Below are 57671 nucleotides of genomic sequence, written 5' to 3'. Positions count from 1 at the left end.
TAAGGCCATTAAGGGCACGGAAACTGGGGATGCGCTGCATATTCAGGGCATCGAGCTGATCCTTTACCACGCCGACTGATCCTACAGTGAGGTTCTCGGAGAAAAGCATCCTTCTCAATAAGAGCGCAATGCCAGAGGTACCCTCATCGTCACCAGTGCCAGATTTCTGGATGAGTCGAATTTCCAGCCCATTACCTGTAAAACCGTTGTCGCACAGATAATAGCGGAAACCATTGTCAAGAACGCCTTGAGAGATATTTGAAGGGGTAACGAGGAAATCCTCGTACTTAACAGTCTCCGACTGTGCCGATGTCTGGACGGCGAAAGCACAAGCCATCGTAAATAATAAGAGTTTTGTTTTCATCATTATATCAATTTTAGTGCCGCAGAAGGGCGTTCAGTTTTTCAGTTATTTCATTCTCAGGATAGCCATACGGGAGGATGCAGTCGATCTTGAGCACAGACTTGCGGACAAGCTCCTTACAGAAATTCGAGAGATCCTTGCCACTGAGCACGAACGACCAATAGGCATCAGAATCCTCCTGCTTAAATAACGGTAGAGCATAAGTGAAACATACATCGGGTTGCATAAATGGGTCGATAGTATTGCCCTTACCGTCGCCCTCCTGCAGTTTTTTCATTGCCAGAGCGCGATGCTGTTCAATCACATTTCTTTTGAGCGTGTCCTTAGGCATTTGTATCTGAACACCGTTGTTCCTGACATCATTCAGTAAAGCAGCCACACTATCCACGAAAGCCGGCAAGCCTCCACCGGGTAGTTCTTCATTGAGGTTGTAAGCAAAGGTTGTAGTCAGCATCATGCGGTTTTCAACCTGATAACGTGTAAAACAGTTGCTTGCAAATTTACGCTCCTTCATCTTTTCATAGAGGGCGTGATTGATTTTTTTCAATGCATAGTAATCTCTGATGAACTGAGGGCTCTCCTTTTCCGCCTGTGTCAGATGTGGCAGCGCAAAATTCAGCGTTAACGTACAGGATGCGTTTCCGCATCTCTCGACAAGCATATCCCTCTTACCAAAATCCAAGATGGTGGGCGAAGGAGTAGGAACACGGGGTCGATTGCCGAATTTGCGTTTTATCATATCCTCAATGCCATCAGGGATTTTACCTGTAACCAGAAGGCACTGATTCTGAGGTTGGTACCATTTCCGATAGAATGCCTCAAGCTGCGACTGCGTGATCTTCCTGGCACTGTTTAATCGCATTTCACGCCATTTGTCGGGATCATGCCCGGACCAATAAACTGCCATGCCGGCATCCAGCACTCTTCGGTTCAATACGTATTTCCGGTTAGCAACCTCGTTCAATAACCTTTCTCTCTGCCTTTCCAAATCAGCGGAATAGATGTTGGAATCACCGGCAATTTCAGCTAATATCTCCATACACGAATCGGCATAGGCCCGTTCGGGCTTGAGTCGATACAATTCGTATTTCATAAAATTTGCCCAGGTGAAAGCGTTGAAACCTGTGCCGTAATCCTTGCCGAGCTTTTTCAGATATTGGATGAGGGTGTCTCCTGTAGCAATCGGTCGATTCGCAGTTGACAACATGTGTTCCAATAGATGCGAAATCTCTATTGTTTCGCCATCATCATGACACCCAGTCTTCTGCAGCAGACTCATCTGAAAACAATCGTCGGCCCGCTTGACGATGTAATACTGAAAGCCATTGTCGAGCGTACCATGAATAACCTGGGAGGTATCTCTCAGCAGGAAATCCTCGAACCTGAGATTTCCCGATTTTGCAAACGCCTGAATTCCCAGAAGCCAGGCGAGCATGATTAAAACACACTGTAGTTTTCTCATCATTTGTCTATTTTAGATAGTTTATATTCATAATTTAGCCATTTAAGTTATGACGGTGCAAAGATATGGCAATCGGCTTAACTACACAAGACATATATGGTTTGTATCATGGTATTTCATACAAACACGCATACAGGCAGACTACTATCGCACTAACATTCAAACAGTTAGTCAACCATAGCATTTTCGCAAAGGCATTCGAATGTATAACGTGTGTATAAGGGCTGATGTGGTTATTCTGGGGGTTATCGGGTCAGTGAGAACTTCATGGAGAGTCCGAAATCGTAGGTGGTGGTGGGATAGCTGTTGCTGGAGAGCAACGGGGTGTTGGTCTGACTATCGAAATAGGCCGTCAGCGTAAGCAGGCGTGAGAGGGTGTAATCGGCCATGAACGAGAACTTGAAGGCAGAGTTGCCACTCGAAGCTGACGACACGCCTGTGGCGATATCGCGGGTGATGGCAGCCTGCTTGCGCAGCGATACATCGAGACGGAGATTCAGGTCGTGGTTGACACCGGTTCTGCGGCTTTGAGCATTAGACCTTGAACTTTGAACATTGCTGTCGCCTGCAGACTTCTTACGGGGATTCTGGGCTTTAGCCACCTTGCGGTTGCCCTTAGCGCCAAAGAGATTGAAATCACGTAGCTTATAGGCCAGACCTACCACCCAGTCCTTGCTGAGCGACTCGTTGAGCTGGATGCTGGTCATCGAGAGGTTGAGCACACGAGTGGTACGATACTCCAATTTAGCCGTCAGATCGTTCTGGAAGGTGGCATCGACACCCAGCAGCGGCGAGAACGCCTCGTTGATACTCACCGTAGAGTAGCTGGTATTGACATAGCTACCCACACTGTACACGCTCTTATAACCATGGTTGAGGTTCAGGCTCTTCAGATGATCCTTCACCCAAGGCAACTTGGATAAACCACCATAACGCATGCTCCAGTTGGGCAACAGACGTGTGAGTGCGGGGAAGATGCTGAGCGACTTGCCAGCCCCTGAGGTGTAGGCCGACAGGAAGGCGGGGATGAGCACCTCGGCCGAATACTCCTGCCCTACCCGCTGCTGGAACTCAGGTATCAGCTCACGGAAATGGTCGAAGGCTGCCGAGTGGTAGCCGGTGTTGGCATTGCCCATACCTGCCAAAGCCCCCCGCAGCGAGATGGTGGTCATATTAAAAGTGCCACTCAGGGTGGTGGGCATGCCGGCATACATATACTGCACACTCTTAGCACGATTATCGGTACGCGAGGCCGCGAGATCTATCTTCAGATCACGGATAGGCTCGACCACCGCCTTGATCTGCAGATCCTTGCTGATATTGATATTAGCCGGTGTTGACACATTGTCGTTACACAACAGCCAGTCGTGTTCCATCGCCTTGTCGATATAGCCATCGCCCATCAGTCCGAAGGCGAAGTCGAGGCCTGGTGCCAGGGCGCCACCCGACTTGTTCTGTCCCAGCATATCGCCCACATTCGGCATGAAGCCTGGCAGCAGCAGCGAGTACTGGGTGCGATAGCTGATGTTCACACTGCGCACCATCATCAGGAGCCGTGCCACACTCTGAGCAGGCTTGTACCACCACGACTGTTCGATGTCGCGCTTCACCTTGACAGAGTCCTTGACGCCAGGCTTCTGTGTTGCGGCAGGCCGCTTGACAGCAGTCCTCGCGTTCTTAGCCGTCGCCCGCTGTGTGCGTTTGAAACGGTCGTTGACTTTCTTCAGGAACGGGATGTGGTTATAGAGTGTTTCAAGATTCAGGGCGCTGTTGATATTGAGCTGACGATTGCTGGTGATGGTATTACCCAGACTGGTGCCATCCTCCATTTCGGTACCACACACCCAGGTGTAACGGCCTGTGTATGAGGCATCGGCTGTCAACCAGTCGAAGATGGGCAGCTTGTTGAGCGGCAACTGGTACGAGGCGGTTACCTGCTGTTGGTAGTCGAGCGGCGTTCCCCAGTTGCGGATGCTCTGCTTCACAGAGTCCTTCCAAGCCACATACTGCTCGGGATAGAGATCCTTGTTAATCGGCGTATAGGGCTCCTCAATCTCAGCACGGGTGGCCGACTGGAAGGAGAAATGCAGGTTCTTGGTGAAATCCCAGCGCAAAGAGAAGTCGCGGTTCCAGAGGAACTGCTCCGAGAAGGTGAGCGGCAGGTTCTGGTTCTCCAGACTCTCGAGGTCGCGCTCCTGCAGTTCGTAGTAGTTGCGCGTCATCTCCGTATTGAACGTCACGCTCTGAGGCAGATAGTTGAAGCCCAACGCCTTGGGGAAGTTGAGCCACTTCGACTTGCCTTTCAGCTTCTTAAACGGCTCCCACGTCTTATAGACAGGCGAGTAGCTGTAGTTGAGGGCGCCACGCCACTGGTCTTCCTTCTCATAGACGGTAGTCTTACCCGAGGTGTTACGATGGGCATGACTGTACGACAGCGAGAAATTGGCAGGGTCGTAAGGCATGGGGTGGCGCTTGGTCTTCAGGCCCCAGCGGAGGTTCGACAGCGAGAAGTTGGTGTTACGGGTCTTGGTGATGGCAACACTCTCAATACTGTCGCGCTCGTGCTGGTTGGCAGCACTTTCCAGGGCATCACTCAGGCGCATATCCGAATCGAGCGGATTATAGCGTGGGCGCACCTCCTCGTGACTGACAGAGTAATAGAGCGGCGCACTCACCTTGGCCTTGTCGGGGAAGAACTTACCCAGCTCTAACTGGGCTGTAAACGAGTACTCCTTCTGCGTATCGGTAGAGCGTTCCATCACACTCTCCTCCAAGCCGCCGAAACCATCGCCGACATAACGGCCCGAGAGGTTGACAGTTCCAAAATCAGACAGCTGTACGTTCATGGTACCCGATGCTGCCCAACCACCATTATTGTTGGCATCCATCAGGCGGAGCTCGTTCACCCACACCTCGCCCGACTTCACCTGGTCGGAGATGTTACGCACACCTATCATCATCACCTTCACCTCGCCTAAGGTGGGGTTACCCTGCACACGCACTGTGTTCTGGGGCTTTCGGGGGTCGGGCTCGCTATACAACTGGTTGAAGCTGCCTATGCCCTGTGCCTTGGCCAGATTGCGGGCCTTCTTAAGCTTAGTGAACACGTCGAGGTTGATATCCAGCATATTATCCTCGGGCCATACCGCACGACGATCGGCAGTGGCATACTTGCTATAGTCGCTGCGATCGGGGGTGAGCGAGAGGGGAATCTCGTATTCGTAATAGTTGTTCTTATAGTCGCTACCCATGCGCACAAACACAGCCAACTGGCCATCACGCAACTGGGTGGCATCGGGCATTAAGTGGTTGGCATGCACAAACATCTGCATGTGTTTGTACTGGCGCAGGTCGAGGTTCATGTTGCGATACACCGCCTTCGACTCGCCACGCTGCAGGTCCTTCACCACCATATCGAGCGACTGCTCGTTGTTCTCAACCAACTGCGGCTGTGAGGGATCAGTCACACGACTGATACCTGGCGGCAACACGTAGTTGACGGGCGTCTTATCGTTGTTTTCCTCGATGTTCACGGCACTCACCTCGATGGTTCCACCCTCGGCACCTGTGCCTAAGCTCTGCTTATACACACGCCACTCGCCACGCACCAGGTCGAGCGAACCAAAGCGCAGGACGATAGGCTTCTGGAAGCCCGTCATAAACATACGCATGAAGCGCACGCTGGTGAAGTCGCTGATACTGCCCACCTTGCGTTCGTATTCGGTCAGCGGGATACGGAACTGGAACCAGTTCACGCTGGTGGTGTCGCCATTGCGCAGTTTCACACTGCTGGTACGCATATCAGTGATAAAGCAATCGGCAGGAGCCGCCCCATTGCGATAGGCATCGAGTATCTCAGGGCTGATGCGCACCTTGTACTGGTAGTAGCGCTCGTACTCGTTCAGCGTGTAGTCCTGATTGATATCCTCCACATCGGGTCCGCTCTTGTAGCTGGTATCATAGCTCTCTGTCTGATCCTCCGTTTCAGGCGAGTTACCCTGAGGGTTGTTGATACGTTTATAGCGCTCGAGAATACTCTTGCGCTCGCTATCGAAATCAGAACCACGATAGTAGTGGTAGTCGTCGCCGGCAGGGTCCTGGCGCCAGGCATTCATGGTACTGTCGTTGGTCACGATGGCACTGGCAGCGTTCAGCCACTCGTTGTAGGCGCCGAACTGCTGTTCCTCCTCATCAGTCAGTCCGTTGTAGCCCATATCCTGTTTTTTGCGCGAGCCAGTAGTGGTGGCGAAGGCATAAGTCTGGGTGGCCTGTACAGGAATCTTTCCCCACTGGGTAGTGGTAAAATTCTGACTGCCATCCACTGGCATGCCGCTCTCGTAGAACTTCTTGCCATCGCGCAGGATATCCTCGCTCACCTCACCCAGGTTGAAGTACAGGTCGCCCGCATAGTCAGCGGCAGTGCCCTGCTCACGGGTGTAGATGAAGGGATCGAGCAACCAGAACTCGATATACTCGATGTTGGCCTGCTCGAAGTCGTTGGTATCAATCTTACGCATCATACCACCCCATTTGGTCTGCGGCTGCTGCAAGGTGCCATCGCTGTTCAGACTCAGTGAGAGGTTGTAAGGACCACGCTCCTGTGGGTAGTAAGCCAGGTTGAGGATGGGCAGTGTAGAGGTAGCGCCATTGTAGGTACTCTGGTCGCGATTAGGATAGAGCTCCTTCACATACACCTCGCGCACATAGTGGTTGGACAACTGTTCCAGATCGCTCTTGATATGCGCAGGCGTGAGCGTGGAACTGCGACGGGTGAAGATGGGATCGACATTATACCATGCCAGCAGGGCACGGTTATAGCCACTCGAGACACCAGTCTTATCAGCACTCTCCTGGAACATCGAGGGCACGCTCGACAGGATCCACTCCTTGGGGTTGCTCATGTCGAGGTAGCTCTTGGTATTCTCGAAATCGTCAACATACGAGGCGTTATCCTGTGTGCCACGGGCACGTCCGGCTATCAGCTGGGCAAACTCACCCGTGAACGAGATGTGCGAGGGCTGCTTGACGTGCAGGAACGGAATCTTGTTGAGCATCGAGGTGAGCCACTGCGACTCCTGCTTCCAGTTGATGTTCAAGCCCCAGAGGGTGTTGCTCAGAGGCTCCTCGCCCATCGCCACCTTCGAGGTGAGTGCCTGCTCGTGGAGATGCATCAACGTACCGCCAATGGTCAGACTCTTGGAGAGTTCGTATTCCCAGTTGACGCCCAACATGGTCTTACGCTGCATGCCGTATTCGGTATCTGATTCGAGCGACACATTCACGTTGGTACCCGCATCGATGATGCTCTGATTGAGAATGGTCACCTCGCCTGCAGAGTAGTCGACCGAGTAGTCGGAGCCCTCTTTCAGTATAACGCCGCCAGCCGTTACCACCACCGAACCGTGAGGCACGTTCATAGCCCCCAACGAGATGACATTGGCCGATGAGCCCTTGTACTGGCCTACCAGCATATACTTATCCTTCTCGGCTATCAGCTTAGCCACCGTCTTGGTCGAATCGTAGAGTTCGCTGAACACGTATTTCTCAGCCTCCCCTGCAGGCAAGCCGTTCTTCTGCAACTGTTGGCGCAGGTAGGCACCAAAAGGCTCGGCCGAAGGCAGGAACACACGACCATCGCTCACGGTATAGCCCTCTACGAAATCGAAGTAGCCGTTAGAGTGCAGTTTGTTGTTATTATCCAAGCGGTCGCATCCCAGCATCTTCAAGAGCGTCTGACTCTTCACACGCTGATCGGGGATATAGGTGAGATAGACACCAGCTGTATCGCTCTGGAACTTGATGTCGAGACGGAACTTGGTCTTTTCCACTTTCGAGGCGAGGTAGTACACGTTTTTCATCATCAGCTGCCAGTTGGGCTGCTGAGGGTTGTTCGATGTATTCTTCAGCGCCTTCACATAGAGTGCCTTCGAAGTCTCTGTGATGTCGGCAGCAAACTCACCTACCTTGTAGGTCACGCCACCTGATGTAAACTCGTAGGCTACCGCCAACACCTGATCGGTCTGCAGACCAGCCTTCAACGAGACATAGCCCAACGCCTTGTTGACAGTAAACTCCGACGAGGTGAGCAGACGGGCACTGGAGAGTTTCTCGTAGTCGCGGCCGTTCTCAAAGTCGGGCATGCCGGCCAGCACCGTATTGGTCTGGTCGATATCGCGCGCATCGGCATATTGTGTGGTCAACAGGTTGTACAGGTTGTTAGCCTGGTTGTCGGGAACGTGCTGCGAGCCCTCGCCCAAGTTGGCCACAGCCACGATATTACGGGTATTCGAAGTGGTGCCCGTCTTGTTGGTCACCCAGATTTCCACACGGGTAATCTCAACGCCAGTAGTGAGATTGGGCAGGGTACTCATGGCCTGATCATAGCGGTTACGGAAATAGTGCGAGAGGAAGAAGTGACGGTTCTCCTCATAGTCGGCCACATCCATCTCGAAGGCTGTTGTCTGTGTGCCGCCCTTCGACGAGACACTCTTCGACGATGATTTCTTCTGCGACACCACGGTCTGCAATTTCAAGCGTCCGAACTGCATATCAGTACGCACACCAAACAGACTGCTGGCGCCTTTCACCAACGAGTTGTTCGACGGAAACGAGATATTACCAGCCTCAACCAGTTTGATAATCTCATCCTCCTTACCTTCGTATTTCAGTTTGAGGTTCTGGGCATCGAAATCAAACGTGGCATCGGTGTTGTAGTTCAGGTTCATGTTCACCTTGTCGCCCACCTTTCCATTGAGGTTCAGGTTCACCTTCTCATCGAAATCAAACGAGGTGGTCTTACGGTTACGGATGGGCAGCGAAGGGTTGTCAATCTTCTTGATGTTACCACCAATCTTCAGTTCGGCAGTTCCCTGGGTTTTGATACGCACACCACCAGGACCGAATATCTTCTCGGCAGGTCCCAGGTCGAAGTGCATATCCATCAGGTCGAACTTATCCTTACCTGCATTCTCTGTGTTCTCGGTATTCTTCTTGTAGAAGAAATCGTGGAGGGCACGCTTCTCCACCCACTGACGATATTCCTCAGGCGTCATCAGCGTGGGAGCATGGAGGTACGTGTCGCCCATCTTCTGACCGATATAGTACACGTTGAGCGAATCATTGTACTCCACCGTCTCGCAGACATTAGGAGGCAATGGCAGCTGTTTCTGCGCATACGTACACACGCACGCGTAGAAAAAAACAAGCACTATAATCCCTAAACGCCGCTTCAAAGGAGATGTTATTTTATTTGTTTGAGGGCAAGTTTCACCACTTGCTCAACAGGCGCATCGGGCTGTTCCTGCAGAATCTGGAGGACCACCTTCTGGGTAGGCGCAGGCGAGAAGCCAAGCATGGTCAACGCGGCTATGGCCTCGTCCTTCACCTGGTTGTTCACAGGTGCCGCTATCTGTCCTCCCGCAGGAATCTCGTCAGAGATACCCAATGTCACGATTTTATCTCTCAGATCGACGATGATACGCTGGGCGGTCATCTTACCAATACCCTTGATATTCTGTATCATCTTGGCATTACCCGTAGAAATAGCATTACAAAGCTCTGCCACACTCATGCCCGAAAGCATCATACGAGCCGTGTTGGCACCAACACCACTCACAGTAATCAACAGGAGGAACATCTCGCGTTCCTTTTTATTCACAAAGCCATATAATAAATGAGCGTCTTCGCGAATAGCCTCGTAAACGTAGAGTTTCACCTCCTTTTTTCCTTGTATCGCACTGAATGTGTTCAGTGATATGTTTAAACCGTAACCGACTCCTGCCGCCTCGATGGTTGCCAATGCGGGGGTTAACTCGGTCAGTTCACCCTTGATGTATTCAATCATAACTTACTATTTTGTATATATACACCTATTTAAACGAGGAAACCTTTCATTTTATTGCATATTTGGCCCATAAAGTTTCAATTTATCACAAAGTGAAAGATTTTAGATTATTTTTCTGGCAGATTGTTACGCAATTTACAAGAAAAGCATTACTTTTGCAACCGCAAATTAGGAAATAATCAAGAAAAGAAGTTTTATAATATGAAAAAAATCAGAGCAGCCGTAGTAGGTTACGGCAACATCGGTAAGTATGCACTTGAGGCTCTCGAGACCGCTCCCGACTTTGAGGTAGCAGGTATCGTGCGTCGTAATGGTGCAGAGAACAAGCCTGCAGAACTGGCTCAATATGACGTTGTAAAGGACATTCGCGAGCTGAAGGATGTAGATGTAGCTATTCTGGCCACCCCAACCCGCAGCTGCGAGGAGTATGCCAACCAGATTCTGCCTCTGGGCATCAACACTGTTGACTCTTTCGATATCCACACACAGATTCGTGGCTATCGTGAGCGCCTGATGAAACTGAACAAGGAGACAAACACCGTCAGCGTGATTGCCGCAGGTTGGGATCCAGGTTCTGACTCTATCGTACGCACCCTGATGCAGAGCTTGGCTCCAAAGGGTCTGAGCTACACCAACTTCGGTCCTGGTATGTCGATGGGCCACAGCGTATGTGTACGCTCTAAGGAGGGTGTTAAGAATGCACTCAGCATGACAATCCCCTTGGGCGAGGGTATCCACCGCCGTATGGTATATGTAGAGCTGGAAGAGGGCGCTAAGCTCGAAGAGGTAACCAAGGCTATCAAGGCCGATCCTTACTTCGCCAGCGATGAGACTCACGTGTTCCAGGTTGAGAGCGTAGACGACGTTCGCGATATGGGTCACGGTGTAAATCTGGTTCGCAAGGGTGTAAGTGGTAAGACTCAGAACCAGCGTCTGGAGTTCAACATGAGCATCAACAACCCTGCCCTCACCGGTCAGGTTCTGGTTAACGTAGCTCGTGCTTCTATGCGTCTGCAGCCAGGCTGCTACACAATGATTGAGATTCCCGTAATCGATATGCTCCCCGGCGATCGTGCCGATCTCGTTGAACATCTGGTATAAAGATGAAAATGTGAAGCTGTGAACATAGCGATTTTCGTATCAGGAAGCGGTACCAACTGCGAAAACCTGATTAAATATTTTGCTGGCTCCGAGCGTGTGCATTGCGCGCTCGTAGTCAGCAATAAGTTTGATGCCTACGCATTAGTACGAGCTGAACGTTTAGGAGTGCCCACAGCCGTAGCCCCCAAAGCAGAGCTGAACAATCCTGATGTGATGATGCCGTTACTCAAGCAATATGGCATCGACTTTATTGTATTGGCAGGTTTCCTGCCTCTGATTCCCAACTTCCTTATCGAGGCCTACCCACACCGCATTATCAACATCCACCCCGCTCTTTTGCCAAAGTACGGTGGAAAAGGCATGTGGGGACATCATGTACACGAGGCCGTGAAGGAAGCTGGGGAGACAGAGACGGGAATGACCGTACACTGGGTGACGCCCGTCTGCGATGCCGGCGAGATAATCGCCCAATACAAAGTGGCGCTCTCGCCCGATGATACTGTTGACGATATCGCCGAGAAAGAGCACCAATTAGAAATGAAATACTTCCCCAAAGTCGTCGAGGAAGTATTAAAGAGCATTTAAACTAAAGTCCGCTGCTAATCAACAGCGGACTTTAATATTTCTGACAGTGTAGGATGGATGTGGACCATATCGGCGAGTTCGGCCATAGTGGTGTGTTTGCACATCAGGACACTGACTTCCTGAATGATATCAGCAGAATGGGCGCCATAGGCATGACAGCCAAGGATAAGACCATCGGGTGAGACAAACAACTTTAACAATCCCTCTGTTTCATTCATGGCCATAGCCTTTCCATTGGCGCGCCAGAATGACTTTTTGCACTCGTAGGCGAGGCCTTGCTCTTTAAGCAGATCCTCTGTAGGACCTACGCAGGCAGCCTCTGGTTGGGTGAATATCGCAGCTGGCATAATGCTGAAGTCGATACCATCTTTCTTGCCAATAATCTGGTTCACAGCATGTATGGCCTGCATCTCAGCGGCATGAGCCAGCATCTGCTTGCCATTTACATCGCCGATAGCATAGCATTTACCATTTGGCCATTGACCATTTACAATTTGATAGTTATCATCCACGGGTATGGCGCCATTTGGAGCGAGATTTACACCTATTGCTTCCAAACCTAAGCCCTCAGTACGAGGCTTTCTGCCAGTAGCCATCAGGACGACATCGGCATCGATAGCTGCGATGTCCTCTACAGCAGTCTTCATCTTGAAGGTGATGCCCTGCTTTTCAAGATATTTACGCAGACGCTTGGCGATATCGCTATCAAGGGCAGGCAAACATTCCTTCAGATACTCAATCACCGTCACTTCGGTACCAAAGCGATTGAATACTGAGGCGAACTCCATACCTATCACACCGGCACCAATAATAGCCAAGCGCTTGGGCTGGGTTTCAAGGTTCAACAAACCTGTAGAATCTACCACACGCGGATCATCCTTCCCCTTGATGGGGAGCCATTTGGTTTCGGAGCCAGTAGCAATGATGATGTTATCAGCGGTGTAATCGCCAACGGTATGAGCATCTGTAAACACGCCATTCTCGCGCACCAACGTGATGTTTGGATGTGAGAGGATGCCCTCCACACCCTGACGAAGTTGGGCTACAACGGTAGCCATACGCTCACGCGCCTCGGCAAAGGTGGCGCTATGCACGTAGGTCTTAGTGGGTATACAACCCACATTCAAGCAGGTGCCGCCCACCTCAGAACCTTCGAAGACAACAACCTTCAGGCCTTGTTTAGCTGCATATTCAGCGGCGCGGTAACCACCTGGGCCCGCGCCGAGGATAATGAGATCAACTTTTTCCATTGAACATTGACCATTGAGCATTGAACTTTACAACTCTGCCTTAAGCTGACGATAGGTTGTTACAGGATGCTTAGCGGCGAGAACATCGTCGACACGTCCGATAGGTGTAGTGTGTGGTGCACTCTTCACCAGGTCGGGGTTGGTCTTAGCCTCCTCAGCAATCTTTCGCATCACACCAATGAATCCATCAAGCGTCTCCTTCGACTCGTTCTCAGTGGGCTCGATCATCAGGCTCTCGTGGAACAGCAGAGGGAAGTAGATGGTGGGTGCATGATAACCGTAGTCGAGCAGTCGCTTGGCCACATCCATCGTGGTTACTCCTGTACTCTTATCCTTCAGTCCGTCGAACACAAACTCATGACAGCACAAACCATCAATAGGCAGTTCGTAGACATCCTTCAGACTCTCCTTGATATAGTTGGCATTGAGTACTGCCAACGGACCAACCTCCTTGACATGCTCACGGCCCAACGAAAGGATATACGCATAGGCACGCATCATCACAGCATAGTTGCCTTGATAGGGCGACACGAAGGGGAAGCAATCCTGCAATCCCTCGCGAACACCTACAGGACCTGAGCCAGGACCGCCGCCACCATGAGGCGTTGAGAATGTCTTATGCAGGTTGATATGCATCACGTCGAACCCCATATCGCCAGGACGACAAGCACCAAGCATTGGATTCAGGTTAGCACCATCGTAATACATCAATCCACCGCAGTCATGTATGAGTTTTGCAATCTCGGGGATACGGGTCTCGAAAAGTCCGAGGGTATTAGGATTGGTCATCATCATGGCAGCAATCTCCTGACCTTGTTCAGCCACGATACGCTGCAGATCCTCGAAGTCAACCTGACCATTGGCCAGTGATTTCACCTCAACAATCTCCAATCCGCATACTGCTGCCGAGGCTGGATTAGTGCCATGTGCGCTATCAGGTACAATTACCTTTTTACGCAGCAGGTCACCACGCTGGCGATGATAGTTATCGATAGTCATCAATCCCGTCAGCTCACCATGAGCACCAGCGTATGGTTTAAAGGTGAAGTGAGCCAAACCAGTAAGTTCGCAGAGCGATTTCTCCAAAAGTGACACCAAAGCCAAGGCACCCATCACCGTCTTCTGAGGCTGCTCTGGATGCAGATTCTGGAACTGAGGCAGAGCGGCCATCTCCTCGTTGATTTTGGGATTGTACTTCATGGTACAAGAGCCCAACGGATAGAAGCCGGTATCTACACCAAAGTTATTATTCGACAGATTGGTATAATGACGCACCACCGTGAGCTCGTCGCACTCAGGAAGTTCAGCATCCTCAGCACGCTTCATCGAAGCAGGTATCTCGTAACTACCATAGTTATTCTTTGGCAGACTGTATCCTTTGCGACCCTCCTTTGAGAGTTCAAAGATCAGATTTCCATAGAGTCGGTTGTTCATAGGGCTGCTATCTTTACGAGGTTATCAATTTCTTCCTTAGTACGCTTCTCAGTAACAGCGAAGAGGATGCCATCGGCCAACTTAACACCACCAAGGAATCCTGCATCGACGAAACGCTTCTGCAATGCATCAACATCGCCGTCGTACTTTACATAGAACTCATTGAAGAAAGGTTGATTGAAAACCAGATGGAACTTACCTGTTTCAACAAGTTTATCGTAGAGATAGTGAGCTCCTGCATACGAGAGTTCGGCAGCCTCTTTCACACCCTGCTTACCCATCAACGAGAGATAGATGGTAACAAAAAGCGCCATCAGACTCTGATTCGAGCAGATATTTGATGTTGCCTTCTGGCGACGGATATGTTGCTCGCGAGCCTGAAGGGTAAGCACGAAAGCACGCTGGTCGCGATTATCCTTTGTCATACCAACGATACGACCAGGCATCTTACGAATCAACTTCTCTGTGCAACACATATAGCCCACATAAGGACCACCAAACAACATAGGAATACCTAACGACTGACCATCGCCAACAGCGATATCAGCACCCCACTCACCAGGAGTCTTGAGCACAGCCAGATCAGCAGCCACACTGTCCATGATGAATAGCGCCTTATGCTCATGGCATGCCTCAGCAAAACCCGTAAAATCCTCAACGATGCCATACACATTTGGCTGCTGAACTATGACGCCGGCAACAGTGTTGAGTGATGAGAGTTGAGTGTTGAGTGATGAGAGGTCGGTAACACCATCTTTGAGAGGTATCGTAACCAGTTCGATGTCCTGATGGAGGGCATAGGTATCAAGAACCTTGCGTGTCTTGGGATTCAACCCCTCAGAGACCAGTACTTTATTCACTTTCTTACCAGCTGCGACTGCCATCATCATCGCCTCGGCACAGGCGGTGGTGCCATCGTACATCGAGGCATTGCTGATGTCCATACCTGTCAGTTCGGCCATCATGCTCTGATACTCAAAGATATAGTGCAATGTGCCCTGAGAGATCTCTGCCTGATACGGCGTATAGGACGTCAGGAACTCTGAGCGTTGCAGCAGACTTGGTATTACCGATGGTGTGTAGTGATCGTAAACCCCATAGCCGGCAAAGCAGGTGAGCTGCCGGTTCTGCGACGCCAACTTCTCGAAGGTGTCGCGCACCTCCAGTTCGCTCATCTCCAACGGCAGCTGGTAGTCGCCCTTGAAGCGGATGCTGTCGGGAATCTGGGCGTAGAGTCCGTCGAGGTCTTTAACCCCCGCCTTCTCCATCATCGCCTTCAGATCTTCCTGAGTATGCGGAAAATACTTATAATTCATAATCTAATTACTTCTCGCAGAAGGCAGCGTAGGCCTGGGCATCCATGAGGTTGTCGAGCTCTGCCTTGTCGCTCAGTTCCACTTTGATAATCCAGTTCTCGAAAGCATCCTGATTGATCAGCTCGGGCTGGTCGTCGAGGGCTTCGTTCACCTCAACCACCGTGCCGCTCACAGGCGAGAACAGATCGCTGGCAGCCTTCACGCTCTCCACGGCACCAAACTCCTCACCAGCAGTCACCTCATCATCCACGTCGGGCATATCCACATATACCACATTACCCAAGGCGTTCTGTGCATAGTCTGTGATACCGATGAAACCAAAATCACCTTCTACTCTTACAAATTCGTGCGACTCTGAGTAGTAGAGTCCTTCAATTACTTTAGCCATATAGTTCTATTTTTTAATTATTACACTTTTCAATTCTTTAATTTTTCTTGTAGCTCTTATTATAGAATTGTTTCTTAACCACCTTACCTGGGAACACTTTCTTGCGAATCTGAATCTGCACCTCGGTATCGAGTTTAGAATAAGCAGCATCTACCAGCGCCATGCACACGCTCTTATCTGACGACAGGGTGTGGTAGCCAGTGGTTACCTCACCAATAGGCTCACCTTCCATGTTAAGTACGGTATAACCATGACGTGGGATAGCCTTGTCAAAGAGCTCTATACCAACAAGTTTCTTTGCTGGTCCCTCAGCCTTCTGCTTGGCGAGTGCCTCCTTACCGATAAACTCAGCCTTATCGAGTTTAACGAACATACCAAGGCCTGCCATAATCGGAGTGATGTCAGCAGAGAGCTCATCGCCATAAAGAGGCAGACCAACCTCAAAGCGCAGTGTATCGCGACAACCAAGTCCGCAAGCCTGAACACCAGCAGCAATCAGTTTATCCCAACACTCGTTGATGTACTCATGCGAGCCGTATATCTCAAATCCATCCTCTCCTGTATATCCAGTACGCGAAATGATGACATCACCAATCGTCTTGCAGGTGTAGAATGTCATCTCTGCGCATGGGATACCAAGAACAGTCTCAACTGTATGTTCTGCCTCAGGCCCCTGAACGGCTATCTGCCCATAGTAGTCGCTACGGTTCTGCAAGTCGATATCGAATCCTTCGGCCTTCTCCTGCATCCACGCCCAGTCCTTATCGATATTGGCGGCATTGATCACCAGGAAGAAGTCGTTCTCGCCCATCTTATATACCAGCAGGTCGTCCACCGTGCCGCCATTCTCGTAGCACATCATACCATAGTATATCTTGCCTATGGGTGCGCCAGCGATGTCGTTCGTAAAGATATGCTGTACGTAGCGCTCGGCATCGGGTCCTTTCACCGTCACCTCACCCATGTGACTCACATCGAAGAGGCCTACATGTTCGCGCACAGCCGTATGCTCGAGTGCGATGCCGGCACTCTGGTACAGTAAGGGCATATCAAAGCCGCCAAACTCCACCATCATTGCACCAAGCGAAATATGCTTGTCATAAAGACAAGTACGCTTGGTTTTCACGAATATTTCTTGTTTTATTGCCATAGATTATTGTTGTTTTATTTTTATTGTATTAAGTGAATAAAGTCTTGTTTAAGATAAGTCTGCTCAATTTCTTCAATCCCGGCCACCTGTTCCTCGGTAAGCACCAGATTGCCGTCGCATAGTGTATCGCGTATCTTCTGTTTTATCTCTTTGAGCGAGAGCGGGGTGTAATCTTTAAGCAAGGTTATGCGTTGCCTAACACTTTGTATACCTTTCTTTTCAAGTTTCTCGGCACTCGGAGTGATAGCGTTCAGCATGTGTTGCATATTTGTGTCGTAGAGCATGGTGCTATGAACAATGCTACGCCCAGGCAACTGATAGAAAGCCGTTCCGCAAACCTTCCGGTCGCCAATCATAATGTCGTTATGAGCGGTGCTTGTGGCAGTAACACCTATCTTGTGCAAGGCCAGCTGTATCATAGTAACAAAGCGATTAAAGGTAAAGCCAACGTTATCGCCATCGGTAACCATCGACAACATCAGGTTGTCCATATCGGCATAGACGCAGCCACCGCCACTTTTCCTTCGAACTACACGTATATCATGCTCGCGACAATACTCCAGATTAACTTCGTTTTCTACTACCTGATTCCGCCCGAAGATAACAGTTGGTGCCACCTGCCACATAAAAAAGCAATCGGGCTCGCTAATATGGCGGGCCACATATTCCTCCATCGCCAGATAGAACGACAGTTGACGGTTTTCGTTAGTAGGCAAGGCGATATATTTCATACGTAAAGCAAAGTCGTTAAAACTTCTGCAAAAATATGAAGATTTTATGTAACCGCCAAACTATTTCCTCTAAATTTTACTAAAATCTTTCATTGTCCGCCCAACCTCTCGAAGTAGGGAATTATGTCGTCCCACGTCTTGAAGGTATCAGAGCCGAATTGTATCAATGTAGCCATACCATCAACCTTCTGTGTATCAATTAGATAGTCGCCATAGAGAAGTTGCGGTTGGTTGGTAAAAATGATATGACTGTAGGCTGGCACATTTATGTACTCATACAGCCAGTCGTTCACCTCTGCATAGCTACTTGTATCTACCGTAGCAGGGGCAACAAAGTATAGCTGATAAGTCTCAATCAACTGGCGGATAGCCTTTTGCGACGAACTGCGAGGTTTGCCGTACTGATCTATCAGCGCATTTGTGCTGATGTATACGATAGGACGTTCCCTACCCTCCTGTCGATCGCTTACCCAACGAATGACAGGCACCACAGAGTGCATAAACGAATTGTCGTTCATGCGATGCTCGCCGTGGAAACGTACAGCCTGATGGTAGTGTTCGCGAAACAAGTCGTATGTATCTACCGTAGTGTCTTCGTCGCCAAACAAGCCCCAAACATGCTTTTGTTCGTCGGCATCATCAGCCTGGGCAAAGCAACGTTCGGTAATATCCTTATATTCCTTGACCAGGACCTTGGTGACGATAAAATCCTGCACACCATCCTGTCGGGGATTCTGATAGTGTTGTGCCCCTATCATACCATGTTCCTTCATGGTGTCGCCCATCCTCAGCGCAGGGTTCACCAGTATACGATCGTAGCCATGCAGCATCTCGGCATACATGCCGCCCATCGATGTGCCGATAATCAGGTCAGGATTCTCGGTTTCACATATCTTATATAATAGACTCAAGGCCTCCTCTGGGTGTATTGGCAGGTCGGGAGCTATCACATTAGCCTGAGTCAACACCTCGCGGATACGTGTAACTGTGCCCGACTGTCCTGATGAAGCAAAGCCATGCACATATAATACTTTTTTGTCCTTAAATAATTCCATCATGGTGCAAAAATACAAAATAATTGCGAATTTGTTTGCTCGAAACGAATTTATTTGTATCTTTGCAAGCAAAAAACTATATATTGAATAACGTTAAACCGTAGAGATTATGAAAAAGTATTTAGCAGAAATGGTAGGCACAATGGTGCTGGTACTGATGGGGTGCGGCGTGGCCGTTAGCCTGGGTTGTGATCCTGTAAACAATATTCCCGCTGTGGTGGGAACGGCTCTGGCTTTTGGCCTGGCTGTGGTGGCGATGGCCTATACCATAGGCGGCATCAGCGGCTGCCACATCAACCCTGCCATCACTCTGGGCTGCTTCCTGAGCGGTCGAATGAGCGGTAAGGACTGTGGTATGTACATTGTGTTTCAGGTGATTGGTGCCTTTATCGGTTCGCTACTGCTATATATTCTCACTGAAAACGTTCCCGGTCTGGAGGGTACTGGTGCCAACGATTTACAAGCCAATGTCAGCGTTTTGGGCGGTTTGTTGGCTGAGATCATCTTCACCTGCGTATTCGTACTCGTAGTGTTGGGAGCTACCGCCAAGACCAATGGTGCCACTAACAACTTTGCTGGCCTGGCCATAGGTCTGTCGCTGGTACTGGTTCACTTAGTATGCATCCGTTATACCGGCACATCAGTCAACCCTGCACGCTCTATTGCACCAGCTATCTTTGAGGGTGGTACAGCTCTGGCCAATCTATGGATATTCATTGTTGGTCCGCTGGTTGGCGGTGCCTGCGCTGCTGGAATCTGGAAAATGATAGATACAAATAAATAAAAAGGAAAGAAAACTACAGTGAAACAAAACAACGGACTTTTTAAAGCAAACGGCACCAACTATATGGTGCCGTTCGTATTGATTACAACACTCTTCTTCTTGTGGGGCTTTGCCCGTGCCATTCTTGATGTGCTCAACAAGCACTTCCAGAATGAGATGCACATCTCCATCACACAATCGAGCCTAATTCAGGTTACCACCTATATGGGCTATTTCCTGATGGCAATACCCGCAGGACTGTTTATTAATCGTTTCGGCTATCGTCGTGGCGTCGTGTTTGGCCTGCTGCTCTTTGCCCTCGGGTCGTGGTTATTTGTGCCGTGCACTGAGGCTGGCACACTTGATGCCTACCTGTTTGCACTGTTCATCATCAGCGTAGGATTGGTATTTCTGGAAACAGCAGCCAACCCCTATGTGACCGAACTAGGCGGTAAGGAGACGGCGTCGAGTCGCCTCAATCTATCGCAGTCGTTCAACGGCCTGGGATGCTTGTTTGCCACCTTTGCCGTGGGCCAGTTCCTGTTTAGCAACGGTGGTAATGTGGAGATACCCTACGTCATTTTAGGGTTTGTAGTACTGGTAATAGCAGTCATTTTTTCACGCGTCGATCTGCCCGAAATCAGACACAACGACGGCTTGGAAGAAAAAGCCAAGTACGGTCGAGAGCCACTCAAACGCATCTGGCGACACAAATACTTCGTCTATGGCCTCATTGCCCTGCTATGTTATGAGATAGCTGAAATTTCCATCAATAGCTATTTCATTAACTATGTGACGGGTATGGGGTGGATGGACGACCGTACCGCCTCGATGGTACTCACTGGTGCACTGGCATTCTTTATGGTAGGTCGCTTCGGTGGCAGTTTCATCATGCGCTGGATTCCCGCAGAACGGATGCTGATGATTTGCGGTTGTGGCTGCGTAGCCTGTACCATGCTGGTACTCATGAACTTCGGTCGCGTGTCGTTAATCGGTCTGCTGGGCATCTATCTGTTCGAGGCCATCATGTTCCCCACCATCTTCTCATTGGCAGTTCGTGGACTGGGCTCACTCACTAAGAGCGCATCGTCGATACTTATGATGACCCCAGTGGGTGGTTGTGGTTTCCTGCTGGTGGGCCTCATCGCTGATGCTACCGACATGGTCGTTCCCTTCATCATCCCCCTACTTTGTTATATCACGGTAGGCCTCTATGGTTTCGGTTTGACTATCCATCGCATAGAGAAAAGTACCTTCCAACGCTAAAATGTAAGAAATACACCTCTATATTTCATCCACTCTTTTAAAGAATGTAAAATTGGCTAAACGGTTGAAACATAACCGTTTAGCCAATTTTCAAATCTACAAACATCCACTTTTCCTGCTAAAAGCAAATGTGCATATCAAAAAAACCATTAAATTTGCATCGGAAAAACCTAAGTGGGTAAATTCTAACTTATAATTAACATTTAATAAAACCAAAGTATGAAACAAAGCAGGTTAATGACGATGTTGTTGGCACTTATGGTGACCATGACATCTTGGGCCCAGGGCATCCTGGGTACTGTGGTTGACGATCAGGGCGAACCCGTTATCGGCGCCTCCATCGTCGAAAAAGGCAACCCCAAGAACGGATCCATTAGCGATTTTAATGGTCAGTTCACCATCAACGTGAAGGGGGGTACACCTATCATTATTTCTTATATTGGCTACCTGAAACAAGAGGTAAAAGCCACCAACAACATGAAAGTGGTGCTGAAGGAAGACGCTAAGACACTGCAGGACGTGGTGGTGATTGGTTACGGCGTTCAGAAGAAGAGCGTAGTGACAGCCTCTATCGCCAAGGTAAGCGCCGAGGATCTGGAAGGAAAGACACCCGTGCGTATCGACAACGCACTGAAAGGTCTGGCCGCTGGTGTGAACGTAACATCATCTTCTGGTCAGCCTGGTGCTTCACCTCGCGTACGCATCCGCGGTACAGGTACTATTAATAACAGTAACCCTCTTTATATCGTTGATGGCATGCCTATTGAAGGTGGTATCGACTTTGTGAACCCATCAGATATCGAGTCAATCGAAGTACTGAAGGATGCCGCTTCGGGTGCCATCTATGGTGCACGTGCTGCCAACGGTGTCGTACTTGTCACTACCAAGAAAGGTAAGATTGGCAAGGCCAGCATCAACTATAACTTCTCTATGGGATGGCAGAGTGCTTGGAAACGCAGAGATGTTACCAGCGCCACAGACTATGCCATTCTGCAGAATGAGTTACGCGTAAACGGTGGACAAGCTCCCCTCTACGCCGATCCTTATAACCTGACCGACACCAACGGCAATCCTATCAATGGTTTCGGTACCGACTGGCAGGACTTGGTATTCAATGACAACGCACCTGTACAGAACCACGAAGTAAGCATTAGCGGTGCCTCGGAAAAGTTGAACTACTACCTGTCACTGGGCTACTACAATCAGGAAGGTATTGTAGGTGGTAATTATGGTCAGTCTAACTATGAGCGTTTGAGCCTGCGTTCAAACAATTTCTACAACGTACTCGACGCTACTAAGGAGCGTAACTTCCTCAACAAATTGGACATTTCTGTCAACGTAGCTTATACACGCATCAAGAGTACTGGCGTGAGCGAAAACTCTGAGTGGGGTTCAATTCTGGGTTCTGCCCTATACCTGTCACCCACCATCGCTCCTACTGTTACCAATCAGGAAATCGCTAACCAGATGCATCAGAACTACGAAGTAGAGAAGGAAGGCAAAACAGCCTACGAGCTGCAGCGCGACGCAAACGGAAACTATTACACTGTTCCCGGAATGTTCGGCTCATACGCTGAGATGAACAACCCACTGGCACTGCTAAACATGAATCCTACCAAGAACTGGAACCACAAGTTCGTTCCCAAGTTCACCATCGATCTGCAGCTGTGGGATAATCTGAAGTATCATTTCAACTATTCTGTCGACATGTCGTTCTGGGGATATGATGCTGCCACCTTGTCAAAATACTACCACTCTGGTAATGCCAAAGGAGAGCATACCTCAGCCAGCACTCAATGGAACAAAGGTACTAACTGGCAGGTAGAGAACACACTGACTTACGACAAACAGTTCGGCAAGCACTCTATCGGCGTAGTACTGGGTCAGAGTGCCATGAAGAATAAGGGCGACTATGTAGGTGCTGAGCGCTGGAATATTATCAACCTCGACAAGCCTTACATGAGCTATACCAACTCTAACGTCATCTACAAGGTTGATGAGAACGGCAAACTCATTGGCACTCCTTACGCAGAATTCAGCGGCTGGGGTGGTCCAAATGTTGAGCACCGTATCAGTTCGCTCTTCGGACGTATCAGCTACAACTACGACGAGAAGTACATGTTCCAAGGAACTATCCGTCGCGACGGTTCAAGCCGCTTCGGCGCCAACAACAAGTATGGTACATTCCCATCAGTATCTGTAGGTTGGAACATCATGAACGAGAAGTTTATGGAACAGACCCGCAATTGGCTCACAAACCTGAAATTCCGCGCCAGCTGGGGTAAGAATGGTAATGACAACATCGGTGACTTCCGTTACACTGTATCTAATGCCATGGGTAACAATGTTTACTTCGGAAACCCCGTAGTGAAGCAGATTGGTTCAAAGGCTTCTACAACAGCTAATCCAAGCATCAAGTGGGAGGAGTCAGAGCAGACCGACCTCGGACTCGATTTCGGTTTCTTCAACAATGCCCTGACTTTCACTGCTGACTACTATATCAAAAAGACCAACGGTATGCTCATCGAAATGCCTATCCCAAGTTACGTAGGTGAGAGCAAGCCTATTGGCAACGTTGGTGACATGGAGAACAAGGGTGTTGAGTTCGAATTAGGCTACAAGTGGAACATTGCTGATGCACGTTTCTCAGTAAAAGCTAACGCCACCTATACCAAGACAACCCTGAAGAACTTAGGTAACGAGTCAGGATTCATTGACTACGATGGTGTTCAGGGCTTCACTGGCGGTTCACTCTCGCGTGGTTCTAATGGCATGCCTTTCCCATATTTCTATGGTTACAAGACAGCTGGTGTATTCCAGAATCAGGCAGAGGTTAATGCCTACACCAACGCTGATGGAGGGCTGATCATGCCTAACGCACAGCCTGGTGACACCCGCTTTGTTGACGTTAATGGTGACGGACAGATCACATCAGACGACCGAACCATGATTGGTAAAGGTACACCTGACTGGAACTTCGGTCTGAACTTCAATGCAGAATGGCGCGGCTTTGATTTCAACGCCTTCTTCCAGGGGGTTGCTGGTGCTGATGTATTCGACGCCACCTACCGTACCGACGTAACTGCAGGTAACTATCCAACCTATATGCTGAATCGCTGGACTGGTGAGGGTACCTCTAATAAATACCCTATCCTCCGTGCGGGTGACAACACCAACTGGCAGGTAAGCGACCTCTACATCTGCGATGGCAGCTACCTGCGTCTGAAGAACATCTCTTTGGGTTACACCGTGCCACAGAAGTTTACTCGTAAGGCATTCATTGAGCGTCTCCGTGTATTCGTGATGGCAGAGAACCTGCTCACATTCACCAAGTACTGGGGATTCGACCCCGAGATCTCTTCTGGTGGTACTTCATTAGGTATCGACAAGGGTGTTTACCCTCAGGCACGTACTTATACCATCGGTGTAAACGTAGCATTCTAAGACAACTATTCGTAGAATCAATAAAGCAAGAAAATATATGAAAACATTCAAATATATAACCATGAGTCTGCTCACAGCAGGTGCCGTTCTGACCTCAAGCTGTGGCGATGACTTTCTGGAGGTGACCAACCCAAATGGTGATTTCCTTGAGGACTATTATAAGACAGATGCCCACCTGCAGGAGGCACTGATAGCAGCCTACGACCCTATTCACTGGCCTGACTGGGGACTGGGACAGTATAACGCCCTGAACATTGACGCTGAGATTATGGGCGACAACTTCTGGGTTGGTGGAGAGACCAAGAACGACATGCAGAACTGGCATATGCTCTCTAACTTCGAAGGCAACGAGAACAATACGCTCTCTTCACTTTGGACTGTTGACTACTCTGGTATCAAACGCTGCAACGACCTGCTTCATTATCTGGACTGGGCCGACGAGAGTGTGACCGAATCAGCTAAGAAGAGCTATGAGATGCAGGCTCGTGCCATGCGTGTATTCTACTATAACATGTTGTGGCACTACTTCGGAAACATTCCTTTCTACTTGGTAAACCTGAGCGCTCCATACACTGCCCCACAGCTGAAGGCTGACGAAGTTTATGCTGAACTAATCCAGGAACTGGAGGAAGTCATCAACTCAAAGGTACTCCCCCTACGCTGGGACAACGCCAATGCCGGACGTGCCTCACAGGCATTCTGCTACATGATGTATGCAGAGATGGTGATGTACCAGAAGGATAACAGCCGTTACAGCAAAGCCCTCGAGTACATGGATGAGATTATCAAGTCAACAGACTATGAGCTCAATCCCAACTTCGCCAACATCTGGTATGTAGAAGGCGAGTGGACCAAGGAATCTATCTGGGAGATCAACTACGAGGATGGCGGTAATGAACGTGGCTGGAGCAGTCCTCTGGCAGTAGGTGGCACCGTACTTCCTACCCTGATTTCACCTAACAACTTTGTTGCTACAGGCGAACCCGATTGGGATAATATGAGTGGCGATGGATGGGGATTCCTCCCTGCACGCATAGAGGCTTACGATAAGTTTACTGCCGATGATGTTCGTCGTGATGCAACCATTCTCGACTTCCGTGCCCTCAACGGCAAGGACGAGGCTGAGTCGTACCACCGCCGTTATCAGGATACCGGTCTCTGGTTGAAGAAGTACAGCAAAGTGACAGGAACATGTGCAGGTGCATCGTTCGACAATAACCTGAACTTCAACAACAACTACCGCTACTATCGCTACAGCGAGGCACTGCTCAATGCTGCTGAGCTTATTCTGCAGACAGGAGGCAATGCTGCTACTGCTACACAGTATGTCAACCAGGTACGTTCACGTGCAGGTATAAGCACACTGGCCAGCGTCACTATCGACGACATTCTCAACGAGCGCGACCTCGAGTTCATGGGTGAGGGTAAGCGTTACTGGGATCTGGTTCGCTCTGGCAAGGCTGCCACCGTATTGGTTCCAGACCAGTATAACTATCGTACCAACTCTTGGACTGAGAAGAAGAAGTACATTCCCATTGCACAGGGTGAGCTCGACTCTGATCCAGCACTCGTGCAGAATGACTATAAGTAATAGATAACTGATAATAAGTAAAAACAGAAATTATGAAAAATATAGCAAAATACATGGCTGGTGTTCTGCTGATGGGCCTGACGATCACATCGTGCTCACCGGAGAGCTTCGATGGTGCCAACGGCAGTCTGCCTTCCATCAACGACTACGCTGACAACTTCAACGTAACAGTAGACCAGGCAACCAATATCGCCACTTTCACATTCACAGGTGCCCAGGGTGTAACACCTTATTGGGTTGTAGATGGCGACACTGAAAACGCAACTCGTTCGGGTGCCTTCAGCTTCACTAAATACTGGCGTAAGAAAGGTGACCATAAGGTAGAGTGCCGCGTACTGGGCAAGAATGGCATGAGCGACGGTGCAATCACCAAAACTTTCACCATCGAGAAGACCAAGATGAACGGTTTCGGTGGATTTGATACTGAGAACAACAACATCCTGAAAGATGCTAATCTTAGTGATTTCTCAACATGGTTTGCAAATTCCGGTTGGGCCCCCTACGATGTACAGCCCTCACCCAAATACAACAATGGTGAGATTTCTATCCACTGGAATGAAGTAGGTCCAGACCGCTGGCAGGGTCAGTTTGCCCTGAACAACATGGGTATCACCCTGTCGAAAGACAAGAAGTACGACTTCTCATGCATCATCACCTCAACCAAGACACATGGTGGCTTCAAGATCAAGATCTGTCAGCAGGACAACGATGACAACCTCCTGATGGACAAAGACTTCAAGATCAGCGAGGCTGGCGAGCCCAAGTGCTTCTATGCCACAGAGCTGGATGGTATTGATGCCAGCAACGCCAAGATCGTGTTCGACTTTGGTGGTGGCCAGCCCGACACAGAATTTCTTATCGAGAATCTGGTAATCGTTGACCATGAGCTGAATGAAATTGAGGCTCCACAGGAACTGGCTGCAGAGTTCAACTACAACGATCCTAAGAACCTGTGGAAACAGATTGATGACGAACAGGCCTTCGAAGAAGGTTGCTGGTATGGAGATGCCGGTTGGGGCGACATGGGCTTCACACCTGCTGACCTGAAGTCGGTTCACCAGGGCGCCAAGCACACCATCACCATCCCTGCAACAACGGTCAATGAGCAGTGGCACGCCCAGTACTCACTGAATCTGACCAAGGGCATCGAATTACCATTTGAAGGTACCGACAAGATTGATTTCTCTTGTCACATCACCACATCAGCCAAGTTGCCTGGTGCCACATTCAAGTTAACACAGGCAGACGATGACAACAACTTCTTCTTTGCCGATCGTATAGAAATCAAGAAAGGCGAATGGGTGGTTCGTTATGAGAATGTACCTTTGAAAAAGGAACAAGCTGCTGCAAACATCAAGTTTGTCTTCGACTTTGCTGGTGCTGAGGAAGGCACAGAGATTACAATCAGTAACATCACTATCTTCAAGAAATAATTAGATGTTTTAAATTGGAGGTTGTATCTATTGTAACAACTTAGATACAACCTCCTTTATACCTTTATAAAAATAAGAAAAAAGATGAAGAATATGATAGCCATGAGCATCTTGTCGTGTGTATTAACCCTTTGTTCATGCGGCGGCAGCGAGAATGGGCCTGAAGTAGTAAAGCCATCAGAGGTTTCATGTACACCAACATCCATTGAGGCACCCGCAGTCGGTGGTACATTTACAGTGAATGTAACAGCCAGTGGAGAATGGACTGCATATACCGAAAACAACGATTGGGTAAAAGTATCTACCATGGGGTCGGCTTCTACAAAAGGAACAGCCACAATCACAGTAGCTGCCAATAAAGGCACCGCACGACAGGCCGTTGTAAACATCAAAAGTGGCACGGCGCGGCAGGCTGTCAGCATTAGTCAACAAGCACCATTACAGGTTTCAAAAAGTGAAATCCGCATGTCTTCAAGAGGTGAAAGCATCACTGTTAATGTAGATTGCCCCACCGAATGGACGGCTATAGCCAGTGACAATTGGATTACAACCACTAAGAACGGTAACCAACTGACTATTACCGCTGCCAAAAACGAATCAAAACAGTCACGTCAAGGCAAAGTAACCGTAAAAAATGACAACGAACAAGCGGAAATCAGAGTTATACAGAATTCGGCAGAAGACGCCGATATCAACACGCCTGAAGGCTACACTTTAGTATGGCACGACGAGTTTAACGAGGGGGATCAGCTCAATAGCGCTAACTGGGAATGGGAGAATCAGAATGCAGGTTGGGTAAATAACGAGCTGCAATACTATCGCCCAGGTACCAGCACCATCAGTGGTAAACATACAACCGAGTTAGCTGACGGATTCCTTAACATCAATTGTTTTAAGGGTGAAGATGGCAAAGTATATTCTGGTCGTATCAATGCCAAGAACGGCGGCCAAGGTTGGAAGTATGGTTATATAGAAGCCCGCATGATGCTTCCTCAAGGCAAAGGCACTTGGCCAGCCTTCTGGATGATGCCTATCAGTGTAGATTGGACAAATGAGGGATGGCCTAAGTGCGGCGAGATTGACATCATGGAGGAAGTAGGATGCGTGCCCAACGAGGTGTCATCGAGCTTGCACGCTGAGGGACACTACCATGCCAACAACACCCAGATCACAAAAGCACGCAACATCGGCACTGCCGAGACTGAGTTCCACACCTATGCCATCGAGTGGACAGCCGACTACATCAAAACCTATGTCGATGGTGCCCTCCTGCTCTCGTACGCCAGCGACCACACTATACGCAATTACCCATACGACAAGCCCTTCCACATTATTCTAAATCTGGCATGGGGTGGCTCTTGGGGCGCCATGAACGGTGTTGACGAAAGCGCTCTGCCCCTTACCATGAAGGTTGACTATGTACGCGTATTCCAAAAACAATAAGAGAGGCATCCAGTAATAAGAAAACATCATTATTATAGCATCACTATGAAAAAAGCAATCGTTTATCTGGCCGTGTTGTTATGCGCAGCCTGTACCACGAGAGGTGGAGATAAAGACGCAAACGGTTTTGTAACCATTCAGGGACATGACCTGATCAAACCAAACGGCGAGAAACTGCTGATACAAGGAACGAATCTCGGCAACTGGCTGAATCCTGAGGGATATATGTTCGGTTTCGGACGTACTAACTCGCCATGGATGATCGACCTGATGACGAAAGAAGCCGTAGGACCTGATTTTACGGCTGAGTTCTGGCAACAATTCAAAGACAACTATGTGACCAAGGACGATATCGACTTCATTGCCAAGCAAGGGGCAAACACCATCCGTCTGCCTTTCAACTACAAGCTCTTTACCGATGAAGACTATATGGGACAGACTGGACAAAAGGACGGCTACCAACGCATTGACTCTGTAGTGAACTGGTGCAAAGCCAACAACCTTTATCTGATACTTGATATGCACGACTGTCCAGGTGGACAGACGGGCGACAACATCGACGACGGACACGGATACCCATGGTTGTTTGAAAGTGAAAAGAGCCAAGAACTGTTCTGTAAGATATGGCAGCAGATAGCATACCGGTACAGCAAGGAGACCACCATCTTAGGCTACGAACTGATGAACGAGCCCATTGCTCACTATTTCACCAATCGCGATTCACTCTATACCCTGCTGCAACCTCTTTACAAAAAGGCGGTACAGGCTATCCGACAGGTAGACAAAAACCATATCATCTTGTTAGGTGGTGCCCATTGGAACAGCTTCTTCTGGATGCTGGATGATGCCAGCTACGACGACAAACTGATGTACACCTGCCACCGCTACGGCGGTCCTGCCACCAAGGAGGCCATCACGCACTACATCAACTTCCGCGACTCCATCAACCGCCCCATGTATATGGGCGAGTTCGGTCACAATACGATGGAGTGGCAACGCGACTTTGTGAGGGTACTGAAGGACAATAATATCGGCTACACCTTCTGGCCATATAAGAAGGTTGATAACTCGTGTATGATGGCCATCAAGCGCCCAGAGGGCTGGGACAGCATCGTGGTAAAATACTCAGAAACATCACGCAACACCTACCAGGAGTGGCGTGAAGCACGTCCTGATCAGGCACAATTCCGACAGATGCTCAAGCAGTTTGCTGAGAACTGCCGCTTTGAGAACTGCACCCCACAAAAGGACTATATCCAGAGCATGGGCATGCAATAGCCAAAAGACAGACTTAAAGAGTTATCCTTCAATACCAATCTCTTTAACGAGCCGCTCGAAGTCATCGCGATTTCCGGCGGCTTTATTCTTGATACGAGTACGATAGGAATAAATAGAATTGGGCGAATAGCGTAAAAACTCAGCAATACGCGAACTCTCATCAATACCTAAGCGGATTAACGCAAAGATACGCAAATCGGTATTCAAGCGATTATTACCTGTAGGATAGATTTCCTCTCCTGGGCGTAGCAGAGCATTGAAATCACGTATGAACGTTGGGAAGAGGCGCAGAAACACGTCATCGAAATTATCGAAGAGTTCCTTCAACTCGTCTTCTTTCAGCTGATTGCTATTAGTCATACGCAACAAATCGTTCTGTTGACCGGCTTTCAACTTACGATTAATCTTGATACGGTAGTTGTCGAGTTTATCAATATACTCCGAACAGATGCTGAGGAATTTGCCGATATACACATCCTTCACGCGATTTGAATCATTGAGTTGGCGGTTGGCCTCAGAGAGGTCTGTATTGCGTTCTGATAGCTGGGCATTCAGCAAGGCAAGCTCATCGTTAGCAGTTTTCAGTTCGTTACGAGCAATTGCTAACTGTTTACGTTTTTTCTGAACATAGAGTAAAAGTATCAACAAGCCAATCAATAACAGACTGATGGCAACGACTGTAAAACGAAGGTTAGTATTGGCCTGATGCAAACTGTTTTTATACTGGTCGTTGATGCGGGTAAGGATGGGTGACACTTGCCATGAACGCATATGGGTACTAAACTGAGAGATACAGTTCCACGAAAAATCCATATACCTATATGCACGATCCAAATCACCATCGTACTCAACCAACGAGTTGGCCAGACTCCAAAGAGCGCCCTGGTCCATGATGGCCAAACGGATATCAGTGAGTGCCGAGCGGATGAGCCAGTACTGCTGCAATTCCACATTGCTTTGAAGACCTGAGTTCACTGCCTTCTTCTTATATATTTCCGAGCGATAAAACGCCATAATAGCGTACTGACGGGTGTTGGGTTTTACCAATTGTAGCCACTTGTCGCTATAAGCCAGAGCCTCATCGAGCTGATTCTGATTATTGAGTACCTGTGAGCGTAACCCCACATACTCAGCTGACTCTGGAGGGAGAAGATTGAACAGTGAATCGCGAATCACATCTGCCCGTTTAAAGAACTGACTACTTAAACGTTTCTCGTGAGAGTAATAGCCCATCTCGCCATACAAGTCCTTACGCCCACTCAGATAAGTAATCATCATATCCTGTGTGAGTTGGCTCACATCTATAGCCTTGAAATGATACTCAGCTTCTGGATAGAAACCTGTATCCGCCAATTGGCAGGCCATAGCCAATTGACTCTGAGTCTTTAAATCCTGTCGTCCTAAACGATCAGCACAATCCATACAGACCTGCAGGTAGTGGATAGCTGAATCATTGACAAAGGTGGCATACTCACGATATAGACTGAAAGCAAACTGATACTGTTCCTGATCATTTCGAGCCGAATCATACTGACGGTTCAAAGTGCGGATGACGTCAGATTTCTGTTTTTGGTAATAAGCTGAAGAATCGATTGCAGCATCAAGTTGACGATAAAGCATCGCAAGATTGATCTCAGCAGACCAACATACAGAAACGTCTATAATTATCATTAAACACAAAATAAACAGTCTTCTCATTATTGTTTTAGAATTATTGATGATGCAAAAATACAAATTTTCTGTGAAACAACCAAATTTATATCCTGATATTTTATATAAAAACCTCTAAAATTATCTATATTTTCAGAATATCCACAGCAGCACTTATCACCTGATTATCAAATACTTATATTTTAAACCACAACAAATACATCTATATTATAGCCTTGATTACCCACATGCATATTGTTTTTATGTTTAAATTTGCACCCAGAGACGAATAACTCCAAAAAATCTTAAGTAACTAACAAATTAATTATGGTACAAAAAGAAGAAAGAAGAATTCTTAAGTCTGGCAAATTCAGCTGGCTCATGATTCTGATGCTACTGGTTACCCTCCCTGCCTTCTCGCAAGTGCAGAAGATTGAGGGTACGGTATTTGACTCACAGGGAGAACCTGTGATTGGTGCTTCGGTTATTGAGATTGGCACATCGAATGGTGTGGCTACCGATCTCGATGGAAAGTTCTCGCTCAACGTGAAAGCAGGTTCACGCTTGCGCGTATCATTTATTGGTTATCAGACCAAAGAGGTGAAAGCCGCCAACGGAATGAAGGTGACACTTGCCGACGACAGCAATCTACTGGAAGAGGTGGTTGCCATCGGTTATGGTTCAGTAAAGCGAAAGGATGTCACTACAGCCGTAAGCAGTGTATCAACCAAAGACCTCGAGAACCGTCCGATTGTATCAGCCGCTCAGGGTATGCAGGGAAAGGCCGCCGGACTGCAGATTTCACAGGCTAATGGTCAACCTGGTAGTGCCCCTACCGTACGTGTGCGTGGTACTACTTCACTGAATGGAAGTAACAACCCTCTGTATGTAGTTGACGGTGTGCCTTTCGAGGATATCGACTTCTTGGCAGCAGATGATATCGACGACATCCAGATTCTGAAGGATGCATCAAGTGCAGCCATCTATGGTAGCCGCGCTGCCAATGGTGTGATTATTATCAGCACCAAACAGGGAAAACAGGGTGTAGCAAAGGTGAGCTTGAACGCACACTATTCTTTTTCACAGGTAAACCATACGCCCAAAGTACTTAACGCCTGGGAGTATAAGGAACTGATGGACGAAATCGGTCTGGTAAAACTGCCTGAAGGTCTGGAAGACCAGACCGATTGGAAAAAGGAGACCTTCCGTACAGGTGCTGTCCAGAACTACCAGTTGCAGATTACCAATGGTACCGACAAACTACGTTACTACTTGTCGGGCGGTTACACACGTGAGAACGGTGTCATCAAGGAAACCGACTTTGAGCGTTATAACTTCCGTGCTGCTGTAGAAAATGATCTGCGCAAGTGGTTGCGTTTGAACGCCAGCGTAACTTATTCCGACTATACGTATCGTGGTAGTATTATCTCTGGTAATGGTGCTAACCGTGGTGGTGTGCTGATGTCGGTTATCAACACGCCCACCTATGCTCCCATCTGGGATCCTGAGAATCCAGGTCAGTACAACGATAATTTCTATGGCGTAAACATCACCAGTCCACTGAATAACATTGCCCGTACCAAGGACAACCGTTCAAACTACAACAAGCTGATTGCCACAGGTAAGGCAACAGTTTACTTCATGCCTGAGCTCACATTTTCATCAAGTTTGTCGATGGAACGCACGCAGGGCACAACCATGAACTTCCTCGATCCATTCGAGACACTCTATGGACGCAATACAAACGGTACAGGTTACGATGCACGTAGCATCCGTACCACACTTACCTTTGATAATATCCTGAACTTCAAGAAGAATATCGGTGCTCACGGTTTCGATGTAATGTTGGGTTCATCAGGCACAAGCGACAAGAGCTCTAACAACTGGATTAACGGTTCGAACTACGCCAATGCAGATATCAAGACCCTGAACGGCGCCAACAAGATTTCGTGGACAGGCACTGGTTCGTGGGCAGGCCATTGGGCTATGCAGTCATACTTTGCACGTCTGTCGTATAATCTCAACGACACCTATCTCTTCACCGCCAATATGCGTGCCGATGGTTCATCGAAACTGGCTCCTGGTCATCGTTGGGGTTACTTCCCTTCATTCTCAGCAGCATGGCGCGTTACTCAGGAGAAGTTTATGAAGAACATCTCTTGGATTGACGACCTGAAAATTCGTGGCGGTTGGGGACAGACCGGTAACCAGAGCGGACTGGGCAACAACAGCTATCTGGCCTCATACAACATCAACCGCATTCAGTGGTTTGGCGAAGGCAACGATGAGAATGCCACACCAACCCGCAGCCAGAGTTCACTCTCTAATCCCGAGCTTACTTGGGAGACAACCACACAGACCGACCTTGGTATTGACATTACTGTGTTGAAAAACCGCTTGACACTGTATGCCGACTACTATTACAAAAAGACCAGCGATATGCTGATGTGGATTACACTGCCTACAGGTTCGGCAGCTGCTAACTCACTGCCTTACAACGGCGGCGAGATTGTGAACAAGGGTTTCGAGTTTACCCTGAGTTCAAAGAACATTGTTGGCAAGAACTTCAATTGGAATACCGACTTTAACATATCGTTCAACCGCAACGAGCTGAAGAGTCTAAAGCTGACACAGATTTACTACGCCGCCACCACCACCGACTTTATCAAAGAGGCTGTGGTACGCAACACGCCAGGTCGCCCATTGGGTAGTTTCTGGGGGTATATTAGCGATGGTGTAGATCCTGAGACTGGCGAACTGATGTACCGCGACGTGAATGGCGACGGCATGATTTCTGCATCTGACCGCACTTATATTGGCGATCCTAACCCCGACTTCACTTTTGGTCTCACAAACACCTTCTCTTATAAAGGTCTGAACCTGAGCGTACTCATCCAAGGCAGCTATGGTAACGATGTTTACAACGTAGGCCGTATGGAGACTGAGGGTATGTATGATGGTAAGAACCAGACCACACGTGTGCTGGAGCGCTGGCGCGTACCTGGACAGATAACCGATGTGCCCAAGGCTGGTTTCGAAATGCACAACTCAAGCTACTTCCTCGAAGATGGTTCATATATCCGTCTGAAGGATGTATCTCTCTCATACGATGTACCCCGCCATATCATTAAGCGTATTGGACTGACCAAGTTGCAGCCATATATGTCGGCAACCAATCTGCTCACTCTCACCAAGTACATGGGCATGGATCCAGAGGTCAACCAGAATGGCAACAGTGGTGCTGTTCAAGGCCTCGACTGGGGAACATATCCTCTCTGCAAATCATTCTCAATTGGATTGAAAGTTGAATTTTAATTAAGTATCAAGATTATGAATAACAATATAGCAAAATATCTCCGTGCTGGCATCATGGGTTGTGCTCTCAGTGGTGTGATGGTTTCATGTTCACTCGATATGGATCCGATCTCTGATCCTACCGAACTCACCGAGGGTGTACTCACCGATTCTGTAGCTGCAGTACTGAAGGACAAGCAGGCAGCTGTCGACCAGCGCAAGAATCTGTATGAACTGCTTCGCAATCGTCAGGAGCACTGGTCGCTCGATCTGCTGCTCATCGCCGAAGCTCATTCTGACAATGCCTATGCAGGAACGACAGGTGCCGAGGTGGTGCCTTACGAGACCAACTCTATCGATGCGTCAAACTCTGTATTGAGCCGCGACTGGACCCGCTACCTGGCAGATATCGCACAGGCTAATGTACTGATTAACGGACTCGACGAGTTGCGTGCCAAGAATCAGGTAAGCGATGCAGAATGTCGCCAATGGCAAGCCGAAGGTAAAATCTTCCGTGCCCTTGTGATGTTTGATATGGCACGTCTGTGGGGTTCGTTCCCTGTAATCACAAGCATTGCCAAGACTATCACCAACGAGAATGTAGAAGAGGTTTATCCAACATACTATCCTCCCAAGATGACATCGGAGGAATGCTACCAGCAGGTCATCAAGGACTTGGAAGAGGCAGCAGTCGATGCACCCGACTTCTCTAATACAGACCGTACCCTGCTCACCAAGACCGTGGCTCAGGCCATGTTGGCTAAGGTGTATGCCGAACGACCCGTACAGGATTATAATAAGGTGATTGAATATGCAGAGAAGGTGAAGGCGACAGCCGGCCTGACACTCGAGGCTGACTATGCCACCCTCTTTGGCTACGATGCGGACAAGAAGGACTGTGTGAAGCGTAACACCAGCGAGGGCATCCTTGAAGTGCACTACTCTACAGGTAATGGCAACTGGGAGACCTGGATGTACGGTCGCCAGCTCGACGACTATGAGTACTATTTCACATGGGCCAAGTGGATCACGCCCTCACGCGACCTGATCCGCGACTTCACCGAGGAAGGCGACGAGGTGCGTTTCAATGAGAGTGTAGTTTACTACGAATGTACTTGGAACAACTACTACCCTGCTTCGCACTACCCCTTCATGTACAAGTGTCGCTCGTCATACCAGAACCGCTACAAGCTGCGCCTGGCTGATATCCTGCTGATGGAGGCAGAGGCCTATGCTCATCAGGGCAAGACACAGGAAGCAGCCGCACTGGTTAACCAGATTCGCAGTCGTGTTGGTTTGAAGGATATCGACGCTACTGGTGACATGGTAGAGAAAGTGCTTCATGAGCGCAGACTGGAGTTGGCATTCGAGGGTCAGCGCTGGTTCGACCTCTGCCGCAATGGCAAGGTTGAGAAGTACATGAATGCAGTCTATGCCAAAGACTCTGGTCGCCTAGCCCAGAAGCGCACCTTCGATGAGAACTCTTATCTGTTGCCTCTGCCACAGACTGCTCTCGACGAGAACATTAATCTTGAACAAAATCCTGGATATTAAAAGGAATTATGAAGTTTAGTAGTAAAGAAGTTAAGAATTAAAGCAATGAAAACAAATATGTCAATATTAAGCATAGCCACCGCACTGTTGCTCTCAACAACAGCTTGCACAAACAGTGCATCTATCGATGATAGTCCTCGCCCTGCCGGTCAGGGTAGTGAACCAACGCCTGCTGGTAAGGTTGCCACGATTTACACCACTACTGGCAGTGGCGCTCAGCTTCTCAATATGACTAAGGCTGAGATCTTCAATGGTAACAACATGGCACCATCAACCATCATCGTTGATCCTACACAGCAGTTCCAGACGATGGATGGATTCGGATTCGCCATCACCTACTCTACTTGTTACAACCTGCTCAAGATGAGTGCTGACGATCGTGCCGCTTTCCTGAAGCAGACATACTCTGAAACTGAGGGTTATGGTGTTAGCTATGCCCGTATCAGTATTGGTTGCAACGACTTCTCGTCGACCGAGTACTCACTCTGTGATGAGCCCGGTTTGGAGAACTTCCGACTCTATACCGACGAGACACAGTATGTGATTCCCATTCTAAAGGAGATTCTAGACATCAACCCCAATGTGAAAATCATTGCTGCGCCTTGGACTTGTCCAAAGTGGATGAAGGTTGCTGATATCGACACCAAGAAGGCTTTCGACTCTTGGACAGACGGACATCTGAACCCTGACTATCGTAAGGACTATGCCCAATACTTTGTAAAGTTCATTGCTGCTATGAAGCAGCAGGGCATCAATATCTATGCTGTCAGCCCACAAAACGAGCCTCTAAATAAGGCCAACTGCGCTTCGCTTTATATGCCTTGGCAGGAAGAGGCTCCATTCGTAGCCGAACTCGCCTCTGCATTCAAGAAGAATGGTATCGTAACCAAGATTTATCTCTTCGATCATAACTACAACTATGATAATATCGAGGATCAGCAGGACTATCCTGTTAAAGTTTACAATGCACTTGGCAACGAGTTCGAGGGCTCTGAGCTGGTGGTAGGTTCAGCATATCACGACTACGGTGGCAAAAACACAGAGCTCACCGATATCCACACTCAGGCACCCGACAAGGAACTCATCTTCTCTGAGTCGAGTATCGGAACATGGAACGATGGCCGTAATCTGTCAAAGCGTCTGATGGAGGACATGAAGAATGTCACACTGGGAACCGTAAACCAGTGGTGTAAGGCCGTATTGGTATGGAACCTGATGCTCGATATGAACATGGGGCCCAACCTGGATGGTGGTTGTCAGACATGTTTTGGCGCTGTTGATATATCAATGGACTATAAGACAATCACCCGCAATTCACACTACTATGTTATCTCTCACATGGCCAGCGTCGTTCGCCCTGATGCCCAGCGCATCGGTGTAACCCAGCGTTCACTCACTAAGAACGGGTTGGTTTACTCAGCTTTCCGCAACCCTGACGGCAGCTATGCAACTGTTGTTCTTAACAATTCCGATGAGAACATCACAGCCGTTATCAGCGATGGTCAGAACCACTTCCGTACCGTTGTTCCTGCCCAGTCGGTTGTTTCATGCAAATGGTAAGAATCATTGATAATAGATAATTATGAAGACTAAGATATCTCAAATAGGTAGCATGCTCTTGGGCGCAGCACTATGCATGCTCTCTTCGTGTATCAACGAAGATTATAAGAATATTGTACAGCAGGGCGATCCCCTGATTGGCATCAGCGCCTTGGGTAGTGTAGAAATGGGACAGACGGTTTCTTTCGATGTCAACTGTACAGACAAGACTGGTGAACGTCTTTCTACGCTCAAAGCCGAACTGCTGTTCACCAACGAGTCTGTTGACGAAGTGGTTATTCGTACCAAGGAAGCTGGCGACTACACTGTCAATCTCAACGTACCCTTCCTACAGTACATTCCCAACGGCGATGCAACCGTACGTCTCACGCTACAGAATGTGACTACCTCAAAGACGATTGTCGAGGTGCCTCTTACAGTAGAGCGTCCACACCTCGCAGAACTACAGTTTATAGCCGATGATGGTACTGCATTCGATATGACTGAGGGCGACGACTACCTTTATACTGCTACCATAAACACCAAACAGAACGCCTTCAAAGGTTACTTCATGACCAAGGATGAGAAGTGGAGCTTTGGTAGTAATGGTTCTGAGATTGAGCTGGGACAGAAAGGCAACATAGACTTCGTCACTAACGAAACAGGTAACGTAACCGTAAGTTTCAACATCTGTGATTATAGCTATGGTCCTAATGAAGAAATCAGTATTCAGCCTCTGAACTTCACAGAGTCAGATAACGTGATGACCCGTCAGTTGGAACAAGGACGCGAGTACACTATCGGTGGTATCGTTAATGAAGACTGGTTCATCGACCCCGACTTCTTTGAACTGAACGACGACGGCAACTATGTGTTCCGTGCTATTGACGGCACCTATACACTGACTGCATATAATGGATATAAGTTCCTGCAAGTATATAGCGGTACAGCCGACGAGCCTGCCACTCTACAGGCTGACGGATCTGGTGCTATCTGGGTGATTGGCGGCAACGGCATCAATAAGCCCTACCTCAACTCATCCAACAACAATGGTTGGTGGACAGGTACAGAATGGGATCAGGCAACGGCTCAGATTAAGGATAAGGTTTACCAGCTCACCCTCACTGTTGGCAAACAACTCTCTGCTACCGACATCAACTTCAAGTTCTTTGGACAGCCCAACTGGGGTATAGAGTTCAAAGGTGATGGCAGCGACTACTCGCTGGTATGCGACAACGACGTGTTTGGCGTGGGCGACGGTAATGGTCACGACAATGGTAACATCTATCTGAAAGAGGGTGTCACGCTGAACGAGGGCGATACCTATATCTTCACTATCGATCTGACAGGTGGCACGCAAAATGCGCCACTCACCATCAAAAAAGGAGCTGGTGAGGGTACACAACTGGTGACACTGGCTGACAAAGACCCACAAATCATGTCACTCAAGAAAGGAATGACCTTGCAGTTCGATGGTATCGTAAATAATGACTGGTACATCGATCCCGACTTCCTGAAAGCAAATGGTGATGGCACCTATACATTCCTTTGCATCAACGGTCAGTATGCTATTAAAGCTTATGCCGACTATCAATACGTACAGGTTTATCCTGTTAACGACGAGGGTAAACCAGCCACACTACAGGCAGATGGAACCGGTTCTGTTTGGATTATCGGTAGCGATTGCGTAAACAAGCCTTTCCTCAACTCAGGCAACAACAAAAGCTGGTGGACCGACCCCGACTGGGATCAGTGCATGGCTCCTATCGCCAAGGGGAAATATCGCATCACCCTTACCGTGGGTCAGCAACTCAAAGCCAGCGACATCAACTTCAAGTTCTTCGGTCAACCCACCTGGGGTATAGAATTCAATGGTAAGGGTGGAGAGTACCACCTCGACTCTGACAACGATTGGTTCCGTGTAAATGCAGCAGATAGCGACAATGGTAACATCTTCCTGAAGGACGGTGTGACACTCACAGAAGGCGACATCTTCGAGTTTACCATTGATTTGAGCGCCGGTATTGCCAATGGAATCCTCAACGTAGAGAAGAAATAAGGTACCTTACGACTATATTTCATCCACTTTTTCCCGTGTATAAATATATCGTAATTATCTAAAGTGCAAGAAGTTACGCTTTATACAAGGCGTAACTTCTCCACTTGTTTTGTTACATAACCTTGTGCGTATCTGATAATATTGTAATTTTGCAGTCGGAAACTTAAAACCCAAGTAGAAATGATGAAACTATTGTTTTCAACTTTGTTGCTTATGACGACTTCAGCCACTTCGCAGGCTCAGAGTCTGCCAGCTTATCTCGACGAGACTAAGCCCATTGAGCAGCGCATCGATGATGCTCTCAGCCGTATGACGCTCGACGAGAAGATTGCCGTGATTCATGCGCAATCTAAGTTTTCCAGCCCTGGTGTTAAACGTCTTGGATTTCCTGATTTATGGACTGACGATGGCCCTCATGGTGTTCGTCCTGATGTACTTTGGGATGAATGGGAGCAGGCTGGCCAGACCAACGATTCATGTGTTGCATTCCCTGCACTCACCTGCTTGGCTGCCACATGGAATCCCCAGTTGGCGCGTCTGTATGGAGAAAGTCTTGCAGAAGAGGCACTTTACAGAAATAAACATGTTATGTTAGGCCCTGGTGTAAACATCTACCGCACACCACTGGGCGGTCGCAACTTCGAGTATATGGGCGAAGACCCTTGGTTGGCCTCACGTATGGTTGTTCCCTATGTACAGGGACTCCAGTCAAAAGGTGTTGCAGCCTGTGTCAAGCACTATGCGTTGAATAACGACGAAGAATATCGCCATCAGGTTAATGTAGTCATTTCTGATCGTGCGCTCCACGAAATTTATCTCCCCGCTTTCAAGGCGGCGGTTCAGGAGGGTGGTGCCTGGAGCATCATGGGTGCCTACAATCTATATAAAGGTCAGCACAACTGCCATAACAGCATCATGCTCAACAAAATCCTGAAAAAGGACTGGGGCTTTGATGGAGTAGTCATCAGCGACTGGGGCGGTTGTCACAACACCGAAGAGGCCATCAATAATGGTCTTGACCTGGAGTTTGGATCATGGACCGATGGTCTTACCATGGGTGCCACCAATGCTTACGACAACTACTATCTCGCTTTGCCCTACAAAAAACTGATTCAAGAGGGCAAATATAGCACAAAGGAGCTCGATGAAAAAGTTCGTCGCGTGCTTCGTTTGTTCTATCGTACAACAATGAACCGACAGAAACCTTACGGATTTCTTTGCTCTGAGAGTCACTATCAGGCAGCACTTAGAATCGCCCAGGAGGGCATCGTTCTGATGAAGAATGATAAGATGAAAGAATTGAAAAACGAAACGTTGCTGCCACTTGATTTGTCAAAGACCAAGAAGGTTCTGGTTGTTGGCGAAAACGCCATCAAAATGATGACCGTTGGTGGAGGATCCTCATCGCTCAAAGCACAGCGTGAGATTCTCCCCCTCGACGGTATCAAAGCTCGCTTCGCAGGTATCGATGTTGACTATGTCCGAGGTTACGTAGGCGACACCGTTCAGAGTTACAATGGTGTGACTGTAGGTCGTTCACTCTACGAAACCCGCTCGCAGGCAGAGCTCACCGCCGAGGCAGTAGAAAAGGCTCGTCAGGCAGATGTCGTTATCTTCGTGGGAGGCCTTAACAAGAGTAACCATCAGGATTGCGAAGGTCACGACCGCAAGAACTACGAGTTGCCATACGCTCAGAACGAGGTCATCGAGGCTATTCTCAAAGTGAATCCCCGCTTGGTCTACGTCAACATCTCTGGTAATGGTGCTACCCTACCGTGGATCCAGAAGGTTCCCGCAGTGGTTCAGGCTTGGTTCATCGGTTCTGAAGCAGGCGAAGCTATCGCATCCGTTCTCGCAGGCGATGTCAATCCATCAGGCAAACTGCCATTCACCTGGTATGCATCACTCGACCAATGCGGCGCCCACGCCACAGGCAGCTATCCCGGAACTTGGCGCGATGATTATAAGATTATTGACGAGGAATATAAAGAAGGTATCTATGTAGGCTATCGCTGGACCGACAGCAGAAAGATTAAGCCGCTCTTCGCATTCGGACATGGACTCAGCTATACTACATTCAAGTTAGGTAAAGCCACAGCCAATAAAGCAGAGCTCACTGAAGGTGGTCAGATCAGTTTCACAGTACCCGTCACTAATACCGGCAAACGAGCTGGTAGCGAGACCATACAACTCTATATTTCCTCTAAGCGGAGTACAGTAGACCGTCCCGTCAAGGAGCTCAAGGCTTTTGAGAAAGTCAGCCTCCAGCCTGGTGAGACACGCAACGTAACCCTCACCATTGGTACCGACGCACTCAGTTATTACGACGAGACAACAAGCAACTGGCGCACCGAGCCAGGACGATTCGAAGCCCTGATCGGTACAGCCTCAAACCAGCTCCCAACCAAATGCACATTCCAGCTAAGATAGATTTCATACTCATACATAAGTATTAATTTTAGGTACATACATAGTTGATATTAGTTAGTAATTAGTAGTTCCAAAAAAAAGAAAGATTGTTACAGGATTACACAAAAAAGGTCTGGGAATAAAAATATTTCCAGGCTTTTTTTATTATTTCCTAAAAAATATGTATATTTGCACCCAAAACAATACAACTAATGATGACAGTGCATAAAGGAAAAATACTAAAATAGGAAATGAAAAAAGGACTACTAATTAGCATATTACTGATGATGTCCGGCATCATGTTGGCAGACAAGCAATTAGATCTGGAGGAATACTGCCGCCAGATAGACGAAGCAATAGAACATTCGGCCGACTATGTAGCTGCGCATGAGAAGAAAATCAATGAAGTAAGGCACGCACTGGCATTAGGAGCAAATGCTAAAGAAAAATACGAGCGGAATTTCCAGTTATATGAACTTTACAAACCATTTGTAAGCGATTCCGCCATGTATTTTCTGGGAGAGTGCATCAAGTTGGCTGATGGTATGGATGATGCTTCAAGTTCGGTCAAATGCCGTGCGCTGATGGCTATCAGATGTGCAAACATCGGTATGTATGATGAAGCACTCGACATCCTGGATTCTATCCGTCCGACAGGTATAGACACGTTATCGCTCGGCATCTACTACGAAGCTTATAATAATGTATACAGCGAGCTGGCCTACTATACACGACTTGACCACATGAAACAGAGGTACCAAGCCCAAGCCAACCGCTATAAACAGCTCATGTTCCAATTCCTCCCACCCACCTACGAGACCTGTTTCCTGCGACGCGAACAGCAAGCACAAGGCGAGGGGAAATTAGATGAAGGTATGCGCATTAACGATGAGTGGCTGAAAACCGTAGAACCAGGTAGCCATCCTTACGCAATGGTAGCCCTATACCGTTACATAGAATTCAAGTTGAGAGGCGACAAAGAACAGATGATACACTGGCTGGTAGAATCAGTACTGGCCGACATCCGCAATGCAGCCATGGACCAAGGTTCTATGTGGGAATTAGCTAATGAACTCATGCTTAGCGGTTATATCGACAAGGCCTCCAGCTACATCAGTTTTACCAGTGATTGCGCCAATCGCTATGGTTCGCGCCAACGTAACTGGCAGATAGCACCTCTACTCACACATATTGCCAAGAACTACAAGTCGCAAAGCGAACACACTACCAACCAGTTGCGTATAACGCTGGGAGCAATCAGTATGCTGCTGTTGTTATTGTTAGGTGTCTTATTCTTCCTGCATCGCCGCAACCGTCAGCTCGATACGGCACGAATGGCTTTAAAAGGAAAGAACGACGAGTTGGCCACCGCTAACAGTCAACTGGCCGAACAGACAAAAGAACTCTCAACCCTGAATGCCCAACTTTCAACCCTCAACTCTCAACTCTCTGAGAGTAACCGGGTAAAGGAGGAGTATATCGGACGGTTCATGAGTCTCTGCTCACAGTATATCGATAAACTTGACAACTATCGCAAAATGGTGAACAAGAAGATGAAGAACAAGGAGTTGGAAGATCTGTTCCTGATGTCGAAGTCGACAGAGCTAAAAGAGAAGGAGCTGGAGGAACTATACCAGAACTTCGACTCGGTGTTCTTGCATCTGTTCCCGAACTTCGTCAATGATTTTAACGCGCTTCTGCAACCAGAGATGCGCGTCACGCCCAAAGAAGAGAACCGGCTGACGACAGAAATCCGTATCTTTGCGCTGATACGCTTGGGCATTGAAGACTCATCAAAGATTGCTGAGTTCCTGCACTATTCGGTCAACACGATATACAACTATCGCGCCCGTATCAAGAACGGTGCCCTTGACAATCGTGAGAACTTCGAACGGCGTATCAAGGATCTGGGTATGATTCAATAATTAACAAAAAATTAAGAAAATATCATTTTATCGACTAATTGGCGGTTATAATCTACTAACCGTCAATTATTTGTATAAAAAATTTGGAACTTATCGATAAACTTCGTACCTTTGCCGACGAAATCAAATATGATTAATATGAAGAAAAGAGCGATAGTATTAGGTCTGGCCCTGCTGGCAATCACAGCATCGGCTCAGAAAAAATGGACTATGCAGGAATGTATTGACTACGCAATGGAGAATAACATCACCTTGCAGAAATCAAAACTGCAGAAACAGAGCGCTACCGAAGACCTGAAAGGTTCGAAAGGTGCGCTACTGCCTACTGTGAACGCCTCGACCAACCAGAGCATTGGTTATCAGCCATGGAAGGATTCGGGTGTATCTACCGTAACCAACGGTATGGTGAACACCAAGGTCGACAAGACCTACTATAATGGTTCGTATGCCATCAACGCCCAATGGACAGTGTGGAATGGCGGGCGCAATACCAACACCGTTAAGCTGAATCAGATAGCCGAAGAGCAGGCAGAGCTACAGACCCAAGAGACAGCCAACTCTATTCAGGAGCGCATCGCACAGATATATACCCAGATACTATATCTCGACGAGAATGTCAAGGTAAACGAGCAAATGCTGGAAACCGCCAAGAAAAACGAGGAGCGCGGTCGCGAAATGGTTAACGTGGGTAAGATGTCGAAGGCCGATCTGGCCCAGCTAACCGCCCAGCGTGCTACCGACGAGTACAACATCGTAGAGACACGCAGCCAACTGCTCAACTACAAGCTCCAACTGAAACAACTGTTGGAAATAACCGACGAGACAGAGTTTGATGTGGCCATCCCCGAGATTACCGATGCCATGGTGATGAAAGAGGTGCCCTCACTACAAAGAGTCTATGAACAGGCTTTAACCAATCGTCCGGAGATAGAACGTTCAAAGTTAGCCATCAAGAGCAGCGACGTCAACCTGAGTATCGCCAAAGCCGGATGGTTACCCACACTGAGTGTATCAGGAAGTTTCGGCACCAGCACCAATTCGTTGAGTTCCAATGGCTGGGGAAAACAGATAAAGACCAACTTCGATGCCATGGCAGGTGTATCGGTCAGTGTCCCCATCTTCGATGGTCGCTCAACCAAGACTTCTGTCAACAAAGCCAAAATCCAGCAGCAGTCAGCACAATTAGACTTATTGGATCAACAGAAGACCCTCTACTCCACCATACAGGAATATTGGCTGAACGCCCAGACCAACCAACAGAAGTATCGTGCAGCCAGCGCTACGGTCGAAAGCGAGCAGCAAAGCTATGATCTATTGTCAGAACAGTTCCGACTGGGATTAAAGAATATTGTAGAACTGATGACTGGGAAGGACAATCTCCTGTCGGCTCAGCAGAACCAGCTGCAGTCTAAGTACCAGACCATCTACAACCAGCAGATGTTGAAGTTCTACGAAACAGGAGAAGTAAAATAGTGAATAGTGATTAGTGAATAGTGAAAAGTGAATAGTGATAAGACATATGAAAAAAATCGGTAAAAAAGGATGGATAGGCATTGGCGTTGTGGCCGCCATCATCATTGTAGCATTGGTAAAATGCACAGGAGGTAAAAAGGATGAGAAAATTACCTTCGACACCGCCAAGGTAGAAAAGACCAACATCCAGACCAGTATTACCGCTACTGGCACCATCGAGCCAGTGACAAGTGTAACGGTAGGTACTCAGGTTAGTGGTATCGTCAGTCATCTGTATGTCGACTATAACTCAGTTGTCAAGAAGGGTCAGGTGATTGCCGAACTCGACCGTACCAATCTGATCAGCGAATTGAATACCGCCAAGGCCAACCTGAGTAGCGCACAGAGTTCGCTCAATTACCAGTTAGCTAATTATAATAGGTATAAGGAACTGCACGAAAAGGGATTGGTAAGCGCCGACGAATACGAGAGTGCCAAACTGCAGTATCTGCAGGCCAAGGAGCAGGTAAACTCATCGAAAGAGAATGTACAGAAAGCACAGACCAACTTAGGTTATGCCACCATTACATCACCTATCGATGGTGTCATCCTCTCAAAATCTGTTGAAGAGGGCCAGACCGTGGCAGCATCTTTCAATACACCAGAGCTGTTTGTCATCGCTCAGGATCTGACTGACATGCGTGTGATTGCCGATATCGACGAGGCCGACATAGGTGGTGTAAAGGAAGGTCAGCGTGTTAGCTTCACTGTCGATGCTTTCCCCGATGATCAGTTCGAGGGACGTGTCACTCAGGTGCGCCAGCAGGCTACCACAGAGAGTAATGTAGTGACCTACGAGGTTGTTATCTCTGCGCCTAATGCAGATTTAAAACTGAAACCTGGTCTGACTGCCAATGTGACCATCTTCACACTCGAAAAGAACGATGTGCTGGCAGTCCCCGCCAAGGCGCTACGCTTCCAGCCCAACGAGGCCTTCCTCCAGAAGGGAGAGACCATCGAGGACTGCGAGGGCGACCACAAGCTATGGACCAAGGAGGGAACAGTATTTAAAGCCCACAAAGTAGAGATCGGCACTACCAATGGTATGATGACCGAGATAATCAGTGGCATCAAGGAGGGTACAGAGGTTTTATCAGACTTCAACATCAGTGGTGGTGCTGCCGAAACCGAACAACAGCAGGCTGGTAACCCATTCATGCCACGCCCAAGAAACAATAACAACAAGAGTGGTCAAAATGGTGGCGGAGCCCCAAAGAGATAATATGGAAGAAGATAAGAAAGTAGTCATCGAACTGCAGAATGTGAAGCGTTACTTCCAGGTAGGCAGTGAGACGGTGAAAGCCTTGCGCGGTGTCTCGTTCAAGATCTACGAGGGCGAGTTCGTGACCATTCAGGGCACATCGGGCTCAGGAAAGTCAACCCTCTTGAATCAGTTGGGTTGTCTCGACACGCCCACCAGCGGCGAATATCTGCTGGATGGTGTCGCTGTTCGCACCATGTCGAAGATACAGCGCGCCAAACTGCGTAATCGCAAGATTGGATTCGTGTTCCAGAACTACAATCTGCTGCCCAAGACCACAGCTCTTGAGAACGTAGAGTTGCCGCTGATGTATAACTCAGAGATTTCTGCAGCAGAACGCCGCCAGAAGGCGATGGAAGCCCTGAAGGCTGTTGGATTGGAGGACCGTATGTACCACAAGTCGAACCAGATGTCGGGTGGTCAGATGCAGCGTGTAGCTATTGCCCGCGCCCTGGTTAACGACCCTGCTGTACTATTAGCCGACGAGGCTACTGGTAACCTCGACACACGTACCTCATTTGAGATGCTGGTGCTTTTTCAGGAGCTCTACCGTCAGGGGCACACCATTATCTTCGTGACCCACAACCCTGAAATCGCCGAGTATTCGAGCCGTAACATCAATCTGCGCGACGGCAAGATTCGCGAGGACACCATCAATACCAATATCAAGTCGGCAGCCGAAGCGCTGGCGCAGTTGCCAGCTCCACAGGATGATTGATTAGTAAATAGTGATTAGTGAATAGTGAATAATGAATATACTGAATCTGTTTAAAGTAAGTCTGAAGGCCGTAGCGAACAATAAGATGCGCTCGTTCCTATCCATGCTGGGTATCATCATCGGTGTGGCAGCAGTCATCATCATGATGAGCATCGGCCAAGGCTCAAAGGAGAGCATCCGAGCCGAACTATCAACGATGGGCACCAACCTGCTCACTATCCGTCCGGGTGCTGATATGCGAGGTGGTGTGCGCCAAGACCCGTCGAGCATGCAGACTCTGAAGATGGCTGATTATGAGCGTATCATTCGCGAGAAGCGCTTTGTCACCAAGGTATCGCCCGAGGTTACCGCCAGCGGTCAGGCCATCTATGGCAGCAAAAACACTAACGCCTCGATGTATGGTGAATCTATCGACTATCTCGACATCCGTCTGTGGACCATCGAGGAAGGCGAATGTTTCACCGAAGAGGACATCAAGAAGGCCGCTAAGGTCTGTGTGGTAGGTGCCACCATCGTCAAGGAACTGTTTGGCGATAATGTCGACCCTATTGGAAAGACAATCCGATTCAAGTCAATCCCCATGCGTATCATCGGTGTACTCAAGTCAAAAGGTTACAACTCGTGGGGCATGGACCAGGATAATGTGATTATTGCGCCTTACACTACAGTCATGAAGCGCATAGCCGCCCAGACCTATTTCTCAAGCATTGTCTGCTCGGCCGTTACCGAAGAGCTCTCTGATGCAGCTATTGAGGAACTTACTCAGATTCTGCGCGGCAATCACAAACTGAAAGATGATGCCGACGATGATTTCACCATCCGTTCACAAGCCGAGATGATGGAAACCATGTCGAGTACCATGGACACCGTAACCATCATTCTGGTGGTAGCAGCAGCCTTCTCACTGCTTGTAGCAGGTATCGGCATCATGAATATCATGCTGGTATCGGTTACCGAGCGCACCAAGGAGATTGGCTTGCGCATGGCAGTAGGTGCCACGGGTCCTGTCATCTCATTGCAGTTCCTCATCGAGTCGGTTCTGATATCCGTCACAGGAGGACTGATAGGTGTGATAGTGGGGGTTGGAGCCAGCACGTTTGTAGCCTCTTTCGGCATGCCATCGAGCGTACCAGCCTGGAGTATCTACGTATCATTCCTGGTTTGTGTGTTTATCGGCGTTCTGTTTGGCTATATCCCAGCCCAGAAGGCAGCAAATATGGATCCTATAGAAGCCATCCGTCATGAATAACTAAAAAATTATGAATAAACATTTAGCAGGCTTATGCCATGTAGCCCTTTGGGCATTTATGTTCCTGTCGCCTCTTACATACTGGAGAGGCACAGGAATCAAGTTTTTGCAGTACCTGATGTATTGCATGCAGCCAGCAATGCTGATGATAGTATTCTATCTGAACTATTTGTATCTGGCGCCTAAGCTCTTCGTGGCAGGCAAACATCGCTACGACCTTCTCATCAACGTGGCAATGATTACAGTATTTAGTATCACACTTCACTATTGGACCGGCTTTACCAATGACATCTTCGGTGTACACCTGCGTTTCGACGACGCGATTAACGATGTGACCAACATCCTGCGCGAGGGTCTGAACTTCTGCATCTTTGCTGGTGGTTCCACCGCACTGGCCTTGGCACGCAAATGGGTTACAGCCGAACAGAAGCTGAGGGAATCAGAGACAGCACGTGTCCAAAGCGAGCTGAAGAATCTGCGCTCACAGATCAACCCCCACTTCCTGCTAAATACACTGAATAACATCTACGCCCTGACTGCCATTGACCAATCGCGCGCTCAGGATGCTATCCAACAGCTCTCGAAAATGCTGCGCCACCTGCTCTATGATAATCAGGAGCGCGAAGTAACGCTGACCGACGAGATGACATTTATCGAGAATTACATCAACTTGATGAAGATTCGCTTAGCACAGAATGTTGAGGTAACGTTCCACCGTCAGGTAGCACTGCCCAGCATCAAGGTTGCCCCACTTATCTTCATCTCACTGATCGAGAATGCATTTAAGCATGGTGTCAGTCCCACCGAGCCCAGCTTCGTACATATCAGCATCACAGCTACTGAGCATGAGATTATGTGTCAAATAGAGAACTCTTACCATCCCAAGACGCATGAGGACCGCAGCGGTCACGGTATCGGACTCAGTCAGGTACAACGCCGACTCGAGCTGTCCTATCCCGGATGTTATACCTGGGAGAAAGGCGTATCCAAGGATCAGAAAATTTACACTTCAACTATACATATTTATTTATGATGATTACATGTGCCATTATCGACGATGAGCCTCTGGCAGCAGGTCTGCTGGAGAGTTACGCCAAAAAGACTCCCTACCTGAGTCTTGAAGGTACTTACAACAGCGCCATTGAGGCGATGAAAAACCTACGTGAAAACCCAGTCCAGTTACTGTTTCTCGACATTCAGATGCCCGAACTGAGCGGCATTGAGTTTGCCAAGATCCTACCAAGAGAAACCAAGGTAATCTTTACCACGGCATTCCCTCAGTACGCCATCGAGGGATTTAAGGTTAAGGCACTCGACTATCTGCTCAAACCTATCTCGTTCGACGATTTTCTGAAATCAACCGACAAGGCGCTCGAGTGGTTTAGTATCTCTAACAAGCAGGACGTGTATCGCCGCGACCGCTTCATGTTTGTCAAGAGCGACTATAAGCTGCAGCGCGTATGTCTCGACGACATTCTGTATATCGAAGGTCTGAAGGACTATGTCCGCTTCTACATGAAAAACGATGAGAAAGTCATGTCGCTCATGTCGATGAAAAAGCTTGAGGAGTATCTGCCCAAGCCCGAGTTCCTGCGTACCCACCGCTCGTTCATCGTTCACATGACCGAAACGCCTACTGTAGAGCGTTTCCACATTGTGTTCAACGGTGTCCAGATACCTATTTCTGACAACTATAAGGACGACGTTCAGAAGTATTTCGACGAGCATACGCTGGTATAAGATTGCAAACTGCGTTTTACAAAAGGTAAAAAAGTAGAAGGGAAGAAAAGTAAAAAAGTGATAAAATAAGAACTCATTAGTAACTTTTACCCTTTTACTTCTTTACCTTTTTACTTTTTTTTGTACCTTTGCAGGCGTTAAAGTGGCAATTATTCATTTAAACTTTTAGATATTATGGTTAATTACAAGGAATTAGGACTCGTGAATACTCGCGAGATGTTCAAGAAGGCAGTAGCTGGTGGCTACGCTATCCCCGCTTTCAACTTCAACACCATGGAGCAGATGCAGGCTATCGTACAGGCTGCTGTTGAGACCAAGTCACCTGTTATCATGCAGGTTTCTAAGGGTGCTCGTAACTATGCTAACGCTACTATTCTGCGTTACATGGCTGAGGGTGCTGTAGAGTATGCTAAGGAGCTGGGATGCGAGCATCCTGAGATTGTTCTTCACCTCGACCACGGTGATAGCTTCGAGCTCTGCAAGGATTGTATCGACATGGGCTTCTCTAGCGTTATGATCGACGGTTCTTCACTGCCCTACGAGGAGAACATCGCCCTGACCAAGAAGGTTGTTGACTACGCTCACCAGTACGATGTAACTGTTGAGGCTGAGCTCGGCGTTCTGGCTGGTGTTGAGGACGAGGTTGTAGCTGAGGAGTCTCACTACACCAAGCCTGAGGAGGTTATCGACTTCGCTACACGCACAGGTTGCGACTCTCTGGCTATCTCTATCGGTACTTCACACGGTGCTTACAAGTTCAAGCCCGAGCAGTGCACACGTGACCCCAAGACTGGTAAGCTCGTTCCTCCCCCACTCGCATTCGACGTTCTGCACGAGATCGAGGCTAAGCTTCCTGGATTCCCCATCGTTCTCCACGGATCATCTTCAGTTCCTCAGGACGAGGTTGACACCATCAACAAGTTCGGTGGTAACCTGCCCGACGCTGTAGGTATCCCCGAGGAGCAGCTCCGCGAGGCTTCTAAGAGCGCTGTTTGCAAGATCAACATCGACTCTGACTCTCGTCTGGCTATGACTGCTGCTATCCGTCAGTACCTGGCTGAGCACCCCGATCACTTCGATCCTCGCCAGTACCTGAAGCCCGCTCGTGAGAACATGAAGAAGATGTACATCCACAAGATTGTGAACGTACTCGGTTCAGACGGTAAGCTCGGATAATCGATTATTCGATACTTCTAAATAAGAACCTCCGCCAGTTGGCGGAGGTTTTATTTTTTATGCTATGGGTTCGTACGGCAAACCGAACACATCGGCTACAGCCTTGAATGTCACCTTGCCTTCAACGATGTTCAGACCCTTGGCCAGTGCTGGATCGTCCTTACAAGCCTGCTGCCAGCCCTTGTCGGCCAAAGCTATAGCATAGCGCAGCGTGGCGTTGGTAAGAGCGAGTGTCGAAGTGTTAGGCACAGCGCCCGGGATATTGGCCACGCAATAGTGTACAATACCTTCTTCGGTATATACCGGCTCGCTATGCGTGGTGGGGTGCGATGTCTCAAAGCAGCCACCTTGGTCGATAGCCACATCCACCAAAACGGTACCCGGTTCCATCAAGCGTAGCATGTCGCGTGTAATCAGGTGTGGCGTCTTGTCGCCTGGCACCAGTACACTACCCACTACGATATCCACCGTAGGCAACATCTGTCGGATGTTATGTTCCGACGAATACAAGGTATGCACGTTGGCGGGCGTCTCGATGTCGAGCTGGCGCAGTCGGGGTAACGAGATGTCAGCAATGGTCACGTCGGCACCCAGTCCGGCAGCCATCAGTGCAGCAGCCTCACCTACCACACCACCGCCAAGCACCAACACCTTGGCAGGACTTACACCAGGCACGCCACTAATCAGCTTGCCCTTTCCGCCCTTGGTCTTCTGCAGATAGTAGGCACCATTCAGCGTAGCCATACGTCCTGCCACCTCACTCATAGGTTGCAGCAACGGCAGCGAACCGTTAGGCAACTGCACCGTTTCATAAGCCAGACATACCGCCTTGCTCTTCAGCATCGCCTCTGTCAATTCCTTTTCACAGGCAAAGTGGAAATAGGTAAACAGCAACTGACCGGGCCTTACCAACTCATACTCGGGCTCAATCGGCTCCTTCACCTTCACTATCATGTCGCACTCGCGATACACCGCCTCGATAGTTGGCAGGATGCGTGCGCCGGCCTTCACATAGTCGTCGTCGCTGAAGCCGCTCCCATCGCCTGCCGTGTGTTGTACACTCACCTCATGGCCACGACGTGTCAGTTCGGCTACTCCCGCTGGGGTCATACCCACACGGTTCTCATTGTTCTTGATTTCCTTTGGAATTCCTACTTTCATAAGCGTTTATGTTTTAAATTAGCGTAACTATGGTGCGAATATACGAAAAAATCTGTTATGTGATACACACTTTCAAACTTTTTTTGTATTTTTGCACGCAAGTTATCAACCTAAGATTATTAAACAGATGAAGACAAATGTACTGAAACTGACCCTTGGCGCAGTATGCTGCACACTGTTCGCCACATCGTGCAACCAGAAAGCTGCTGTTGCGCCTGTTCAAGAAGTTACTACGCTCAGCACCGTAGGCAACCCCTATCTGCCCCTGTGGGAGCACATCCCCGATGGCGAGCCTTACGTGTTCGACGATCCCGACAATCCTGGCAAGAAACGTGTGTACATCTATGGTTCGCACGACAATCTGAAGGATATGTATTGCGGCCGCGACCAGGTGGTATGGTCGGCATCGGTCGATGATCTCAATCATTGGCGCTACGACGGTATCATTCTCATGGTCAACAAGAACGCCCGTGGCGAAGCCTTCGATTCTGCCGGCACTGCCGACGTACTGTTTGCCCCAGATGTTGCCTGTGCCACCGACACCACAGGTCAGAACACCTATTACCTCTTCCCCAACGACCAGACAGGCGGTCGCAATGCGCTGATAGCCAAGAGCAAGCGCCCCGACGGTCCTTTCGAGGTATGCAACTGGAAGGAGAACAATCCCAACCAGGTTGAGGGCGTCTATGGTTTCGACCCCGCAGTGTTTGTCGATGACGACGGTCGCGTGTATGGCTACTGGGGATTTGAGCATTCCTATGCTGCAGAGATAGATCCTTCGACCATGTGCACCGTCAAACCCGGCACTCAAATCATCGACGGCATGATTTCAAGCAGCAAGGAAGAGGGGGTATTCAGATTCTTTGAGGCATCGAGCCTCCGCAAGATCCAGGATAAGTACGTGTTCATCTATAGTCGTATCAGCGAGGAGGGCGAGTTTGGCTTGCCTGCCACCAATTACACCCTGGCCTATGCCTACAGCGACCAGCCGCTGGGTCCCTGGACCTATGGCGGCACTATCATCGACGGTCGTGGCCGCGAGGTGAATGAAAAGGGCGACACCATTGCCTCTGCTGTTCCCCACGGCAACACCCATGGCTCCATCTGCGAGATCAATGGTCAGTGGTACGTGTTCTACCACCGTCAGACCGGCACCAACGAATATGCCCGTCAGGCTATGGTGGCCCCAATCCAGGTGTTAGTAGAACCCGGCAAGGGCGGTAAGGTAGAGATCAGCGAGGGTGAGTATAACAGCAATGGTTTCTCACTGAACGGCCTCGATCCCTTCGAGCGCCATTCCGCAGGTATCGCCTGCTGGCTCACTGGCCCCAAGCCCGTCGTTCACGAGTATCCCAACAACATCTTCTCGGGTTCGTATGTCGAGGCAGGCTATGGCACCGACTCAAACTTCGACGAGCCCTATAGCATCAAGAACAACACCAACCGCGTGGTTAACAATACCGATGGTTCTATTGTTGGCTATAAGTACTTCAACTTCGACGCCAAACGTCTGGCCAACAAAGCCAATCTATTCCTCTGTATCAACCTCGTTCCAGAGGGTATCGACGGTACGATCGACATTATGCTCGACCGTCCTTGGGCCTCACAAGGCGGTAAGAAGATCGGGCAGCTGGAACTGAAGGCCGACATGATGAACGAAACCTATGCGGCGGCAGCAGGCATCACTAACGAAGCCAAAGAGAAATACCTCGCCGGCAAGCATGCCCTCTACTTCGTCTTCAAGTCAAAGACCAAGAACAAGTCGATCTGTACACTCGAAGACTTTGTTTTCCAATTCCAGGATTAGAGTATGGAAATACAGCCCATAGCCCATTTCGAATCGCCATTTCCCACAAAGTTTGGTATTCCTCGTCAGAGCGGATTAGTACCCGATCTGACGGGGCGTATCATCCTGGCCCCGGCATACCGTCAGATCGATGCTGTACGCGGCATCGAAGCCTTCGACTACCTGTGGATAGTATGGGAGTTCTCGGCCAACCGCGATGCTGAGAAGAGCCTCACCGTTCGTCCGCCCCGTTTAGGCGGCAACCAGCGCATGGGTGTTTTTGCCACCCGCTCACCATTCCGTCCCAACAACCTCGGTTTGTCGTGCGTGCGCCTCGACCGTGTGGAGAACGACCCCAAACTTGGTCCCGTCATCTACGTGCGTGGTGCCGACCTGATGGATGGCACACCTATCTACGACATCAAACCCTATGTGGCCTATGCCGATGCCCATCCCGAAGCCCGCAGTGGCTTTGTCGATCAGACCGAGTGGCAGCCCCTTCAGGTAGAGTTTCCCGATACGCTGGCAGCCCGCATCCCTGCCGACAAGATAACCTCACTCATCGCCACCCTCGAGCAAGATCCTCGTCCCCGTTACCACGATGATCCCGACCGTATCTACGGCATGCCTTTCCTCAGATTCGACATCCGCTTCAAGGTTGCAGGCCATGTCTTAACCGTGGTGGATGTGGTATAACTCAACAAATACCAATCATTCACATTATTATATACAAATACTTCAGAAACTTTATTATTACAACGATGTACAGACTATTGTTAACACTCATTACAATGGCGTTTTATCTTGCCGCAGGGGCTCAGAATGACGAAATAACCAGGCAACAGGCAGATAAGTTAGACTCACTCACCATTAAACTGATGAACCAACAAAGATACGCAGACGCCATCAAGGCCAAAGAGCGCGAGTTGTTTATTCTTAAATCTCTATACAGCGAGAAAGACTCTTCTTATATCAAAGAGTTGGCATTCTCTGCAAAACTGTATTTTAGGGACAAACAACCACAAAAAGCAGCAGACACCATAGAGAAAGCAATACAACTATATGGGGATAATATCAGTAACAGCAACTCAATGTATGCCTTCTATCTTGATAACCTCTCCCTCTATCAGATTTCATTTGAGGAGTATGCCAAGGCAAAAGAAAACTGCAGGAAGGCACTGACCATTTATGAGCAGTTGAACCGAAACGATTATGACCTCGCCATTATTCTGATGCGCATGGCAGAATCATGCCATTATAACGGAGATCATCAGGAAGCCTTGAAACATGAGTTACGAGCACTGAATGTCATTAGGAATGTACTGGGAAAGCATTCTGACGAATACATCGACGAGCTGCCATTCCTTCAAAAATACTATTTGGCTATTGATGACCAGAAAAGAGCTCAAGAAACAGAAAAAACAATCGAGAAACTAAAAAAAGAGAAGGCCGACGGTATCGTTGATCTTCCAGAACCTATCAAATTTACAAGCGATGCCATTTGTAGGGATCACAACTCTGATGCCATGAAGTGTATCCAGTACTATCTTACTCATAAGATAAGTGCCCCTCAGATTAATCAGGCTGCACAGTATATCATTAACTGGACAGAAGCCAGTGCCGATGTGAACATCCCTGTAGGAGAAGAGATAGCTTCGTTAGCCACCTCAGAAAAGACCTTGGCTTACTTTGTGGCTTATCTTGCCTCGTATAGCTATTATTGTCTGGAAGATAACATGAAGGAACTTGACGAGAAGCATTTCAACTATGCTATCGACATTCTGCTTCAGTTCTATGTGCCAAATAGTGAGTTGACTGGCAAGGTTGATTTACTGGAGAACTATCTGAAATTACAGAAGAAAGGTAAATTGGAGAAAGAGTTAAATAAAGTATTTGCAGCTCAAAAGCCACAATAATTTAAAAGCATTAAAACGATATTGAGGCTTGTTTAGATTGTTATTGTGAGCCCTTCTATCATGAATTTATGGTATCAACAAGGAGATAACTGATGATTAAGCCTATTATTAAAACGGCAATTAAACTTCTAAACAGAAGAGACGTAAAAAGAACAATTATTATTGCAATAGCAGTAATACTTGTTTTCACAATTTATATTGTGAGTAATAGTATTCAATTCAAATCATCTATAGAATTTAAAATCATAGGTTGGTCGACAGTTGATAATAGTTTTTCGATAGCTGAGCGAAATAGCATATCTTATGCTTTGTTGGGGAACTTCAAATTCCAAAATAGAAAAGTTAAACTTCCATATTCGGTATACGATTTTAAAAAGAACAAGATTCAAAGTCTTAATCGGGAAGTGAAAGAATATGGTAATTGGAAAATCATTAGCAGAAGACCTGATTCCATTCAGATAGAAGATTGCAAAGCTTTCTTTAGCGGGAGATATGGCGTTGAATTTGGTATAGCAAAAGCTTTCCCAGGAAGTCATCATCCAGACACGTTATGGGTATTACTTTCCAATGATTCTACTCATATAGTCTTAAACAAGCTGTCCTCTTCCGTCCCCTATGAATTATATAGAAAATGGCTGGAATAGGGAGGAGAAGTCAAGGGGCGGAGAAAGTGATTATTACAAACAATATATTACAAATGAAACTGAAATTATTCCTACCATTATTGCTATCTGGAGCGATATCGGTCTATGGTCAGATTAATCTGTCTGGCATGGTGCCAGAATCGACCGACAGTTTGCAGAAATGCAAAATCCGCTACTTCTC

The 57671-nt window shown here is 48.5% G+C and carries 39 protein-coding genes (1 of these 39 running past the window's edge); 26 read left to right on the top strand and 13 right to left on the bottom strand.

What is annotated here, in order from left to right:
- The 4 genes from T491_RS0100200 to ruvA all read right to left on the bottom strand — a co-directional run.
- Positions 1-367 carry the 5' end (the start) of an insulinase family protein gene (locus T491_RS0100200; protein ID WP_081773171.1) on the bottom strand. Its footprint begins 1121 nt before the window's first position, so the window shows 367 of its 1488 coding nt (coding positions 1-367); it begins with the start codon at positions 365-367; its stop codon lies off the left edge, out of view.
- A 10-nt stretch (positions 368-377) separates the two neighbouring features.
- The gene (locus T491_RS0100195; RefSeq protein ID WP_028902082.1) at positions 378-1829 is read right to left on the bottom strand and encodes a pitrilysin family protein; all 1452 of its coding nucleotides are present in this window, start codon (positions 1827-1829) and stop codon (positions 378-380) included.
- A 242-nt stretch (positions 1830-2071) separates the two neighbouring features.
- Positions 2072-9010, bottom strand: a complete 6939-nt coding sequence (sprA, locus tag T491_RS0100190; protein WP_231480140.1) for a cell surface protein SprA — start codon at positions 9008-9010, stop codon at positions 2072-2074.
- 56 nt (positions 9011-9066) lie between these two features.
- Positions 9067-9669, bottom strand: coding sequence for a Holliday junction branch migration protein RuvA (ruvA, locus tag T491_RS0100185; RefSeq protein WP_028902080.1), 603 nt, complete (start codon positions 9667-9669; stop codon positions 9067-9069).
- 201 nt (positions 9670-9870) lie between these two features.
- On the opposite strand from ruvA, the gene T491_RS0100180 reads away from it, so the two are divergent.
- Both T491_RS0100180 and T491_RS0100175 read left to right on the top strand, forming a co-directional pair.
- The gene (locus tag T491_RS0100180; protein WP_028902079.1) at positions 9871-10770 is read left to right on the top strand and encodes a diaminopimelate dehydrogenase; all 900 of its coding nucleotides are present in this window, start codon (positions 9871-9873) and stop codon (positions 10768-10770) included.
- Between the two features lie 18 nt (positions 10771-10788).
- The gene (locus T491_RS0100175; protein ID WP_028902078.1) at positions 10789-11355 is read left to right on the top strand and encodes a phosphoribosylglycinamide formyltransferase; all 567 of its coding nucleotides are present in this window, start codon (positions 10789-10791) and stop codon (positions 11353-11355) included.
- A 14-nt stretch (positions 11356-11369) separates the two neighbouring features.
- On the opposite strand, the gene T491_RS0100170 is transcribed toward T491_RS0100175, so the two are convergent.
- The 7 genes from T491_RS0100170 to T491_RS0100140 all read right to left on the bottom strand — a co-directional run bounded on the left by T491_RS0100170 (position 11370) and on the right by T491_RS0100140 (position 18682).
- Positions 11370-12605 carry an NAD(P)/FAD-dependent oxidoreductase gene (locus T491_RS0100170; protein ID WP_028902077.1) on the bottom strand — a complete coding sequence of 412 codons (1236 nt, stop codon included), beginning with the start codon at positions 12603-12605 and terminating at the stop codon, positions 11370-11372.
- A 27-nt stretch (positions 12606-12632) separates the two neighbouring features.
- The gene (gcvPB, locus tag T491_RS0100165; protein WP_028902076.1) at positions 12633-14039 is read right to left on the bottom strand and encodes an aminomethyl-transferring glycine dehydrogenase subunit GcvPB; all 1407 of its coding nucleotides are present in this window, start codon (positions 14037-14039) and stop codon (positions 12633-12635) included.
- Positions 14036-15355 (bottom strand): aminomethyl-transferring glycine dehydrogenase subunit GcvPA, encoded by a 1320-nt coding sequence (gene gcvPA / locus T491_RS0100160; RefSeq protein WP_028902075.1) that lies wholly within the window; start codon positions 15353-15355, stop codon positions 14036-14038. Before gcvPA ends, gcvPB begins: the two co-directional genes overlap by 4 nt.
- 7 nt (positions 15356-15362) lie before the next feature.
- Positions 15363-15743: a glycine cleavage system protein GcvH gene (gcvH, locus tag T491_RS0100155; RefSeq protein ID WP_028902074.1), complete on the bottom strand. Its 381-nt coding sequence runs from the start codon at positions 15741-15743 to the stop codon at positions 15363-15365.
- Positions 15744-15780: 37 nt separating this feature from the next.
- Positions 15781-16869, bottom strand: coding sequence for a glycine cleavage system aminomethyltransferase GcvT (gene gcvT / locus T491_RS0100150; RefSeq protein WP_028902073.1), 1089 nt, complete (start codon positions 16867-16869; stop codon positions 15781-15783).
- Between the two features lie 44 nt (positions 16870-16913).
- Positions 16914-17624, bottom strand: a complete 711-nt coding sequence (locus T491_RS0100145) for a lipoate--protein ligase family protein (protein ID WP_028902072.1) — start codon at positions 17622-17624, stop codon at positions 16914-16916.
- An 89-nt stretch (positions 17625-17713) separates the two neighbouring features.
- Positions 17714-18682, bottom strand: a complete 969-nt coding sequence (locus T491_RS0100140; protein ID WP_036915005.1) for a YqiA/YcfP family alpha/beta fold hydrolase — start codon at positions 18680-18682, stop codon at positions 17714-17716.
- A gap of 106 nt (positions 18683-18788) precedes the next feature.
- Between T491_RS0100140 and T491_RS0100135 the strand changes: the two genes are divergently transcribed.
- From T491_RS0100135 to T491_RS0100105, 7 genes are all read left to right on the top strand, one after another.
- Entirely contained in the window at positions 18789-19463 is a 675-nt protein-coding gene (locus T491_RS0100135; protein WP_028902070.1) for an MIP/aquaporin family protein, read from the top strand.
- A 63-nt stretch (positions 19464-19526) separates the two neighbouring features.
- Positions 19527-20708: a sugar MFS transporter gene (locus T491_RS0100130; protein ID WP_028902069.1), complete on the top strand. Its 1182-nt coding sequence runs from the start codon at positions 19527-19529 to the stop codon at positions 20706-20708.
- Between the two features lie 219 nt (positions 20709-20927).
- Positions 20928-24152 carry a TonB-dependent receptor gene (locus T491_RS0100125; protein ID WP_028902068.1) on the top strand — a complete coding sequence of 1075 codons (3225 nt, stop codon included), beginning with the start codon at positions 20928-20930 and terminating at the stop codon, positions 24150-24152.
- Between the two features lie 37 nt (positions 24153-24189).
- Positions 24190-25743, top strand: a complete 1554-nt coding sequence (locus tag T491_RS0100120) for a RagB/SusD family nutrient uptake outer membrane protein (protein WP_028902067.1) — start codon at positions 24190-24192, stop codon at positions 25741-25743.
- A gap of 32 nt (positions 25744-25775) precedes the next feature.
- Positions 25776-27176 (top strand): hypothetical protein, encoded by a 1401-nt coding sequence (locus T491_RS0100115; RefSeq protein ID WP_155949969.1) that lies wholly within the window; start codon positions 25776-25778, stop codon positions 27174-27176.
- A gap of 84 nt (positions 27177-27260) precedes the next feature.
- On the top strand, positions 27261-28619 hold the full coding sequence (locus T491_RS0100110) for a family 16 glycosylhydrolase (protein ID WP_028902065.1): 1359 nt from the start codon (positions 27261-27263) through the stop codon (positions 28617-28619).
- Positions 28620-28664: 45 nt separating this feature from the next.
- On the top strand, positions 28665-29897 hold the full coding sequence (locus T491_RS0100105) for a glycoside hydrolase family 5 protein (protein ID WP_028902064.1): 1233 nt from the start codon (positions 28665-28667) through the stop codon (positions 29895-29897).
- 21 nt (positions 29898-29918) lie between these two features.
- Here the strand turns inward: T491_RS0100105 and T491_RS0100100 are convergent, their stop codons facing one another.
- Positions 29919-31568 (bottom strand): DUF6377 domain-containing protein, encoded by a 1650-nt coding sequence (locus T491_RS0100100; RefSeq protein ID WP_051522874.1) that lies wholly within the window; start codon positions 31566-31568, stop codon positions 29919-29921.
- A 306-nt stretch (positions 31569-31874) separates the two neighbouring features.
- Here T491_RS0100100 and T491_RS0100095 point away from each other — a divergent pair, with 306 nt between their 5' ends.
- From T491_RS0100095 to T491_RS0100035, 13 genes are all read left to right on the top strand, one after another.
- The gene (locus tag T491_RS0100095; RefSeq protein ID WP_051522873.1) at positions 31875-34862 is read left to right on the top strand and encodes a TonB-dependent receptor; all 2988 of its coding nucleotides are present in this window, start codon (positions 31875-31877) and stop codon (positions 34860-34862) included.
- 15 nt (positions 34863-34877) lie between these two features.
- Positions 34878-36395 carry a RagB/SusD family nutrient uptake outer membrane protein gene (locus T491_RS0100090; RefSeq protein WP_028902061.1) on the top strand — a complete coding sequence of 506 codons (1518 nt, stop codon included), beginning with the start codon at positions 34878-34880 and terminating at the stop codon, positions 36393-36395.
- A gap of 57 nt (positions 36396-36452) precedes the next feature.
- Entirely contained in the window at positions 36453-37955 is a 1503-nt protein-coding gene (locus tag T491_RS0100085; RefSeq protein ID WP_028902060.1) for a glycoside hydrolase family 30 beta sandwich domain-containing protein, read from the top strand.
- 22 nt (positions 37956-37977) lie between these two features.
- Positions 37978-39993 carry a DUF5121 domain-containing protein gene (locus T491_RS15290; protein ID WP_081773170.1) on the top strand — a complete coding sequence of 672 codons (2016 nt, stop codon included), beginning with the start codon at positions 37978-37980 and terminating at the stop codon, positions 39991-39993.
- A gap of 180 nt (positions 39994-40173) precedes the next feature.
- A complete protein-coding gene (locus tag T491_RS0100075) occupies positions 40174-42423 on the top strand; it encodes a glycoside hydrolase family 3 C-terminal domain-containing protein (protein ID WP_028902059.1) in 2250 nt (749 codons plus the stop codon).
- 230 nt (positions 42424-42653) lie between these two features.
- Positions 42654-44327, top strand: a complete 1674-nt coding sequence (locus tag T491_RS0100070; protein ID WP_028902058.1) for a DUF6377 domain-containing protein — start codon at positions 42654-42656, stop codon at positions 44325-44327.
- A gap of 138 nt (positions 44328-44465) precedes the next feature.
- Complete coding sequence (locus tag T491_RS0100065; protein WP_028902057.1) at positions 44466-45800, top strand: TolC family protein; 1335 nt, start codon at positions 44466-44468, stop codon at positions 45798-45800.
- 46 nt (positions 45801-45846) lie between these two features.
- Complete coding sequence (locus T491_RS0100060) at positions 45847-47061, top strand: efflux RND transporter periplasmic adaptor subunit (RefSeq protein WP_028902056.1); 1215 nt, start codon at positions 45847-45849, stop codon at positions 47059-47061.
- Position 47062: 1 nt separating this feature from the next.
- A complete protein-coding gene (locus T491_RS0100055; protein WP_028902055.1) occupies positions 47063-47818 on the top strand; it encodes an ABC transporter ATP-binding protein in 756 nt (251 codons plus the stop codon).
- 31 nt (positions 47819-47849) lie between these two features.
- Positions 47850-49067: an ABC transporter permease gene (locus T491_RS0100050; protein WP_028902054.1), complete on the top strand. Its 1218-nt coding sequence runs from the start codon at positions 47850-47852 to the stop codon at positions 49065-49067.
- A 10-nt stretch (positions 49068-49077) separates the two neighbouring features.
- Positions 49078-50100: a sensor histidine kinase gene (locus T491_RS0100045; RefSeq protein WP_033148329.1), complete on the top strand. Its 1023-nt coding sequence runs from the start codon at positions 49078-49080 to the stop codon at positions 50098-50100.
- Positions 50097-50807, top strand: coding sequence for a LytTR family DNA-binding domain-containing protein (locus T491_RS0100040; RefSeq protein WP_028902052.1), 711 nt, complete (start codon positions 50097-50099; stop codon positions 50805-50807). The genes T491_RS0100045 and T491_RS0100040 overlap by 4 nt, the downstream gene beginning before the upstream one ends.
- A 174-nt stretch (positions 50808-50981) precedes the next feature.
- Entirely contained in the window at positions 50982-51983 is a 1002-nt protein-coding gene (locus T491_RS0100035) for a class II fructose-bisphosphate aldolase (RefSeq protein WP_028902051.1), read from the top strand.
- 57 nt (positions 51984-52040) lie between these two features.
- On the opposite strand, the gene ald is transcribed toward T491_RS0100035, so the two are convergent.
- Positions 52041-53144 (bottom strand): alanine dehydrogenase, encoded by a 1104-nt coding sequence (ald, locus tag T491_RS0100030; protein ID WP_028902050.1) that lies wholly within the window; start codon positions 53142-53144, stop codon positions 52041-52043.
- Positions 53145-53271: 127 nt separating this feature from the next.
- On the opposite strand from ald, the gene T491_RS15280 reads away from it, so the two are divergent.
- From T491_RS15280 to T491_RS0100010, 4 genes are all read left to right on the top strand, one after another.
- Positions 53272-54951 (top strand): family 43 glycosylhydrolase, encoded by a 1680-nt coding sequence (locus tag T491_RS15280; protein WP_155949968.1) that lies wholly within the window; start codon positions 53272-53274, stop codon positions 54949-54951.
- Between the two features lie 3 nt (positions 54952-54954).
- Complete coding sequence (gene tsaA, locus T491_RS0100020) at positions 54955-55626, top strand: tRNA (N6-threonylcarbamoyladenosine(37)-N6)-methyltransferase TrmO (protein WP_028902049.1); 672 nt, start codon at positions 54955-54957, stop codon at positions 55624-55626.
- A gap of 95 nt (positions 55627-55721) precedes the next feature.
- Positions 55722-56846, top strand: a complete 1125-nt coding sequence (locus tag T491_RS0100015) for a tetratricopeptide repeat protein (protein ID WP_028902048.1) — start codon at positions 55722-55724, stop codon at positions 56844-56846.
- A 92-nt stretch (positions 56847-56938) separates the two neighbouring features.
- On the top strand, positions 56939-57490 hold the full coding sequence (locus tag T491_RS0100010; RefSeq protein ID WP_028902047.1) for a hypothetical protein: 552 nt from the start codon (positions 56939-56941) through the stop codon (positions 57488-57490).
- Positions 57491-57671 lie beyond the last annotated feature (181 nt).

Origin of the sequence: Prevotella sp. P6B4 (assembly GCF_000619985.1) — a bacterium.
Lineage (GTDB): Bacteria > Bacteroidota > Bacteroidia > Bacteroidales > Bacteroidaceae > Prevotella.
This window is presented reverse-complemented; position numbering and strand designations above follow the sequence as displayed.

Coding starts and splice junctions, on each gene's coding strand:
- T491_RS0100045 (WP_033148329.1), top strand. CDS start 49,078: ATGAATAAACATTTAGCAGGCTTATGCCATGTAGCCCTTTGGGCATTT.
- tsaA (WP_028902049.1), top strand. CDS start 54,955: ATGGAAATACAGCCCATAGCCCATTTCGAATCGCCATTTCCCACAAAG.
- gcvH (WP_028902074.1), bottom strand. CDS start 15,743: ATGGCTAAAGTAATTGAAGGACTCTACTACTCAGAGTCGCACGAATTT.
- T491_RS15280 (WP_155949968.1), top strand. CDS start 53,272: ATGAAGACAAATGTACTGAAACTGACCCTTGGCGCAGTATGCTGCACA.
- T491_RS0100065 (WP_028902057.1), top strand. CDS start 44,466: ATGAAGAAAAGAGCGATAGTATTAGGTCTGGCCCTGCTGGCAATCACA.
- T491_RS0100135 (WP_028902070.1), top strand. CDS start 18,789: ATGAAAAAGTATTTAGCAGAAATGGTAGGCACAATGGTGCTGGTACTG.
- T491_RS0100100 (WP_051522874.1), bottom strand. CDS start 31,568: ATGATAATTATAGACGTTTCTGTATGTTGGTCTGCTGAGATCAATCTT.
- ruvA (WP_028902080.1), bottom strand. CDS start 9,669: ATGATTGAATACATCAAGGGTGAACTGACCGAGTTAACCCCCGCATTG.
- T491_RS0100110 (WP_028902065.1), top strand. CDS start 27,261: ATGAAGAATATGATAGCCATGAGCATCTTGTCGTGTGTATTAACCCTT.
- T491_RS0100115 (WP_155949969.1), top strand. CDS start 25,776: ATGAAAAATATAGCAAAATACATGGCTGGTGTTCTGCTGATGGGCCTG.
- T491_RS0100010 (WP_028902047.1), top strand. CDS start 56,939: ATGATTAAGCCTATTATTAAAACGGCAATTAAACTTCTAAACAGAAGA.
- T491_RS0100085 (WP_028902060.1), top strand. CDS start 36,453: ATGTCAATATTAAGCATAGCCACCGCACTGTTGCTCTCAACAACAGCT.
- T491_RS0100060 (WP_028902056.1), top strand. CDS start 45,847: ATGAAAAAAATCGGTAAAAAAGGATGGATAGGCATTGGCGTTGTGGCC.
- T491_RS0100075 (WP_028902059.1), top strand. CDS start 40,174: ATGATGAAACTATTGTTTTCAACTTTGTTGCTTATGACGACTTCAGCC.
- T491_RS0100035 (WP_028902051.1), top strand. CDS start 50,982: ATGGTTAATTACAAGGAATTAGGACTCGTGAATACTCGCGAGATGTTC.
- T491_RS0100140 (WP_036915005.1), bottom strand. CDS start 18,682: ATGATGGAATTATTTAAGGACAAAAAAGTATTATATGTGCATGGCTTT.
- T491_RS0100170 (WP_028902077.1), bottom strand. CDS start 12,605: ATGGAAAAAGTTGATCTCATTATCCTCGGCGCGGGCCCAGGTGGTTAC.
- gcvPA (WP_028902075.1), bottom strand. CDS start 15,355: ATGAATTATAAGTATTTTCCGCATACTCAGGAAGATCTGAAGGCGATG.
- T491_RS0100090 (WP_028902061.1), top strand. CDS start 34,878: ATGAATAACAATATAGCAAAATATCTCCGTGCTGGCATCATGGGTTGT.
- T491_RS0100050 (WP_028902054.1), top strand. CDS start 47,850: ATGAATATACTGAATCTGTTTAAAGTAAGTCTGAAGGCCGTAGCGAAC.
- gcvPB (WP_028902076.1), bottom strand. CDS start 14,039: ATGAACAACCGACTCTATGGAAATCTGATCTTTGAACTCTCAAAGGAG.
- T491_RS0100145 (WP_028902072.1), bottom strand. CDS start 17,624: ATGAAATATATCGCCTTGCCTACTAACGAAAACCGTCAACTGTCGTTC.
- T491_RS0100195 (WP_028902082.1), bottom strand. CDS start 1,829: ATGATGAGAAAACTACAGTGTGTTTTAATCATGCTCGCCTGGCTTCTG.
- T491_RS0100120 (WP_028902067.1), top strand. CDS start 24,190: ATGAAAACATTCAAATATATAACCATGAGTCTGCTCACAGCAGGTGCC.
- T491_RS0100180 (WP_028902079.1), top strand. CDS start 9,871: ATGAAAAAAATCAGAGCAGCCGTAGTAGGTTACGGCAACATCGGTAAG.
- T491_RS0100055 (WP_028902055.1), top strand. CDS start 47,063: ATGGAAGAAGATAAGAAAGTAGTCATCGAACTGCAGAATGTGAAGCGT.
- T491_RS0100095 (WP_051522873.1), top strand. CDS start 31,875: ATGGTACAAAAAGAAGAAAGAAGAATTCTTAAGTCTGGCAAATTCAGC.
- T491_RS0100125 (WP_028902068.1), top strand. CDS start 20,928: ATGAAACAAAGCAGGTTAATGACGATGTTGTTGGCACTTATGGTGACC.
- ald (WP_028902050.1), bottom strand. CDS start 53,144: ATGAAAGTAGGAATTCCAAAGGAAATCAAGAACAATGAGAACCGTGTG.
- T491_RS0100105 (WP_028902064.1), top strand. CDS start 28,665: ATGAAAAAAGCAATCGTTTATCTGGCCGTGTTGTTATGCGCAGCCTGT.
- T491_RS0100040 (WP_028902052.1), top strand. CDS start 50,097: ATGATGATTACATGTGCCATTATCGACGATGAGCCTCTGGCAGCAGGT.
- T491_RS0100070 (WP_028902058.1), top strand. CDS start 42,654: ATGAAAAAAGGACTACTAATTAGCATATTACTGATGATGTCCGGCATC.
- T491_RS0100130 (WP_028902069.1), top strand. CDS start 19,527: ATGGTGCCGTTCGTATTGATTACAACACTCTTCTTCTTGTGGGGCTTT.
- T491_RS15290 (WP_081773170.1), top strand. CDS start 37,978: ATGAAGACTAAGATATCTCAAATAGGTAGCATGCTCTTGGGCGCAGCA.
- T491_RS0100015 (WP_028902048.1), top strand. CDS start 55,722: ATGGCGTTTTATCTTGCCGCAGGGGCTCAGAATGACGAAATAACCAGG.